We start from the raw sequence: 56,359 nt of genomic DNA on the forward strand, positions 1-56,359 counted from the left end.
AAAAGAACGAGACGGGGACCCGGAGAGCGTCGGCAATGGCCTGAAGGCGCGCTGCGCCAACGCGATTGGTCCCCTTCTCGTATTTCTGAATCTGCTGAAAGGTAATGCCGAGAATGTCGCCGAGTTTCTCTTGGCTCATCCCAATGGCAGTCCGCTGGAGGCGGATGCGAGCTCCGATAATCTTATCGACTGGGCCTGTTGATTTCGTGACCATAGACATACTCCCCCGCCCCCTCGGTACGACCAAGAGTGGAATTTGTCTACTGTCACGCTCGAACCGGGGCCGAAAAATCGTAGTTCTACAAGCCTTGGCAGCCTCGACTGCGTTGCCCCGGCGATAGCCTCAGTCCGGCGCTCAGAGGCCGCCGGGCGTCGGCCTCACGAGCCCTAGGGGACGATCCTGACAGCGCCCTTCGCAGCACTCGTGGTCAAGGCGGCATATGCCCTAAGGGCAGTCGAGACCTTCCGCTTGCGGTCCTCCGCCGGCTTCCATGCCTTGCTTCCACGTGCTTCCATGGAGGCGCGGCGGCGCGCCAGATCCTCATCCGAAACCGCGAGCCTGATCGTGCGGTTCGGGATATCGATCTCGATCCGGTCGCCCTCCTCGACCAGCCCGATCAACCCGCCCTCGGCGGCCTCAGGCGATACGTGTCCGATCGAAAGGCCGGAGGTGCCACCCGAAAACCGCCCGTCGGTGATGAGGGCGCAGGCTTTGCCAAGGCCTTTCGACTTGAGATAGCTGGTCGGATACAGCATCTCCTGCATCCCAGGCCCGCCACGGGGGCCTTCATAGCGGATGACGACCACGTCACCCGCCTTGACGGTTCCGCCGAGAATGCCTTGCACCGCCGCATCCTGGCTCTCGAAGACCCGGGCGGGACCATTGAAGACAAGAATGCTCTCGTCGACGCCGGCTGTCTTCACGATGCAGCCGTCTGCCGCAAGGTTGCCGGTGAGGACGGCGAGACCACCATCCCTGGAGAAGGGATGGGCCGCATCCCGGATCACGCCCTTCTGCCTGTCCAGATCAAGCTCCTCATAGCGTCGCTCCTGGCTGAAGGGCACCGTCGTGGGGACGCCGCCGGGGGCGGCCTGATAGAAAGTCTGGACGGCCTCGCTTCCGGTCCGCTTCACATCCCAGCGGTCGAGAGCGTCTCCAAGGCTTGCGGCATGAACGCTGCCCGCATCCCGATGGAGGAGGCCGGCCCGGTCGAGCTCGCCCAAGATGCCCATGATACCCCCGGCCCGGTGAACGTCCTCGATGTGGACATCTGCCACGGCAGGCGCGACCTTGCACAGTACCGGCACACGGCGGGACAGCCGGTCGATGTCCTCCATGGTGAAGTTGACCTCGGCCTCATGGGCTGCTGCAAGCAGATGCAGAACCGTATTGGTGGAACCGCCCATGGCGATATCCAAGGTCATGGCGTTCTCGAAAGCCTCGAACGTGGCGATGTTGCGCGGCAGGACCGATGCGTCGTCCTGCTCGTAGTACCGCCGTACCAGATCGACGATGAGGTGGCCGGCTTCGACGAAGAGGCGCTTGCGATCCGCATGCGTTGCGAGAACCGTTCCGTTCCCGGGCAAGGCGAGGCCTAGTGCTTCCGTTAGGCAATTCATGGAATTGGCGGTGAACATGCCGGAGCAGGAGCCGCAAGTCGGGCAGGCCGAGCGCTCGATGGCCTGGACCTCCTCGTCGGTCATCGTATCGTCCGCGGCAGCCACCATGGCATCGACCAGATCGAGCTTCTTCAGCTTGCCACGCAGATTGACCTTGCCGGCCTCCATCGGGCCGCCGGAGACGAACACGACGGGAATGTTGAGGCGCAGCGACGCCATCAGCATGCCGGGCGTGATCTTGTCGCAGTTGGAGATGCAGACAAGTCCGTCCACGCAATGGGCATTGGCCATGTATTCCACGGAATCTGCGATGATCTCGCGGGAGGGCAGGCTGTAGAGCATGCCGTCGTGGCCCATGGCGATGCCGTCGTCGACCGCGATCGTGTTGAATTCCTTGGCCACGCCGCCGGCCTTTTCGATCTCCCGCGCCACGAGCTGACCCAGATCCTTCAGATGCACGTGGCCTGGCACGAACTGGGTGAAGGAATTCACGACAGCGATGATGGGCTTGCCGAAATCCTCGTCCTTCATGCCCGTCGCGCGCCAAAGCCCCCGGGCGCCGGCCATGTTGCGGCCATGGGTGGAGGTTCGTGAACGGTAATGGGGCATCGATGGGAAACCTGATGGATCTGGGGATTGATACATGCCTACACCGGCAGGGCAGGGGCTTTCAAGACAAGGATTGCCGCGCCCGCAGGGAGATGGCCGGAAGGTTCGCTGGGCTTGCGCTGCAGGCGCAATTCACTCAAGCTCGGGAACCTTAAGCGAAACAGGCCCTTGAACATACGAACAACAGGGAGGCTGCAGGTTGGTCGCTGCTCGGGCAGGGCATGGTTGATTCTCAACTAGGAGACTCGAAAAGGATCGTTCCTGCTGCATCAACGGGAGTTGAGCGGGAAGTCGCTCTCGGACAGGCAGACGACACCCCCTCCAGTCTGGCAGGACGGTTCGTCCGCCAAAGCAGCGGCCGAGATGCAGTAATCGAGCCGGGCGCCAGCGTTACGCAAGAGCTCTATCTGCTCTTTCGGGACATGCTGCGCGGCTCCAAAGGGTGGCCGATGCTGCGCCTGACGATTGCGATCGTGGTCGTGCTCGTCGGCAACATGTTCGGTCAGGTCCGGCTGAATGAATGGAACGGTGCCTTTTTCGATGCCGTTGAAAACAGAAACTCCACGGCATTCATCAATCAGCTCGGGGTTTTCCTTGTCATCATCGCAGTCCTGCTGACGCTCGTGGTGGCGCAGACCTGGCTGCAGGAGCGCCTCAAGATCCGCCTGCGCGAACGCCTGACGCAGGTTCTCCTCGATGTCTGGCTGAAGCCGAACAGGGCCTATCAGCTCGGCCTGGTGGGCAGGGCAGGCGCGCAACCCGATCAGAGGATGCAGGAAGATTGTCGCCTGTTCTCGGAATTCACGACCGAGCTGGGCGTTGGAATGCTGCAATCGTTCCTTCTGCTAGTCAGCTTCATCGGAGTGCTTTGGACTCTGTCGTCCTATGCGACCTTCGAATTTCGAGGGCAGGAAGTGGTGATCCCGGGCTACATGGTCTGGGTCGCCATCGGCTATGCGGGGATCGGATCGGGCTTGACCTGACTCGTGGGGCGCCCCCTGATCCGCCTCAATACGGAGCGCTACGCCCGAGAGGCAGATCTGCGCTTCGCTCTGGTGCGGGTGAACGAAAGTTCGGAAAGCGTCGCGCTTTATTCTGGAGAGCCGGACGAGCGGCGGAACCTCGACGGTTTCGTCGAAGCGGTTCTCACCGCGACGCGCCGGCTTTCAGGAGCGCTCGCCCGTCTCACCTGGATCACATCGGGCTATGGCTGGCTTGCCATCGTCGTGCCGATCCTTGCCGCCGCTCCCGGCTATTTCAGCGGCAGACTCTCGTTCGGCGAGATGATGATGGTCGTCGGCGCCTTCAATCAGGTACAGGCGGCGCTACGATATTTCGTTGACAATTTTCCCAAGATTGCCGATTGGCGCTCCGCGGTCTTGCGGGTCGCAACCTTTCGGCAGGCGGCGCTCGATCTGGACGATGTCGCGGCCGAAAGCAGGCGCATCGAGATCTCCCCCCATCCCAGCGGATGGCTGAGCTTCGAAGGACTTTCAATCGCCCTCAGCGATGGCAGCATCATCATCGAGGATGGGACTGCGGAAGTGCGACCGGGGGAGCGAGTGCTGATCGTCGGCGAGTCCGGCTCGGGCAAGAGCACGCTTTTCCGGGCCATAGCGGGCCTTTGGCCATGGGGCTCCGGCACCATACGCATACCGACTCCGGAAAGCATGATGTTCCTGCCGCAGCGCCCCTATCTTCCGCTGGGGACCTTGCGTGCGGCAGTGTCCTATCCCGCGGCTCCCGGAACGTTCGATGAGGCCACGGTCAAGGCCGCCCTGGAGCGTTGCATGCTCGGCGATTTTGCGGAGGCCCTGGACCGCAATGATCGGTGGGACAGGACCCTCTCGCTCGGACAGCAGCAACGTGTGGCCTTCGCGCGAGTGCTGCTGCACAAGCCAGCATGGGTTTTCATGGACGAGGCGACCTCAGCCCTCGACGATGACAGCCAAGCTGCCATGCTCTCCCTGTTCGAGAGCGAGCTTGCCGGCGCATCGATCCTCTCCATCGGGCATCGCCCGGGGCTCGAGGAGTTCCACAGCCGGACCCTTCATATCCGGAAAACCAAGGAGGGGGCGGTGCTGTTGGCACGCCAACCGTCTCAACCGCAGCGGATCATCCCCTCCTGGGTTCATTGGCTACATCGCCGCCTCATTCCCTGAATGGAAAAAAGGCGGAGACTTCTCAGGTTTCCTCGGTATCGTCCGGATCCGTCACGTCGACAAGGAACATGATGAGAGGACCGTCATCGTCGTCCGCATCGTCATCCTCGTCGAGATCCGCATCCTCGAATTCCTCGACCTCCTGAGCCGAGGCGGGTCTGATGTTGAGGGTTGCAAAGCCGTCCCAAAGCGGGGCGCCGTCGCTCTCGAGGATTTTCAGATCTTCCTTGAACTCCTCGCTCATGAAGAGTTCCCGTGCTTCGTCCTCGGCGGCATTCGTCACCGCGACAGGCTTGTCGCTGATCGTCAAAGTAAACATGCATGATCCTTTCGATCGAATGATTGGAATTCCAGATAGCGCCCTGTCCCCCGTTCCGCCAGTCTCCCGTCTCCCGCTCAGGGCAAGCAAAGCTCTCCTTCAAAGTCCGACAGGTACAACTCACTCCTGTGCGGAAAGCAATTGACGTGCCCGTGCCCTGCCGTTTTAGTTGATGAAAGTAACGCTAGGGGAGCGTAGCGCGATCCCAACAAAAACAGGCTTGGGACGAGACTGCGCCTGGAGGAAGTGCATGGGGCTCCTGTCTTTGCCTTGGCGCCATGGGCTGCGCCTACGTCAAGCGCCGGTCTCAGCTGGGTGCCTCCTTTTCCGCTCTGACACGCCGCACCTTCTCCGGTTTATTTCCTCCATCGATCCAAGTGGCAGGACATCACGCCGATGAAAAAGCCGGAAGACCTTCGAAGTGCACGATGGTTCGCTCCTGACGATCTGCGCGGTTTCGGCCATCGTTCGCGCATCATGCAGATGGGATACGCCCCTGAAGATTGGGTCGGTCGCCCCATTATCGCGGTCATCAACACATGGTCGGATATCAATCCATGCCATGCCCACTTCAAGCACCGCGTGGAGGATATCAAACGAGGCGTGTTTCAGGCCGGAGGATTTCCGATAGAGCTGCCGGCCCTTTCCCTGGCAGAGAACTTCGTCAAGCCGACGACCATGCTCTATCGCAATATGCTGGCCATGGATACGGAAGAGTTGATCCGCTCCCACCCCGTGGACGGGGTCGTTCTCATGGGCGGTTGCGATAAGACTACGCCTGGTCTCCTTCTGGGAGCAACCAGTGCAGGCATTCCGGCGATCTTCGTTCCTGCCGGCCCAATGCTCCGTGGAAACTGGAAAGGCAAGGTTCTCGGGTCCGGCTCGGATGCCTGGAAATTTTGGGACGAGCGCCGGGCGGGAAACATCACGCAAGCCGACTGGGTTGGCGTGGAGGGGGGTATCGCCCGCAGCTACGGTCACTGCATGACCATGGGCACCGCGAGCACCATGACGGCGATTGCAGAGGCCATTGGCATGACCCTGCCTGGCGCGTCGTCGATCCCGGCTGCCGATGCCGGCCACATCCGCATGTGCGCCGAGGCCGGCAGGCGGATCGTCGGCATGGTGTGGGAGGACCTGAAGCCCGCCGACATCTTGACCCGCGAGGCATTCGAGAATGCCATTGCCGTCGCCATGGCGATGGGCTGTTCTACCAATGCGGTCATTCATCTCATCGCCCAGGCGCGTCGGGCCGGTCACGACATCGGCCTGGAGGACTTCGAGATCGCCAGCCGCAAGGTCCCTGTGATCGCGAACGTCCGTCCAAGTGGCGCCGAGTACCTGATGGAGGACTTCTACTATGCCGGAGGGCTCCGGGCTCTGATGGCCAGGATCCGCGACAAGCTCCATTTGGACGTCCTGACCGTCACGGGACGAACTCTCGGCGAGAATATTGCCGGCGCCGAAGTCTACAATGACGATGTCATCCGTGCGGTCGAGAATCCCATCTACGAGGAGGGGGCCCTTGCCGTCCTCAAGGGCAATCTTGCTCCAGATGGCTGCGTTATGAAACCGAGCGCCTGCGAACCGCGTCTGCGAAGGCACTCCGGGCCTGCTCTGGTCTTCGACGACTATCCCTCTCTCAAGGCTGCTGTCGACGATGAGAATCTGGACGTTACTGCGGATCACATCCTCGTCCTTCGCAACGCCGGACCGCAGGGCGGGCCGGGGATGCCTGAATGGGGGATGCTTCCGATCCCGAAGAAGCTGATAAAGCAAGGCGTGCGCGACATGCTCCGGCTCTCCGATGCCCGGATGAGCGGTACGAGTTACGGCGCCTGCATACTGCATGTCTCTCCTGAGGCTTATGTGGGCGGCCCACTCGCTCTCGTGCGTACGGGCGACATCATCTCCGTCGATATCCCGGCCCGTCGCATCACCCTCGAGGTTTCGGAGGAGGAACTCGAAATGAGGCGTGCCCTGCTGCCGACTCCGCAACCGCGTTTCGAGCGCGGTTACGGCTGGATGTTTGCGAAACACATCCGCCAAGCCCACGAGGGGTGCGATTTCGACTTCCTCGAAACAGGTTTCGGTGCACCTGCGGGAGAGCCGGCCATCTTCTGATTCCGGAGGAGAACATGACCCCACTGAGCCCCGCCACCCGCGAGAAACTCAAGACTGTCAGCGTGGCAACCCTTTGCACTGCCCTTTATAAACGCGGCTTACGCAACCAGTTCATCCAGGATGTTCATCCGCTCAACCCTCACGCCGGCACGATGGTGGGGGAGGCTTTCACGCTCCGCTACATTCCGGCCCGCGAGGACCTGAACCCGATCAGCGTTTTTCAGGATCGCTCCCACCCGCAGCGCAAAGCCGTCGAGGAATGCCCCCCTGGCGCAGTCATGGTCATTGACAGTCGCAAGGATCCTCGAGCTGCGTCGGCCGGTGGTATTCTGGTTTCCCGTCTTATGAAGCGCGGCGTTGCGGGTATCGTCACCGACGGTGGCTTTCGCGACTCGCCGGAGATCGCGAAACTCGGCATTCCTGCCTATCACAACCGCCCTTCCTCTCCGACCAATCTCACTTTGCACCAGGCCGTCGATATCAACGTTCCGATTGGTTGCGGCGATGTTCCAGTCTGGCCGGGTGACATCGTCGTCGGGGACGGGGAGGGGGTGGTCGTTATTCCCGCCCACCTTGCGGAGGAGATTGCCACGGAGGCAGTCGAGATGACGGCATTCGAAGACTTCGTTGCCGAGGAGGTTTTGAACGGACGGTCCATTCTCGGCCTCTACCCTCCGACAGATCCGCAGACGCATACGGACTTTTCAGCATGGCGAAGGGCGAATAACCGCTGACGAGTCCCTGAAGATGCGCATGGCTCTGACAGGTTGCTCAAGAGCCTTTCAACCGCTCCGGCGCATCATTCCGGCTCGGCGTGGTCCGACAGAACCTTCAGGAGTTCGAGGCACTTTTCCGCCACGACGTCCGGCACTCTCTTGTCGCCATCGTAGTGCCGCATGGCAACGGCGCTCGCCTGCTCGAAGAGGTCGCTCATATTGCCCGAAATGAAATATCGGGAGGTTGGAAAATCGACTTTCTTCCTGCTCTGCCGGCTGTTGGCTTTGGGCGAGGGTCCATGTTTGAACAGAGCCAGAACCTCACATTCCGCAGTGCCTTTCTTGAGGCTCTCGAATGCGATGATCTCAGCCATGGACCTACTCCCAAACTCGACTGTTTCTCACAATCCTTTACTCATTTCCGAGGCGAAGGTTCCAACTATTTGGTGGTAGAATCGGCCCTCCCACGGCCCTTATTCAGAGGCTTTTTACAGGCGCGCACGGCCGGACATGATAGGTGAACGCATCCCACACCGGACCAGCTAGCCGGCCGCACTCAGAGTGCAGTCAGGAATGTCAGTGCTCGTCCGAAGGCTGGTCGGCGATACGTTTGATCTCGAATATCATCAGCGTGAGGAATGCCGAAAGCACGGTAATGGTGAGGATGCTCGTGAGGAAGCCCGCGTTCACGCCGGATGCCGGTGAGACGAGGGCGAGTAGTACGAGAAATGGCAGGCCGAGCGTGATGGCGAGCACGGCGATGACCGGACGTGGCAGCATGAAGGTAACTCCTAGCAGGGAGAGCGGGACTATAGTGTCTCGGCAATAGGGGAGAAAATGCGGCCAAGAACCGCTGAGGCCAAGCAAATCCGGTATTCGAAAGATATAAGATAGCTTTGTGGCTGGATCGGCCAAGGCGATATGCCAGTGGCATGTGGCAGCCAGGCCTCTCATGTCGAGAATTCAGTCCTTTCGGAAAACCTCGGGATTGGCGGCGGAGAAGCGCTCCAGTTCTTCCATGACCCCATCCAGGTGGGATTCCATGGCGCGTCGTGCTGCACGGGGGTTCCGTGACTCGATCGCTTCGAGCAGCTTCTGGTGCTCGAAAAGCGTTACCGCGTGGCGGCGCGGGGACGAAAGCAGGCGGCGCACCCGGTCGATATTGGCGCGGGACGCCTCGATCACGTTCGCTACCCGCGGCAATTCCAATCCATCGACGAGAAGGGTGTGGAACGACAGGTCGAGCAGATGGAAGCCGGCCCGATCTCCCCGAGCGACAGCTTCCTGCTGAGCGGCGAGATTCTCATGAAGTGCCGTAAGGATGGACGGTGGCAGCCGTTGCGCCGCAATCTCCGCCACCATTGCTTCCAGGGCCCGGCGGATCAGCATGGCCTCTTTCACTTCATGTAGGCGAATTCGGGCTGCACGGGTGCCCCGCTGCGGCAGGATTTCGGCTAGCCCCTCGGTTGCCAAGCGGGACAGCGCCTCCGACACCGGAAACCGGGACACGCCGAGCCTGTCGCAGACGGCTGCCTTGTCGATGAATTCGCCGGGGGCGAAATCGAGGGTCACGATGGCCGCCCGAAGCGAGCTTTCCACCCGCTCGGACGTGTTTCCGCGTGTTCCACGATCCAAGGGAGAAAGAAAATCGTACTTTTTTCTCTTGTCCAGTATTCTCATCAGACTAACATGTTAGCTGAACCGCCAAGGCGACGCCATCAGCCTGTCGCGGTTTCCATGTGAGCGAATCCGCTCGCATCCACTCACGAACCGGCCGGAGAGCCGGAAACTCAGGGAGGAGTGCCTGCATGTCATTTTTGACCCGCCGCCTTGCGTTCGGCCTCATCGCAACCGCAGCCCTCGTGGTTCCGGCGTTGCCTGCCAGTGCCCAAACGAAGCTGAAATTCGCACATGTGTACGAGGCCAGCGAGCCGTATCACAAGTGGGCTCTTTGGGCTGGAGAGGAGTTCAGCAAAAGAACCAACGGCAAATATGCCATCGAGGTCTTTCCGGCCTCATCTCTCGGTAAGGAGAGCGATATCAACGAGGGGCTTTCCCTCGGCACGGTCGACATGATCTATACCGGTCAGCTCTTCGCCGGACGCGCCTACGGTCCTCTTGCCATTGGCGGCGCGCCCTACATGTTCCGCGACTTTGCTCATTGGGATGCCTTTCGCAAGTCAGACCTCTTCAAGGAGCTGGGCCAGGGTTACGAAAAGCGCACTGGCCATCAGGTCGTGAGCCTTACCTATTACGGCGAACGGCACGTCACCGCCAATAAGGACATCACGAAGCCGGAGGACATGAAGGGCCTGAAGATCCGAGTGCCCGACGCACCCCTTTATGCGATGTTCCCGAAGGCAGTCGGCGCCAATCCAACACCCATTGCTTTTGCCGAGGTCTACCTTGCTCTGTCACAAGGCGTGGTCGACGCTCAGGAGAACCCGCTCGTCACGATCCAGGCCAAGAAGTTTCACGAGGTTCAGAAGAACATCGTTCTGACAGGGCACATCACGGATGCGCTGCTGACCATCGTTTCAGGAGGAACGATGAAGCGACTTACGCCGGACGAGCAGAAGATCCTCTCAGAAATCCTGTCCCAAGCGGCGGATAACTGCACGAACGATATCGTCAAGATGGAGAAAGACCTCGTCGACTGGTTCAAGGGCGAGGGCAAGAACGTTGTTGCCGTCGATCGCAAGCCCTTCCGGGAAGCGGTGGTCAAGATGCATCTTGGCTCCGACGCAACGTGGGACAAGGCTGTCTATGATCGCCTTCAGGCGATTCAATCTCGCACCAACTGAGTTGTGCCCCTCCGCCCTCTCCCCTTCCGGGGAGAGGGTTATCGAGCCACTGTCCAGCGAGGGACGAGATGCCAGAGCTCAGTTCCAAGGAACAAAGAACCAGTATTTCCAGCGCGCCTGCCGCTCACCACGTGAGCGCGGCGTCGGAGCATTCGCACAACGATGTGGATGTGCTCTTCGAGCAGTGGCAAGAGAAGGAGGCGCACGTCGACCTCTCGGACCTGCGGTGGTCGGATATCGTGGTATTTGCGATCTTCTGGGCACTTTTCGCGGTCGTCTTTCTCCAGTTCTGGACCCGTTACGTCCTCAACGACTCCCTCGGATGGACCGAGGAGATCGCTCGTTATCTTCTTGTTCTGGTAACATTCGTCGGCTCCATCACGGCCATGCGCAAGGGTTCGCATATCGCGGTGGAGGCGCTCCTTATCTTTCTGCCCCGCAAAGTGAAGCATGCCACGTTGGTAATGGTGGACGGGCTCGTGGCGCTCTTCTGCGGCGCGATGGCCTGGTATGCCTACCAACTTGGAGCCTTGGCGCCAGGCTATATGGTTTCCATCGATATCCCGAAAGCATACCTGTACTGGGCCGTCTCCGCAGCCTTGGCCGGCATGACGATTCATGCGGCCCTGCGGTTTGCTCGCCGCCTGCGCGGTCGAGGGGCAGACACGCCTCATGGCTTGATTCTCGATTGAGCACGGAGAGAACGACATGCTCATCGGTATGATGATTGCCGCACTCCTCGTCATGATCGTCATCGGCGTTCCCATCGCCGTGGCACTTGCCGGCTCATCCCTTCTCTTCCTTCTCGTCGGGAGTTGGACGGGAGAGGTGACGACTCCGGTCATCACCGTCATTCACCGGATGGTGAACGGCGTGGATTCATTCCCCCTGCTGGCTGTGCCCTTCTTTATCATGGCCGGAAACCTGATGAACTCATCGGGGATCACGAAGCAGATTTATGATTTCGCCGTGGCTGCCGTTGGTTGGCTGAAAGGCGGCCTCGGCCATGTGAACGTCGCGGGATCCGTCATCTTTGCAGGCATGTCCGGCACTGCCGTCGCTGATGCAGGCGGCATCGGCACCATCGAAATCAAAGCGATGCGCGATCACGGCTATGGCACCAAACTCGCAGTCGGTCTGACAGCGGCGTCATCGACCATCGGTCCGATCATCCCCCCGTCCCTCCCTCTCGTCATCTACGGTGTCGTCGCCAATGCTTCGATCAATGCCCTGTTCGTGGCCGGGATCATCCCCGGCTTGATCATGGCGGTCGTTCTTTCGGGAACCGTGGTGATCTATGCGCACCGGTACGGTATCGGCCGAGATGCCTCGTTCAAGCTGAGCCGTCTGGGCTGGTCTTTCGTGAACGCCTTCCTGCCCTTGTTGACGCCGGCGATCATCATCGGAGGCATGAGCTTCGGTTTGTTCACTCCTACGGAGGCTGCGGTTTTCGCCTGTGCGTACGCACTTCTGCTGTCGGTCGTGATTCACCGTGTTTTTAATGTCGTGCTCATGGCGCGCGGGCAGCGGCCACGCTACTCCGTGCTCAGCATGCGCCAGTTCATCCGGGTCACGATGGACACGATCGAGACCACGGCGGTCGTGCTGTTCATCGTCGCGGGAGCGTCCATTTTCGGCTGGGTGCTTACGACGACCCGAACCACCGATGCTCTCGGCGAATGGATCATCACCTATGCGGCTAACCCGGTTACGTTCCTGATCCTCATCAATATCTTTCTGTTGATCGTCGGCTGTTTCATGGAAACGATCGCGGCGATCACGATCCTGACCCCCGTGCTGCTACCGGTCGCAGTGCAACTCGGCATCGATCCGGTCCATTTCGGTATCATCATGGTGCTGAACCTCATGATCGGACTTCTTACGCCGCCTGTCGGCATGGTGCTCTACGTGCTGAAGCGGGTTGCCAATATCTCGCTCGAAGAATGTATGAGGGCTTGCGCCCCTTGGTTGGTGCCGCTCCTCCTCGTTCTCGTGCTGATTACTTTCGTTCCCGAAACCGTCCTTTGGTTGCCACGCTTCCTTAAAGAGCTTGGTTATCTTTGAACTTGATGCAGTTGCTATGAACATGCCCCGCACGATCCGCCTCTCTGCCGACGACAATGTCGTGATTGCCATCGATCTGGTCGGGCAGGGGGACCAGGCGGCTGGACTGACAGCCCTCGAGCGCATTCTACGCGGCCATAAGATGGCCGTGGAGCCGATAAGGGAAGGCGAGCCGGTCATCAAGTTCGGCCAGATCATCGGGTTTGCCAAAGGCCATATCGCCCCAGGTGAATGGGTCCACGAGCACAATGTGGGCCTGCACGATTTCGAGCGGGATTATGCCTTCTGCGAGGATGCCCACGACGATGAGCTGCTGCCTTCCGAGATGCGGGCCACGTTCCAAGGATATCGCCGTGCCTCGGGGAAGACAGGTACCCGCAACTACATCGGTATCCTCACGTCCGTGAACTGCTCGGCTTCCGTTGCGCGCTTCGCGGCGGCCGAGGTGGAGCGCTCAGGGATCCTGCGCGATTACCCTGGCATCGACGGCATCGTCGCAATCGTGCACGGCACGGGCTGCGGGCACGCAGCCTATGGCGAAGGCTTCGACATTCTCCGTCGCACACAATGGGGCTATGCCAGTCACCCGAACTTCGCAGGCGTAGTGATGGTGGGCCTCGGCTGCGAAGTCTTCCAAATCGGACGCATGAAGCAGGATTACGGGCTCACGGAAACCGATACATTCCGGACATTGACGATCCAGGAGACCGGTGGGACCCGACGGACAGTCCAGGCCATCGTAGAGGCCGTGAAAGGTATGCTGCCCCTCGCATCAGCGGCGCAGCGCGAGACACGACCCGCTTCGGAACTGGTCCTCGCCCTCCAGTGCGGAGGATCGGACGGCTACTCGGGTCTAACCGCTAATCCAGCGCTTGGAATGGCTTCCGACCTGCTTGTGCGCCACGGTGGAACCTCGATCCTGTCGGAAACACCCGAGATCTATGGTGCCGAGCACTTGCTGACCCGGCGCGCTTCGACCCGAGAGGTGGGTGAAAAGCTCGTTTCCCGCATCCGCTGGTGGGAAGAGTACACGGCACGCAACGGCGGTGAAATGAACAACAATCCATCACCCGGCAACAAGGCAGGCGGCCTTACCACGATCCTCGAGAAGTCCCTTGGCGCTTCCGCGAAGGGCGGGCGGTCTACGCTTCGCGCCGTATACGAGTATGCGGAACCGGTGCGCGAGCACGGTTTCGTCTATATGGATACACCGGGATACGATCCGGTCGCTGCTACCGGACAGGTCGCTGGCGGTGCGAACTTGATTGCCTTCACCACCGGCCGAGGATCAGCGTTCGGCGCGAAGCCCGTGCCTTCCCTTAAGCTGGCGACAAATTCCGACATCTACCGCCGTATGATGGACGATATGGACATCAACTGCGGCGATATCCTCGACGGTGTATCCCTTGAGGACAAGGGGAAGGAGATCTTCGGGAGACTCCTGCAGGTTGCATCCGGGGAGCATACGAAATCGGAGGATCTGGGATACGGCGATCTGGAGTTCGTTCCCTGGCAGGTTGGCGCCGTGATGTAGCAGCGTATGGCCATTGCTCGGAAACAGGCCTCACGGGAGCCCGGCTTTTCCTGCTGCAGGAATATCGGCGCGTTCGGCTATCAGTGAAGGGCGTTAGAGCGGCAGGCTTCGAAGGGCGGCGACAGCTGTCATTACACCTCGTAATTCGGCGAGTCCCTTGAGCCGGCCGATGGCCGGATAGCCCGGATGCGTCGGCTTTCCCACATCATCGAGGAGCTCGTGGCCATGGTCCGGACGCATTGGAATGCGCCAATATGGCACTCCCGCTTCCAAACGACGTTTTTGCTCTTCGAGAAGAGCAATGACGACCGCAACCATATCTGTGTCTCCGCCGAGGTGGTCGGCTTCCATGAAGGAGCCGTCAGGTTCTTTCGAAACATTGCGTAGATGCGCGAACCAGATGCGGTCTGCGAAGCGTTTTGCGATGGCTGGAACGTCGTTCGAGGCGCTCGCTCCAAGGGATCCGCTGCAGAGCGTCAATCCGTTGGCAGGAGAGTTGATCACGCTAAGAATGAAACCTAGGTCATCCTCATTCGACACGATACGTGGCAAACCCATCAGCGAGCGTGGAGGGTCGTCAGGGTGGATGCACATCCGAATTCCCACCTCCTCAGCAACTGGGATGATTTCGCGCAAAAATGTTGCGAGGTTCTCCCGGAGCTGGCCCGTATCGACATCCTTGTAGCGTTCAAGCACTCGACGCAGACCGGGGATATCGTAGCGGTCGAAGGCACCAGGCAGGCCGGCCATGATGTTGGCGAGAAGCCTTTTGCGGTCGGATTCCGATGAGTTGTCGAACCACTTCTTTGCGAGAGCTAGGACGTCGGGTGAATGATCTGCTTCAGCTCTTGGACGCTGCAACATGAAGCAATCGAAGGCGGCATACTCATGTGCATTGAAGCGAAGAGCCGTCCCGCCACCGGGCAGAGGGAACGCGAGTTCCGTGCGGGCCCAATCGATGACAGGCATGAAATTATAGCAGACGGTGGTGATTCCGCATTCCGCGAGATTTCTCAGGGATTGTCGATAATTACCGAATAAAGGGGCCAGACGGCCCTCGCCAATCTTGATGCTCTCGTGCACCGGGAGGCTTTCGACAACGCTCCAGCGCAGCTGAAGGGACGAATCTGACTCGATGAGCGCCTTGCGGGCCTTGATTTCCTCGACGGGCCAGACGACCCCATAAGGGATGTGATGGAGTGCGGTTACAATCCCTGTCGCTCCTGTCTGGCGGACATGCGAAAGCTGGACAACATCCTCCGGACCGAACCAACGCCAAGTCTGCTCCATACTGATCACCTCATTGGTGCCGAACTCAGGTGCCGGCAGCGTACTTGGTTTCCTAAACGACAGCTTGGGCCATTCTTGAAGAGATGTCTGACATGAGTGTTGAGCGACGCTTATTGTGCCGCGATCGAAACACGACGGGCTTCAGGCGCTGAGCACCTCAGGAGACATAACCGCTTCGGGTTCGAAGAGGTCGGGGTGCTGTCCGGCGAGTTCCGGCAAGGACCGGAGTATTTCGCTCATATGATGGCGCATAGCGGCCTCTGCCGCAGCGGGATCCCTGGATTTGATAGCATCTACGATAACGGCATGTTGGGCGATGACCGCGTGGCGCGGTACCGCTTTCGTCATATCGAGAAACCGCACACGATCCATCTGAGGCTTGATATCCTCTACCATCCGCCATGCAGAAGGGCGCCCGGCTGTTTCGGCCAAAAGGCGATGGAATTCCTCATCGAGAGCAAGGAAATCCTCTGTAGAGAGTGATCGTTGAGCGCGGCGCTGTCTCGTGAGGCTGGCGCTCAATTCCGACATCATGACAGGAGTGGCCTTTAACGCCGCTTCTCGTACGACAGCGCATTCCACCGCTTCCCGAATGAACCGGGCATCTTCGACCCCTGCGCGCGAAATTTTCACGACCTGCGTGCCTCGCTGAGGGAGTACGCGTACCAGGCCTGCTTCACTCAGCTTGATTAAAGCCTCTCGCACAGGTGAACGGCTGACGCCGAACCGGCGGGCCAATTCCTGCTCCGACAGCATCTCCCCTGGCAAGAGTTGCATGCTCACAATGGCTTGCCGCAGAGCGCGCGTGACCTGTCGGGCTATCGGTTCTCGCTCGAGATCAATTTTTCTAAGGGTTAAGTCACTCATATTGGCACACTACCATACTAGTAGGGCATTGCAAAGGTGCCGAGACCGCTCTAAGCTGTCCATTGTCGCGCCTGAAACCAGCCGAAGAAAAGGCTGGGGCGGGTGCGTTCAGGGAGAATGCGATGCTGATCCACCCGGAGAGGCTGTTTCCTGCCGAACCTTCTGCTCGCGAGGTGGCGCGACGGCTTTATGCCGGCATTCGGGATTTGCCCATCGTGTCGCCGCATGGCCACACGGATCCTCGGTGGTTTGCTGAAAACGAGCCTTTTCCCGACCCGGCAACCCTATTCGTTATTCCCGACCACTACATATTCCGGATGCTCTACAGCCAAGGCGTAAGGCTGGAGGACCTTGGTGTTCCGACAAGAGACGGAAGTCCCGTCGAGCGCGATCCACGGAAGATCTGGCGACGCTTTGCCGAGCACTACTACCTGTTTCGCGGAACCCCGACACGGATCTGGCTCGACCACACATTCGCAACGCTCTTCGGATTCACCGAGCGCCTTTCTGCGGAAACCGCCGACGTCTACTACGACCGGATCGATGCGGCGCTGCGCACGCCGGAGTTCCTCCCTCGGGCCTTATTCGAACGCTTCGGCATCAAAGCTATCGCCACGACCGAGAGCCCACTCGACCCGCTGAAGCAGCACGAGGCCATTCGTCAATCCGGGTGGGGCGGACGCGTGATCACGGCCTATCGCCCCGACCCGGTGATCGATCCCGAATTCGAAGGATTCCGGCAGAATCTTGCTCGATTCGGCGAGATCACCGGCTGCGACACGCTGAGCTGGCATGGCTATCTTGAGGCCCACCGCAGGCGCCGCGCCTTCTTCCGCGAGTACGGCGCCACCTCGACCGATCATGGACATCCAACCGCCCGAACTGCGAATCTCCCGCTGGCTGAGGCCGAGGCCCTGTTTCGCCGTGTATCCACTGCGGCAGCAAGCTCTGATGATGCGGAACTCTTTCGGGCTCAGATGCTCACGGAGATGGCTGCGATGAGTGTCGAAGACGGCATGGTGATGCAGATCCATCCGGGATCGTTCCGCAACCATAATCGGACGATCTTCTCGCGCTTCGGTCGGGACATGGGAGCCGACATTCCATCACGGACGGACTACGTGCGTGCTCTTAAGCCCTTGCTCGACCGGTTTGGTAACGAGCGCAATTTCACGCTTATCGTCTTCACTCTTGATGAGACGAGTTACTCGCGCGAGCTCGCCCCTCTTGCCGGACACTATCCGGCCCTGAAACTGGGGCCGGCATGGTGGTTCTTCGATGCGCCCGAGGGAATGCGCAGGTTTCGGGAGCTCACGACCGAAACGGCCGGCTTCTACAACACTGTCGGGTTCAACGACGACACTCGGGCCTATCTGTCCATCCCTGCCCGCCATGACATGGCCCGCCGCGTCGATTGCGCTTTTCTCGCCAAACTCGTGACGACTCATCGCCTCGACGAGGATGAGGCGCATGAGGTGGCCTATGACCTCGCATATCGCCTCGCCAAAGAGGCCTACAAACTGTGACGCATGGCAGGGTCCAGCAAGTCATGTTGCACAGAACAGAACGGGAGGAAAAGGATGACTAGCTTGATTACCAGAAGGACCTTCGTCGGTGGTATGGCTGGTGCTGCCGGTGTCGCGGCACTCGGTGGGTCGGCCTTTGCGCAGCAAGCGCTACCCACGAGCCCCGTTACGCTGAACATCATCGACGTAGCCGGCAACTTGGCCTTGACTCAAAAGGCGATCGAAAACTACCGGAAGGCGAAACCCAATCTCGTGTCGCGCATCACCTTCACAAAGGCGCCTGCGCCGGAACTCGCAGGCAAGATCAAGGCGCAACAGGATGCCGGCCGTGTCGATATCGATCTCGTCCTCACCGGCACGGATGCTCTCTCCGCCGGCCTTGAGCAAAACCTTTGGGTTGAGTTGATCCCAACCTACGCAAAATCACTTCCCAACCTCGAGGAAATCTACATTCCGGCTGCTGCCAGAATGCAGACGCTTGCCAAAGGGCATGGCGTCGTCGTCACCTATTACCCTTCCGGCCCTCTCCTTGAGTACATGCCTGGTAAGGTACAGAACGTCCCGACAACAGCCGAGGAACTGCTTGCCTGGACCAAGGCCAATCCAAACCGGTTCATCTATGCCCGTCCGGCCAATTCCGGGCCTGGCCGCACCTTCATCATGGGGCTGCCTTATATCCTCGGTGATAGCAATCCGCAGGATCCGGCCAGGGGCTGGGACAAGACCTGGGCTTACCTGAAGGAGCTCGGTCAGAACATCGAATATTATCCGTCCGGCACCGGTGCGGTCATGAAGGAGCTGGGTGAGGGCTCTCGAGACATGACTGTCACCACGACTGGATGGGACATCAACCCCCGCGTTCTCGGTGTCGTGCCGAAGGAAGCCAAGATCGGGGCACTGAAGGGATTCCATTGGGTCGCGGATGCGCACTACATGTGCGTTCCAAAAGGGCTGTCTAACGAGAAAGTCGCCGTTCTTCTTGATTTGATGAGCTTCCTGCTGACGAAGGAGCAGCAGGCCTACACCTACGATGAAGGCTATTTCTATCCCGGTCCGGCTGTGAAGGGCGTCACACTCGATATGGCTCCTCCGGAAAGCCAGCAGGCGATCGAGGAGTTCGGACGTCCCGAATACGAGAAGATGATTGCCGAGAATCCTATCGAGCTGCCGCTCCAGCCCGAACAGATGGTGGTCGCCTTCCGGATGTGGGATGAGCAGGTCGGCGGGGCAAAACGCAAGTAAGAGCTGAGAAGAGGATCTGCAATGACGATAGCTCTTTCACAGTTCGAGGAAGTTCGGCTTGATCGCGTCAGTCGCGACTTCGGGGCGCTCAACGCCCTTCGCGACGTGAGCTTGACGATCAAAAGGCGCGAGTTCATCGCGCTTCTCGGTCCATCCGGTTGCGGCAAGTCGACGACGCTGAACTGCATTGCGGGTCTTCTTCCCGTCACGGGGGGAGCGATCTGGCTCGATAATAGCCGGGTCGATACCCTAAGGCCGGAGGAGCGCGGGTTCGGCATGGTTTTCCAGAACTACGCGCTCTTTCCGCATCTGAATGTGCGCCAAAACATTGGGTTCGGTCTCAAGATGCGCGGTGTGCCGAAGGCTGAGATCGACCGCAAAGTCGATGAGGCTCTAGGCTTGGTCCGCCTTCACGGACAGGAAAACAAGCTGCCTGGGCAACTCTCAGGCGGTCAGCAGCAGCGTGTAGCGATTGCCCGCGCCATCGTCATCGAGCCACCGCTGGTCCTGATGGATGAGCCGCTGTCCAATCTTGATGCGAAACTACGCCTTGAGATGCGAGCCGAGATCCGGCGCATCCACAATGAACTTGGCGCGACGACGATTTACGTCACCCACGATCAGGACGAGGCCCTTTCACTGGCAGACAGGATCGTGGTCCTGCGAGATGGGGTGGTGCGTCAGGTGGGAACACCGAAAGAACTTTACGAGGAACCGGCCCATCTCGACGTTGCCGACTTCATGGGCTTCCGCAACAAGCTTAGGGGCCGGGTGGTGGCAAACGAGAGTGACCGGATCATCCTCGATGTGGAGGGTGCCAAGATCAGCGGAGTCGCGCGAGAGGGGCTATCACTTGGCTCTGCAGCCTATGCTGCAATCCGCCCTGACGACCTTGAGGTCGGTGAGCCCGGTTCCAATACGCTTGCGGTCAAGGTTGACACCATGGAGTACCGTGGTCGCGAGTTCGTCGGCACAGCCCATACGGCAGGCGGGCTCGACCTCGTGTTCCGCTCCCATCATGCCGTTGAACCTGGAGCGAACATTCATCTTCGGGCTGCGGACGAACGCGTTCTCGTCTTCGCCGACGCGATCCGAGGGAGGAATTAATGGATGCACTCGCGCCAGCGCCTGCCGCCACACTTCACGGACCGAGTCTGCGTCAGAGGTTCGCGGCCCGGGGCTTCGATGCGGTCACTCTCCTCGTGGTACCGGCGGCCATCTTCAGTCTTTTGTTGTTCGTCTACCCTTTTGCCTTCGGCTTCATTCTGTCTTTCACGCCTAAGGCCGGCGGCGACTGGCTCGCCAACTACCGACGTTTCTTCTCCGATGCGTTTCTCTATGACACCATCGCGAAGACACTCTGGCTAGCTGTGCCCGTGACGCTCCTGAATCTGCTGCTGGCAGTGCCGATCGCCTTTCGCGTCCGCCTGATGCGGCATCAGCGGCTCCTGACGACAATTCTCGTCCTGCCGATCACGCTGGGTACGGTGCTAGTGGCTGAGGGATTGCTGAACTATCTGGGCCCGCAGGGTTGGTTCAACCGCACACTGATGACGATCGGGCTAATATCGGAGCCGCTCAAGCTTGTCCATAACTACTGGGGCGTCTTTGCGTCCTTGGTGATCACCGGGTTTCCATTCACATTTCTTCTTACCCTTTCATACGTGACCGGGATCGATCCTGCATTGGAGCAGGCGGGAGCGACGCTCGGAGCGAGCTCCTGGCAGCGCTTTCGATATATCTACCTTCCGCTGTTGATGCCGGGCTTTGCCATCACTTTCTGCCTATCGTTCGTGCAAGCTTTCTCGGTGTTTCCCTCGGCCGTACTCCTCGGGGCTCCCGCTGGCCCCACCCGCGTCATCTCGATTGCCGCCTACCAAGCGGCTTTCGAGGAGTATGACTACTCGATGGCTTCGGCGGTCGCCATGATCATGGGCTTCGTGCAGCTTGGTATCGTAGTAGCCGTACTTGCCTCCCGTGGCCTCTTCTACCGCGGTCCAGCAAGCGGCGCGAAAGGATGAGTTCATGATCCGCGATACTACTCTCGCCGCAAAGCTCTGGGCTGTCGCCATCTGGGCTATCGTCATCTTTTTCGTGCTTAATCTCTTCGCGATGATTGGAACCGTGGTGACAAGTTCCTTCGCGACTCGCTGGCTTGGCACATGGCTGCCGGCGGGCTGGACGACCCGCTGGTACGATTCCGCCTGGAGTGAGTTCCAACTGGGAGACGTCCTTCTCGTCACCTTCCAGATTGTAGGCGCTGTTGTTCTAATCTCCGGCATTCTTGGCGTTACTGCTGCCTATGCACTGGCTCGACGCGACTTCATGGGCAAGCGGCTGCTTGTGCTCCTTTTCCTGCTGCCGCTGCTGATTCCGCCGATCACCTTCGGTATCCCTCTTGCAACCGTTCTCTACCAAACCGGGCTCGCCGGCACGTTCTGGGGGGTGGTCGCCGCTAACCTCGTGCCGACCGTTCCGTTCGTGATCCTGGTGATGATTCCTTTCATCGAGCAAATCGACCCGAAGATCGAAGCCGCCGCCCGGGTGTTCGGAGCAAACACCTTCAAGCTGTTCATCCACGTGCTCCTGCCGCTCCTCCTGCCAGGGATCCTCGCGGCGCTCCTGCTGGTGCTCGTGCGAACCATCGCCATGTTCGAGCTTACCTTCCTGGTGGCTGGACCGACGAGCCAGACTCTCGTTGTGGCACTCTATTATGCGGTGTTCGCGGCCGGTGTGCGCGCAGTGCAATCCATCGACGCCATGGCAGTTATCTATATGGTGACGACTCTGGTATGGCTTATCATTGCCCTGCGATTTGTGAATCCGACTCAGATCGTCACCCGCGCGAAGCAGCAACCGGCGCATTGAGGGCAGAATGTCTAAGAGGCGTTTGAATGCGGCCGGATTGAGAGAGGTTCCTGTCGAAATCCTGCGCCCGGCCTACTCGCGCACGAGTGTTTCCCCAGGTATCGTGCACTTGGGTGTGGGTGCCTTCCACCGGGCTCATCAGGCCGTCTACACGGACGATGTGCTAGCTCGTGATCAAAGTTGGGGCATTATCGCCGCAAGCTTGCGCAGCCCCGATACCTACGACGCTCTTTCTCCCCAGGACGGCCTCTACACACTTTCCGTTCGCTCACAGCAGGGCGAGGCATTACGCATCATTGGCTCGATCCTGCGGGTGATCGTTGCGCGCGATAATGTCGATGACCTGCTCGACGCCATGACGACCCCGGCAACCCGTATCGTGACCCTGACGGTCACGGAGAAGGGCTACTGCCACGATCCGGCGACGGGCAACCTCAACGAGGAACATCCCGATGTCCTTCAAGACTTGGCGACACCGAACAGGCCCCACACTGCACCTGGAATGATCGTAGAAGCCTTGCGCCGTCGCCATGCCAAAGGGGTACCGCCCTTTACTGTTCTCACTTGCGACAATCTTCCGGCGAACGGCCGTACTGTGAAGCGGGTTATCACGCGCTTTGCCGAGTTGCTTGACGCTCAGCTGGGGCGCTTCGTAGCAGAGGAGGTTTCTTGTCCGTCAACGATGGTGGACAGGATTGTGCCTGCTACCAGCGATGAGGACAGGCAGCGGATCAGTCAGCGTCTCGGCATGGCTGATGCATGGCCCGTTGTAACAGAGCCTTTCACCCAATGGGTGATCGAGGACTGCTTCCCGCAAGGACGACCCGCCTGGGAAGACGCCGGGGCTGAGTTCGTGGCAGATGTGGAGCCTTATGAGCACATGAAGCTCAGGCTTCTTAATGGAAGCCATTCGACGTTGGCCTATCTCGGCTATCTTGCGGGGTACCAGACGGTCGCAGAAACCATGGACGATCCGTCCTTCGTCCGGCTTGTGGAAGGGCTAATGGATGAGGAGGTAACGCCGACTCTGCATATGCCGCCAGGCGCGGACCTCTCGTCCTACAAGCGCGCCTTAATCGAGCGGTTCAAGAATCCGGCCCTACGACATCGTACCTGGCAGATTGCAATGGATGGCTCACAGAAGCTGCCGCAAAGGCTCCTAGGCACAATCCGTGATCGGCTCCGTGCGGATGCACCCATCAAGCGCCTGGCTCTCGGAGTTGCCGGCTGGATGCGATATGTCACCGGGTTCGACGAGACCGGTGCACCGATCGATGTACGCGATCCGATGGCGGCGCGTCTCCGGTCATTGGCTAACGAGGCTGAAGGATCCATTGAACTCCTCTCGCAGAAGCTCTTCGCCGTAACTGAGATCTTCGGGCGTGACCTTCCTCATAATGCCCGCTTTACGGATGAGGTCACTAAGTGTCTGCGCAGGCTCTACGAAAATGGGGCGAGGCGCACCGTAGCCGAACTACCTTGAGACGCTAACTGCCGATCAAAAAGCCTGAAGCGTAAGAAAGTGGGCGTCAAGAGATTGTCCTTTGGCTTCATGCATGAGGTTCAAAAAGAGCGGTTCTGCTCTCAATTCCTGTTCCAACGGTACATGCGACGCTCACCGGCCAAGCAGTCTACAGGGGCTTCTGCTTGTACTCTCTCGATTTGCGCCTGAGGGGGAAGTCCCGCGATTTCGCGGATGATCTTCGTTCTGATCGCCTCTGCAAACTGATGACGCTCGCGCACAGGAATGAGGAACGCGCCCTGTCCGCCAATGACACAATCGCGGTAGTAATGGTCGAGATTCTCCATATCGCCGAAGCCCGAGGGACGTTTCAGCATAATTGGGAGGCCATTGATCGTTATGCCTCGTGCAACAGCCTCATCCCGTGCTTTTACGACTCCCCTTCCGCTGCTGTTGGGCCCGTCTCCGGAGATGTCGATAACCCTTCTCATCGGCTCCACGTCCATTTCCCCAAGTAGCTGCACGCTGAAGTCGATGGCGCCGGAAATAGATGTACGTCGTATGCGCCCGATGGGGGTTTGGCTGAGCCCATCAGCGAACTTTATCGCACCTTCGGAATCGCCAATGACCGTCCAAGGGACGATTACGGTTTGGTCGTCCACACCGGACCATTCGACATAGGTAACGGCGATCCGCCCAAGCATGCCGTTGTGGATGGCGTCGTGCACGAGAGAGGAACGGAAGGCTTCGATGAAGCCCTGACGCTGAAGTTCCTGTTCATCCGGATCCATGGAGCGCGAGACGTCAACCGCCAAAACAAGGGCGAGATCGACTTCGGTTTCTGCCTTGGCGGTTACCGAGAGGGATGTCCATAAATACGCCGCTGACAGGATTGTAACTATACTACGGAGCCTCGGTGCCATCGCGGCCTCCAGTGTCTGAAAGAACAAAAAGTGGATCGAAATCACCTTCCGGCAAGCCTTTTCACCGAAGAAGGGACGAGTGGGCTTGCATCTATAGGGTGGCTAATGCCCCTGCCTGCCAGAGCATAGGAAAGAAAAGCCGTGGTGCGGCGGTGCAAGGCAGAGTATGGCCTAACGGTGATTGGCTGATCGAACTGGATGACAGCAGCCGAACCGTCCTTCAATGGGGGTGCGCTCAGGCTTAAGTTCTATGGCTAGATTGAACCGTTACGCGATTGCGAAGGTTACCAAGTCGAGCCGAGCTGAGGAGCCTCCCATGCACACACCGGATGAGTGGCAGATTCCGCCCGATTTTCAGCCCGATCCGAAGGCGTTCTCTTACGACCTCAAGCATGCCTTGAACGCGGTCGTATCCCTGAGAACCACAGTTCCTTCCGATGCCTTCACGGCACATACCCTTGGAACGGAGCGAGCAGGGTACGGAGTCGCCATTCGCACCGATGGGCTCGTTCTGACCATAGGGTACCTGATCGCCGAGGCAGATGAGGTCTGGCTTCGAACAGGCGACGGGCGAGCCGTCCAGGCCCACATAATCGCCTATGACTATGAGAGCGGATTCGGTCTTGTTCAGGCGCTGGGGGCGCTCGATGTTCCGGTCCTAGGATTGGGGGATGCACGGCGTCTAGGTGCAGGGACTTCCGTCGTTATGGGAGGCGCGGGTGGGCCCTCCCGTTCCCTTGCCGCGCAGGTCGTAGCCCGACAGGAGTTCGCCGGTTACTGGGAATACCTCATTGATGATGCGGTCTTTACCGCGCCTGCTCACCCTAATTGGGGTGGCGCGGCCCTGATCGGACCCAAGGGTGATCTCGTCGGTATAGGCTCACTTCAACTGCAGCACCAGGCATCGGGTGGACGCGCCGTTCCGCTCAACATGAGTGTGCCTATCGATCTCCTAAAGCCGATTCTTGACGACCTCCTGACTTTGGGACGGACGAACCGCCCACCTCGGCCCTGGCTTGGACTTTATGCGACTGAAGCGGAAGACAGCCTCGTCATCATCGTCGGGCTGGCAGGAGATGCGCCTGCACAGCGGGCGGGCCTCCGCGCTGGAGACATCGTACATGCGATAGCAGGTGCGCCGGTTTCATCGCTGCCGGATTTCTATCGTGCGATGTGGGCGCTCGGGAGGGCAGGGGTGGATGTGCCGCTTACTCTGGAACGCGAAGGTGACAGGTTTGATGTCACGGTCACGTCTGCCGATCGGAATCGCTTCATGAAGCCGCCGCGCCTTCAATGAGGATCGTCTCCGGCCTATGACGCAGCCGGATGAGTCCTGATCGCTCGTCTACCTCTCGTGCGGGACCCGCAGAGGTAGGTGTTACCCGATGCGTCGCGCGAGAGCAGTGGCGATACGTGCCGCCAGGGCGGCATTATTCTTGATTAGAGCAATGTTTGTTTCCAGGCTGCGGCCGCCGGTCTTCTCAAGGATGTGAGACAACAGAAAAGGCGTCACTGCCTTTCCTGTAACATGGTGGTTCCTCGCTTCTTCAAGGGCACCCTCTATGAAACCGGTCATCTCGTGCATTGGGATCTCATCCTCCTCCGGCACGGGGTTGGCGACCAGAATTCCTCCATTGAGACCGAGTTCCTGCTTTGCAGTGACGAGGTCGGCAACAGCCTCAGGCGTTTCGATGCGAATAGGGACCGGCAGTTCACTCTCCCGACTCCAAAACGCTGGAAATCGGTTCGTTTGATATCCAACGACAGGAACACCTCGGGTTTCTAGATATTCTAGGGTTCGCGGGAGGTCGAGAATAGCCTTGGCTCCGGCACATATAACAGTGACGGGTGTATGAGCCAGTTCGTCCAGATCCGCGGAGATATCCATTGTCTTCTCGACGCCGCGGTGAACGCCGCCTATGCCACCGGTTGCGAATACCTTGAGCCCGGCACGGTGAGCGCAGATCATGGTAGCCGCCACAGTGGTCGATCCATGCCGGTTGGCCGAGACGGCATAGGGTAGATCGGAGCGGCTCAGTTTCAGTACATCTTCTGCCGTGCCGAGCCATTCCAGTTCATCCCGAGACAAGCCTACCTTGATCCGGCCGGCGATGACGGCGATGGTAGCAGGAACAGCCCCGTTACTGCGTACGACAGACTCGACGTCCAGCGCTGTCGTAACGTTCTGCGGGTGGGGCATCCCATGAGTGATGATCGTGGATTCAAGGGCGACAACCGCTCCACCATGCTCCAGAGCAGCTTTCACCTCCGGTGCAACATCGAAATGGTGCTGGCCCATATAGGATGTCATGGGAATCCTTGTTCAAGAACGAGATTCTGAATACTTGGCATAGATGCTTTCAGCAAGGCGAGCGAAAGATCGGGGCGAACGCTTGCAGAATGCTCAATCGTCAGGCGGGCTGCAACCATTCCCAGTCTGGCAGAGATCGCGAGAGGGTTCCCCTTCATCAACCCGAGCAGAGTTGCTGCAATCAGAGAATCCCCGGCTCCAGTGACGTCTATGACCTGTGTGCCTTCCGCCCTGATGAACTCTACCTCCAATTCATCGGCTGCGATGAGCCCAGCTGCACCGCAGGTTAGGATAACGCGCGCCGCGCCGCGCTGGCGAAGGCTCACTGCGGCCTCGATTGCGGAGAATGCATCGTCTGAATCCTGGCCCAGCAGTGAGCGAGCCTCGTCGCTATTCAGGAACAGAGCGTCAATGCCGCGCAGATCGGGCGGCAGATGCAATGCCTTGGATTTCGAAACGGCATCAACGGCAAGCATGGGAGAGTGATGGCGTTTCAATGAAAGAAGATCGGCTATCGTCTCTGCCGGAAGGTTGCAATCAGCAAAGATCCAGGAGGAGGAGGCGAGTTCAGGCCAAGCCCTCTGCAACAGCTCAGGCGAGAAAGTGTCGAAAATCGACATGTCGGCCAAGCCGAGGGCGATATTTCCATCGGGCTGCAGGACCACTGTATACTCTGCTGTGCTGTGTTCTTCAGAAATGAGGATCAGGCTTGTGTCGACACGGACCTGATTAAGATGATGTAGGATGAAGCGACCATTCTCGTCATTGCCGAGAAGGGACATAAGAGAACATTGCGCTCCAAGGTGCGCAAGGTTTTCTGCGACATTGCGAGCGACTCCCCCAAAGGAGCGCTCGGAGCGCACCGGGTTCGATGTCCCGAATACAACGGAAGCCTCCGAACGAAGCTTGCGGTCGACAGCGGCCCCTCCAACGCAGGTTATTTTGCTTCCTGTAGGTCTCACCTTTATGCCTTTCCTCAAGGGCAAATTGTTCTTCGGCTTGCCGTCGAGAGGTGGTTCTGACCGGAGACTGAATCATTCGGCTCACGCTTTCACTTGGAATGCAGCCGAGGACAAACCTGCAGTAATCGGGCTGAATGGTTCCTAAGAGCTTTAGTCCCCTCCCAAGGCAAGCTCGGTTTGGCGGCTTCCGCCCTGCCGATCACGCTTCTGCTCACGAGGGCTTGGGTGCGGATTCTTTCGCTTGGCTTGGCGCGGTGTATGCGTCCTATCGGTCAAGCGTGCCTTGGCTCGGTCCCTTGCAACAGCCTCAGGCGCGGAAGGATCATCTTGCAGCCACTTCCCGCGCTTGATGACCTCATTCACTCGGCCTTGGTTGACCCCAAGCTTGAAGGCTATTTCCTGTTGAGTCATATCCGTCGTCGCATGAAGATCCAGAATTTGCTTGGCAAGTTCTGGAGTCATTTTGCGACCGGCAATCCGTCGGGCTGGCGCAATGGATCGCTTGGCGCGATCCCGCTCACGCAGCTTCTGCAGGACGGCGAGTGCCATGTTCATTCCTTGCTCACGCAAGGCTTCCTCGAATTCCTTGAGCGTGGTCATTGGAGAACTCCTGGGAAGCTGGCTCTAGGCGAAAAGCGTATTCGAAGACTCTTCCACTCGTTCGGCTAACGGCAATGCTAAAATATTGTTTCAGGGATGACTAGCAATAGTCGATCAGGGGGCACCGATCAGACTCAAAATTGTGCTGGTATCTTAAAGTTCGAGAGAGTTTACGTGTGCACGTTATATTGTGTTATTATGCGTCTGCCAGACGCTCACGTGAGCCGCGCTGTGATGTGCAGATAATAATCCTTAGGCTGTTTACCCAACGTTAAGCCTGTTGATGCAGGATCCGCGACAAATAGTCCTAATCAGGTTGGCGTCGATGAGTGTTCGATTCGCGAAGGTGCTCGAGCAGGTGGCAATGGCCGGCCGTAAGGGGCTTGGCTCTGGCGCAGGTGAGCGAGCGAGCCTGCGTCCTGAGGAAATCATCCGCGCCAGAGAGGCGGCGGGAGATCGGGTTACAATATTCCTCGGCTTGGGGCTTACAGTATCTGCAATCGCATTCCCGGTCTACGCCATACACGCCAGTGCCGGTCAACCGGATGTGCCGCGTATTCTGCCTCCCATCGTCGGCACCATTCCCGTTAATAAAAGCCTTGCTGCCGCGGCTCAGGGACGGTTCACGAACTATGATCCAGCCACGACTGGGGCCGTGTCCAAAGAGGACGGGTCGGTGGATCAGACGCAAGGCTCGAAAACGGCTTCTGCCTCCGTATCGGAAGTAAAGATGCCTTCCAAGCGGTACGTGGTTTGGAGCGTGAGCCAGGGTGTCGCTTTGGTGGAAGGGCCGGACGGGCTTCGAGCCGTGGTTCCCGGTGCCGTATTACCTGGTGCAGGTCAAATCCTGTCCATTGAGCAGGCGAAAACTGGATGGGTGGTTGTGACGTCTGAAACAATCATTGAACAATCGTCGACAAAGCGACTTTGAACGCATCCCCGCAGCCTCCTCTTCACACCGGGATGGGCAGATCGATGAACTGCTCGCTACGATGCGGAGGAATGCGCACGCGGTGCCTCGGCCCTGTTTAAGAGCAGAGTTTCGGTTTCTCGGGATCCGTCCACAAGAGGTCCAGTCTCCAAGGCGATCTCCGTTCCTCGCAGGAACTTGGAACTGCTGGAGATGTTATTGATCTCGCTGCCGGACCCATCCTCTGAGAAACTACCATCATAGAGAATTTCGGCCAGAAGGACCTCTGTTTCCGAGAGGAGAAAACGCGCGGCTCTATCTTCCCACCAGTCGGCTAGCACCGTAAAGGACCAAAGGAGCGCAAGTCCGGTCGAGCCGATCAAGATCCAGGTGGGCAGAGAAAATCGAATATTCACCAGGAAGTGGAGCCATATTGCTGCGACACTTGACAGGAGGCTCATGGCACCGATGAGCGAGAAGCGTTCGACGCGCTTGAGCAGCTTCACGAGCAGAGGCGACCTCAGTTTGATAGGCGCAGTTCCCTGCGGCATTGCGAGAAAGCTGCTCCTCGAATGATTCACAATGCCGACAAGAGCCCCCTTATCTGCTTCGATTCTGCGGACGTAGACCAAGGAAACATCGTCATCCTTCTCAATGAGGATGTCACGTGTCAGGACAAGTGTGCGGTGTTTCTTATCTGCCGCATGGACGCGGATTTCCTGAGATAGACCGCTCGAGCCTATGCGGGCTGTGGAAGAAAATTTGGCGCGTACGAGGCCGCGCCAGCTCCAGTAGACGAGGTTCTCATTCTTGATATTCTTGACAATGTCCATCTGAGCCTCGCGGCATAAAATTTGGACCGCTTACCAAGAGATATCTTGTTGTCTGGATTAGTATATCGGATATTTATAATTTGGTTAAAGCCTACTGCTGAAGTGATGAAGTTCCAATATTACTAATCGGCGGCTGCTTAGCCTCTAGGTGAGACGCTCTGGCGTAGAAGGTGATTTTCTTGTCCCCTTCTGGTCTGAATAAATTCTCCGGGCGGCCCAATGCTTATAGCAAGCCCGTAGTATCTCGGCGAATTCGTCAATCGCCCATATGATTGCCACAGCTGCGAAGAGAAAGCCGCAGAAGGCGACGAAACTCGATATCGGCGGCAGTTCTTCTGGCTGCATGAAATAGCTGGTAATCACCGCCCAACCGGCAAGGGCACTGACTGTTACGCCGCTAGCTCCTTTAGACATGGCGGCTCCCATCATTCTAACCATCGGTAAAATTTTGTAACGGCAAAACCTTGATGATTCATGGATCCGCGACCGGGGCGGAGTAGAGAGCTTAGACACAATATTAGTGACACAGCAAATTTGAATAGGAGTTGCGAAAGTTACGCAGAGTGCGTCCTGCGCAAAAGTATTACTGCTTTGAGTCAGGTTGCCGAAAATGTTGGACGGGGTTCATAATCCTATCAATCACTCCATTGAGGTAGTGCTATGAACGCCCTTTCGATAGTGGTCTTGTTCGCTGGCGTCTTCCTTGCTTCCTTTGTCATCTTTCTAGGAGTTGTAGACTTCTTCCATCCTATTGCGGATGGGAGCGCCAACAGGTTTTCGGTCAGGCGCAACTTCAGGAGACGTGAGTAACTGCACTGCTCATGGTGACCCACGGATTGAGTGCCGACCGATAGGAGTTTAACTCTCCGCCGTTTCCAGGGCAGTTCTCTAAACCCATTGTGTCGCGCTCCGAGCGTGCAATGCCGAGGCAAGAAGTAGGTTTGAAGGTCTGCCATACGCACGCTGGCAAGGGTAAAATGATACCAGCGGGAACCTGGACTACGGGCGGGATGAAGTTCTCATCTCGCTCCCTCGGCTGCAGCTTGTAGCAGTCGGAACCGTTTAGGGTGTGCTTGCCTTTTCTCGCCCGCGCTAATTCCTGCCGAGGATGCCTGCTAGCCAACGCATAATGGACACGCTTATAGCGTTTGTCGAGGTTGTTGCTCAGCCCCCCGGAGCGCCACACGGCGGCCGACAATTCTGACGACAGCTGAGTCTGAAGCTCGAATCCCGGGCATAAAACACCTGCAGCACATCGTCCGCGTACAGGGTTGGCCTGTTGCTGGGGTCGAGGATTGAGCTCAGAACAGCCAGTGTCAGTTATGATGGACAAATACGGGCGACCAATCGGCTAAGCCCGCAGGCGAAGCAATGCCGCAGCGCCTCCGCCCGGTGCTTCTGACCTCTGTCACGACCGTGCTTGGATTGATGCCGATGGTGCTGGCCGTTAACTTCGACCTCGTCAACAGAGGTGTGGCTATCGGCGCCCCATCAACACAGTGGTGGACGGAGCTGTCGAGCGCTATCGCGGGTGGTCTGACTTTCGCTACGCTGCTAACGCTCCTTTTGACCCCCTCGATGTTGGTCCTTGGCGCGCATCCGAATGGCTGAGAATGCGCCTGGCAAGAGGATCAAAAGCATCGGTGGATATGGAAGTCACTGCCGATAGCGATCGGATCACCTCTTCATGACCTATCGAGATGCGGCAGTAGTATTTGTTATGTTGTCCTTAACGAGCGTCCTCGAACCAGACTTGCTGATCGCCGTTCTGACTTGAAGAGGCAGATTTGAAGGAGCGCAGCTATGCCCGGAAAGAAAAAGGAGATCGATGGAGCTGAGGACAAGGACGGGTTAGGCAACGTGAGCCTGAGCAGCAGCCGACGTGCGGCAGGTGGAAGCGGGGGAAAGGCGGGTAGAGACAAAGGCGGCCGTAGTTCCGATTCGATTCCTGCTCCTGCAATCAAAGTGGAAGATGAGCAAATGCCGAAATCTTGATGGATTTCGGCATGCCCCGCGCCAGAAATTCAGTTCCGTGGCTACCCTCGTGCATAGAGCAGGCGTGCCCGGATAGTGCCCTCCAAGGCGCGAATTTCATCAAGCGTTTCACGACTTTGTTCTGGGAGTCCCTCCGCTTCGATGACAACGTAGCCGATGTCGCCTTCGGTCTGCAGATACTGAGCCGTAATATTGAGGCCACGCCGCGAGAAGGCATCGTTCAGGCGTCCCAACATACCAGGCACATTTCTGTGGACGTGGATGTACCGAGTTCCCGTTAGCCGCGGAGGCAGCTGAACTTGCGGGAAGTTCACAGCTCCGGTGGTTGCGCCGACATCCGAGTAATCGATCAGCTTCTTTGCAACCTCTACACCAATGCGTTCCTGCGCCTCCTCGGTGGAGCCGCCGATGTGAGGTGTCAGGATGACGTTCTCGATACCCTGCAGCGGAGTCTGAAAGCGGTCCTTGTTGGATGGGGGCTCAACAGGGAAAACATCCACGGCAGCTCCTCTGAGGTGTCCATTCCTCAAAGCAGCCGCAAGCGCATCGAGATCGACGACTGTTCCGCGACTGTTATTGATGAGGTAGGAACCCTTCTTCATCGCTGCCAGCTCAGCGGGACCGATCATGCCATGGGTAGCTGGCGTTTCCGGAACGTGCAGGCTTACGACGTCGCTTTGGCCTAGCAGTGCATGCAGGCTGTCCGCAGGTTCAGTGTTGCCGTGGCGCAGCTTGTCGGTCTGGTCATAGAAGATCACGCGCATCCCCATGGCTTCTGCCAAGTTGGAGAGCTGCGAGCCGATATTGCCATAGCCGACGATGCCAAGCGTCTTACCTCGAAGTTCATGGCTGTCGGTAGCCGATTTGTCCCATATACCGGCGTGTGCAGCCGATGATCTAGGAAAGATACGACGCAAAAGCATCACGATCTCTCCGATCACCAGCTCCGCGACGCTGCGGGTGTTGGAAAAGGGGGCGTTGAAAACCGGTATTGCGGCCGCTCGCGCCGCGTCGAGATCGACCTGATTGGTGCCAACACTGAAGCAGCCCACAGCAACGAGTCTGTTCGCTGATGCGATCACCTCTCTCGTGAGCTGGGTTCGGGAGCGTATCCCGAGGATATGAACGCCGTCGAGAGCCTGAGTGAGGGCATCACTGTCGAGAGCCGTCTTGAGTGTCGTCAGATTTGTGTAACCAGCTGACCGGATAAGATCGACGGCACTCTCGTTCACACCCTCGAGCAGAAGTATGCGTATCTTATCTTTTCGAAGAGAGAACAATTCCTTCATGGTGGCTCCATCATACTTTGGCGCGTTACCCCTGGACGTCATAGCGGAACGTCCTTCGGTAGCTGGATACCACGCGTTAACGCTTTCGGCACCTCTGCCACGATCTCGCGCAGAGGGTGGCGAGGCAATCCTGAGCTTCGCCTACATTCCCTGACAGAACGGTGCGTGAGGTCGGAATTGTTCCGCCTTTCATTTATTCCTTCCAAAAGCCAAATCGGCTGCCAGCTCTCGAAGCGGCCCAGATGGAAACCAGATTCAAAACCGGCAGTTGACGGGCAGAAGACGCGCTCAACAGGAAGTGATCGGATATGAAAATGAAAGCCGCCTGGTATGACCAAAGAGGAGCGGCGCGTGAGGTGCTCAAGGTTGGTGAGATGGAAGCTCCGATTGCGATGCCGGGCGAGGTGCTGGTCCGGGTTCACGCCACAGGCATAAATCCGTCCGACACGAAGTCTCGCATGGGCGCCGGTGCAAGGCCTAATCCCTGGCCTTTGATCATTCCGCACCAGGACGGCGCAGGAGTGATCGAAGAGGTAGGAGAAGGGCTGGACCCGGCGCGAGTCGGAGAGCGTGTGTGGATTTACGAAGCTCAGCTTGGGCGCCCCTTCGGGTGCGCAGCGGAGTATGTGGCTGTTCCCGCTAAGAATGCGGTACCTCTCCCCCAGGAGGTATCGTTCGAGGAAGGAGCCTGTCTCGGTGTTCCGGCGCTGACAGCTCAACGATGTGTCTTCGCAGATGGTTCCGTCGAAGGGAGAACCGTCCTGGTTACAGGAGGCGCTGGCGCGGTCGGCAACTATGCAATTCAGTTTGCCAAGCTTGGAGGGGCGCAAGTGATTGCTACCGTCAGCCGCGAGGAGCAGGCTAAGGTCGCTCGGAATGCCGGTGCCGACCATATTATCAATCGTCGAGAGGAGAACGTCGCCGGCCGCATTTCCGAGATCACAGGGAGCAAGGATGGGCGTGGCGTTGACCGCATTGTCGACGTGGCGTTCGGAGCTAACCTGGAGACCTCACTGAAGGTGCTGAAAACACGTGGAGTCATTGCCTCCTATGCTTCGGACGAGGTCCCAGTGCCCCCACTTCCGTTTTGGCCGCTTGCCGGTCTTGATGCAACCGTGCGGTTCGTCCTGGTTTACGTCATGGGCGAGTCCGCGCATAGGGAGGCGATCCAGGCAACGGATGATGCCCTTAGAGCCGGCAAGTTGAAACACAATATCGGCGCGCGATTCACGCTTGACCGGATTGTCGAGGCACATGAAGCGTTGGAGACGGGGCGTACCGTCGGAAAAATTGTCGTTACGGTGAGCTGATATCGAACCTGATATCCGGCTGCAGGTATTCACCTCAGTACAGTGGAAGCCATGACGTTCCGAACGGTTGAAACGGTCAAGAATCTGAACAGATATCGAGCATTAGGTCTGGGCCGGCAGTCGCAGTAAGTGCCTTACCTGACAGGTTATTGAAGGATTCCCGCCTGTGTTCGACTGGATTGTACGCCTCATTGAAGCGAGCGGCTATCTCGGCGTCGCTCTCCTTATGTTCCTGGAGAATGTCTTCCCGCCGATCCCGTCCGAACTCATCATGCCACTGGCGGGCTTTTCGGCAGCCAAGGGAACTCTGCACATCGGAGGCGTTATCTTGGCCGGAACCGCAGGATCCCTTGCAGGCGGTCTCGTCTGGTTCTGGATCGGATACGCTATTGGCCCGGACCGCCTCAAGAAATTCGCCAAGCGGCACGGACGGTGGCTTACCCTGCACCCTGACGAGGTCGATCAAGCCCGTGCCTTTTTCAAGAGGCATAAGGCAATGGCACTGTTCGCAGGACGCCTGCTGCCGACAATCAGGACATTGATTTCCGTTCCTGCCGGTATCGAGCGTCTTCCGCTCTCCACATTTCTGCTGTGGTCCTCCCTTGGGACGGCTCTCTGGACTACACTTCTCGCAGGAGCAGGGTATCTGCTTCAGAGCCAGTACCAGCTCGTTTCCGAATGGGTGAACCCTGTATCGAACGTGATCGTCGCTGCTCTGGTCGTCTGGTACATCTATCGGGTCGTGCGATTTCACCCATGAGCCCTACAGCCAGTCTGAGCTGCAGGCGCGAGCAGAGGCACAGTCATCGGGGCGATCGGCGACTTCACGCCTTTGTTCATCCAGCCGTGCGAACCTAAGGTGCGTATACGGGTTGTCGTTCCGACTGATCTGCTCCAAAGACCGGAGGAGGCTGTGATGCGCCCGCTCAGTTCCTTGATCTTGGCTGCTCTCATTGTGCCTGCAGCGGCCCTCGCTCAAGAGAAGGTTGTGGACACGCCCTCTGGGCGGATCAAGGTGGAAACGGTTGCCGGAAACCTTGACCATCCATGGGCTCTCGAGTTCCTGCCCGACGGTCGTATGCTTGTCACAGAGCGTCCTGGACGTCTGAGAATCGTCTCTCAGGATGGCCGTCTGTCGGAGCCTTTGGATGGCCTGCCGCAAATCTATTCTGAGGGCCAAGGCGGCTTGCTCGATATAACGCTGGACCCCGATTTCCAGGAGAACCAACAGCTGTATTTCTCCTTTTCCGAGGAGGGAGAAGGAGGAGCCGGCACGGCCGTCGCACGAGGACGCCTCGTCGACAACAGGCTTGAGGATGTACAGGTCATCTTCCGGCAGCAGCCAAAGGTGAGCGGCTCCAAGCATTTCGGTTCGCGCCTTGCCTTTGCGCCTGACGGCAAACTCTTCGTTACCCTCGCCGAACGGTTCAAGTTCGATCCTGCCCAAGATCTCACCAATCATCTTGGCGCTGTCGTTCGCATCAATCCCGATGGATCAGTGCCGCAGGACAATCCCTTTGTGGGACGCCAGAATGCCCGACCGGAGATCTGGTCCTATGGACACCGCAATATTCAGGCTGCTGCCCTGCAGCCCGACTCCAACACCCTTTGGATCGCGGAGATGGGGCCTCGAAACGGTGATGAGCTAAACATTCCTGAGGCTGGCAAGAACTATGGCTGGCCCGTGGTGAGCTGGGGGCGGCATTATGACGGAACGGATATTCCGGATCCGCCCACCCGACCGGAGTTCGCGCAAGCGATCCATCACTGGACGCCGGTGATTTCGCCTTCGGGGATGACGTTCTATACCGGGGATCTCTTCTCCGACTGGCGCGGTTCGCTTTTGATCGGCGGGTTGTCGGCACAGGGTGTCGTGCGGCTTACGCTCGATGGCCGTCAAGTTACCGATGAGGAGAGGATTTCCCTCAATCAGCGGATCAGGGAAGTACAGCAGGGGCCTGATGGAGCCATATACGTGGTAACCGACGAGAGCAGTGGAGAGATACTGCGTCTTACACCTGCGGGCAGCCGTTGAGATCTGAACGAGACATTGTGCGGCCGGTTCAACCGAGGCGGCAGCGAGGAGGGATGGCCGGCCAGTGCCTCGTATACTGACCTACAATGTGCATCGCTGTCTGGGCACGGATGGCCAACTGTCTCCATCCCGAATTGCCGATGTCATTGCTGCCTATGAGCCCGATATCGTTGCGCTTCAGGAACTCGACGTGAGGCGAGCTCGGACCGGCGGAGTCGATCAGGCTCATGTCATCGCGCGGGCTCTCGGTATGCAGATGCACTTCCATGCCGCGATAAAGGTGATGGACGAGGAGTACGGCAACGCAATCCTGACGCACCGGCCGTCGTACTTGGTCCGAGCGGGGAGGCTTCCCGGTTTGGCAGGTCGTCCCGCGATTGAACCGCGAGGGGCGCTCTGGGCGTCAGTCAACATCGGAGGGGCGGATCTACAGATCGTCAACACGCATCTGGGGCTGCGCAGGGCGGAGCGGCTTGCACAGGTCGATGCCCTTCTCGGCCCCCAATGGCTTGGTCATCCGGCGTGCCGGGAACCGGTGATTCTCGCTGGCGACCTCAATGCAATCCCTCGATCTCGTGCCTACCAGCGATTGGCAGGGCACTTGTCGGATGCGCAAGCCGCTCCTCATGTACGCCGACCGCAACCGACATTCCCTGGTAGAATGCCGATGCTGCGCATCGATCATGTCTTCGTCAGTCGAGCAATCGAGGTTCTCAGAGCCGAAGCCGTCCGTTCACCGCTCGCGCGGGTCGCGTCTGATCACCTGCCGCTTCTCATCGAATTCCGTGTCGTACAACGGATGCATGTGGTGCGCGAGGTAGGAAATTTGCCGAAAGGAGGGATCGAGACAGTCTGCTGAATGGACATCTAGCCAGGCTTCGGCGTTGTGCTCTTGGAAGGTGACATAAGCGTAGGGCTGATCAGTGCAGACGGAGCGAACGTGCGCAACCTTGAGAGAGGAGGGCGAACGAGGCCACAGCGTCTCGGGAGGAGGGATGCACAGCCTGTCCCGACGCTGGGTGCCACTCGTCACAGCTGCGGCCATGGCACTCGCAGGTTTCCTGCTCTACCGGACGCTCAGTCGATATAGTTTCGACCAGATCGTCGCTTCTGTTGGAGCTGTTCCATTATTCAGGCTTGCGCTGGCCGGAGCCTGTGCGGCAGCAAGTTACCTTTGCTTGACGGGTTTCGACTATCTAGCTCTCAGGTATGTTGGCCGGCCGCTCTCGTATCCCAAAGCGGCACTCGCTTCATTCACCAGTCTTTCTCTAGGTCACAATATAGGTTTGGCGTTTCTCAGCAGTGGAGCCGTGCGGTACCGGTTTTATTCGCGCTGGGGACTGACCGTCACCCAAGTTGCCAAGCTCATCCTGTTCTGCGGTGTCACCGTTGGGCTCGGAATGACCGCGCTTGGAGGTTCGGCTCTGCTGCTCCGCCCTGAACTCGCGCAGAAAATCACCGGGCTCAACCTGCTCGTCGTGCTTGCGCTTGGTTGGGCATGTTTTGCTGCTGTAGCAAGCTATTTGGTCGTTGCAGCTTTCGTTCGACGGCCGTTGAAAATCCGAAACTTATCTTTCGAGACGCCTCCTCTGCACTTGGCGATTGCTCAGGTCCTGGTTGGTTCGGCCAATTTCGCCTTCGTCGCAGCCTGTCTCTACCAAGCCATAGCTGCCGTGGCGGACGTTGCCTATATCGGGGTAGCCTCAGTCTATGTCATCGCGAATACCACGGCGCTGATCAGTCATGTTCCTGGCGGCTTAGGGGTTATCGAAAGCGTCGTCATGTATCTGTTGCCGCAAGCTGACCTGATCGGCTCTCTTATTGTCTTTCGTGTGGTATATTTCTTGATCCCTCTTGCGCTCGGCAGTCTTTCTTTTGCACTGAGCGAGATTGCTCTTCGCGGCAGAAAGTTGTCGATGCCACATAAAGGAGGGATCTCTAGCTGATCAGTTTTGCCGGTGCTTTTCAGCGTTTGCTGCGAAGGAACCAAAGAGGCTCGAAAGGCTTTTCCGGGTCCAGCAGATGCGTGCCAAGGGCTGGACGAGACGGTCCCTTTGTGAACAGGGCTTCGAATGGACGCAAGCAACGGGGTTTGTGGTTTAGAGCTTCGATGGCTCGGATGAGAGACTTCTCCGCCTCCATCGTGCTTGCCAGCAGTTCCGGATGCACATCCAGATGCTCCGCCAGAAGTTGCTCACGGAGCTTGGCAATACCCTGTCGTGTCGATGAGTCGCCGGCCTCTATGGCAAGGTCGCACTCAGTATCGAGGCCGATTGATCGGTTGTTCAAGTTCGACGACCCGATCCGCAGGAAACAATCATCTATAATGATAAGTTTAGAGTGGACCAGAACCTGCCTGTGTTCCCCGCTAGGGGTAGATACGCAGGGATAATAGATCCGCAGCCGATCATGCCGATCGGCATTCTTCAGGCGGCGAATGAGCCGGTCGCGGTTGCTGCCCATGACGAGCCGCTCGGCAAGTCCATGCGATTCATAAGTCATGACAATCACGACTTCTGGGCCGTCGAATCTCGACAGGTGGCTGACAAGAATTTTCCCTACATAGGGAGCAGTCATATACTGCGCCTCGATGTAGATCGTTTCTCTCGCTGCGGAGAGAGCATCGGCCGTGAGGTTTGCCACCTCCTCAACTGCCGCTTCGCCGTCCCAAGCAGGTATTGTACGGGCGATTGCAACCGGTACATCGGCAAAATCGGGTGCTAAATCGGCCGGCCAAAGCTCCTCCCTTGAGGGTACAGGAGCGAGTATTTCGCCGGTAGCGGCTGCCCAGCGCCAGCGTGCCAGTTCTGCAACACTCTTTGCCGCCTCGCCGTCAACAACCATTTGGATGTCATGCACAGGACAGTAGGGTTGAGAGTCGGATCTTACCCTGTGTGGGTCATCTATTGCATGTCCCGTCGTATCCCAGCGTTCGATCGTGAGGTCCATACCGCCTACAAACGCAACAGCATCGTCGATGCAGACGATCTTCTGATGGTGTGCAGCATAGATCGGGTGGTGCGCGTCCAGGCGGAGATGAAGCCGCGGATGGTCCTGCCAGTCAGTACCCAGAAGAAGAGGCGCTGGTGCACTCGGGGCGTGGAGCGTTGCGAGACTCCACACTAGAATTCGGATTTCAAGCTCCGGTTCATCCTCGAGAAGCGAACGGAGAAGAGGACCAAGCGGCGGTGAATCTTCAGGGCACGCATCCGGCCGCAACCTGATACTCCCGTCGAAATCCCAGCCAAGGATGAGAATCGACCTGTGCGCTTCGCGGAGCATGGCCTCCAATCGGCTGAAGTAGGAGGCGCCGTCAATCAGCGCTGCAGCTCTCCGACACGCCGGAACGCGCCAGCAGTTCTGTCCTGGCTTGAGGATCTTCCACTCGAATCCTGAATCTCCGCCAACTCGCTGGTGGATATCCAAGTAATCCTGAGTGTGGTTCGACAACTGCACGCGACCTTTCCTCATCAATGACGTAAGTCAGTTCTACGCAGCCGCTATCTCACAACGATTGAAGCTGGCTGAGGTGCGACAAAGATCATTCACTTCTCCGTCCAATGACCTGTGGAGAGGGACCATATCCGCTAAAGCTTGCCGCCAGTGATCTGGAACGGAGCCGAACGCACTTTCCAGTCACCCTCCATGTCTGCGATCGTCAATACAAATCGATCATAATCGCTGGCCCATTCAGGAATCTTCACGCTCGCTTGAAACGTTCCTTCCGCAGTGGTGCGGGCGTTGTCGAGGACCTCATAAGCCGAACGAGGAGCGCCGCCGCCGATGGCGACCGGCCTGTCGGGAGGCAACCCTGTAGCTGAGACTGTAACAGTTGAGCCGGCGGACCCGCTTTCAGGGGTTAGCGAAACCTGAGCCTTGTCGGCGTCTACTCTAGGAATGTTGAAGCGATCACCTAGTCGCCTCAGACGCTGCTGCAGGTCCGGGTTCTTGTTCAGAAGGTCGTCTACCGAAGCCCCAAGCTCCTGAGCCATGTCGGTCAAGGCGTTGCCGGTCTCGCGGGCGAGGGACCTCAAACGTTCCGTTGTCTCCTGAGACGATGAAGTGCTTGAGCGCAGATTGATTTTGCTCCCAACTTGGAGGTCGTTCGACCCTTCAATTCCGGGATTCGAACGCAGAATTGCTGCTTCCGTCGTGTCGCAGCGGTCCGCGATGCTACTGAGGGTGTCGGAGCGCTTCACAACAGCCGTGTCGCCACAGATTGGCCGGGCCTCCTGCGCTAATCCCGGCGATGTGCCCAGAAAAGCGACCAGGGCGGAAGAAAGGGCAAACTGACGGACATTCATGGTCACATCCTCGAAACGAAGCAGTTGCTGCAAACCGTCTGGACGAGCCGTATGAGCGCAGCAGGAGCCAAAATCCTTGCAGATATAACCAGTTAAGCTCGGATTCGTTGCGGGTGGGGTTCAGTCGCACGGCGTTCATTCGGTCGGGCGGCTCACCTCTGCGCCCCCTGCACAGTTTTGTGAACGGGAGTAAATTCAAGGAACCTCACCTCACAAGAAGCGTATCAGGAATGGCTGAACCAATTCTCCGTCTAAAGAGGTTCCTTATTCATGCGCTTCTTATGTCTATTTGCTCTGCTCGCCATGGGGATATTCGCCGCTGGAACAAGTCCTGTCAGAGCGGATGTCCTCATTAAAGTGGACAAATCTGCTCAGCGCATGTCCGTCTTGATCGATGGCAAAAGGCGCTATTCCTGGCCTGTCTCCACCGGGCGGAAGGGCTACGCCACACCCACCGGCTCTTTTACTCCCTCGCGGCTCGTAAAAGACCATGCGTCCAAAGAATGGGACGGAGCGCCCATGCCGCACTCGATCTTCTTTACCCATCGGGGGCACGCCATTCATGGGAGCCACGCGATCCGAAGGCTTGGCTCTCCAGCCTCGCATGGCTGCATTCGCCTGTCGCCCTCCAACGCGGCCAAGCTTTTTGCTCTTGTCCGGAAGGAGGGAATGAGGAACACGAAGATCGTCGTCCGAGGTAAAGAGCCCAGTAGAATGGCTCGGAGAAAGTCACATGCACGAACCGTCAAGTCCGTGACGCCCCCGAGGGCTGCGCGTTCCACCCGCACTCCTGCTACGCGTTACTCCAGCAACCACGGTCGTGTCCAGGAAAGAGCCTATATGCCTAATGCGGGCTACAGGCAGCCCCTGAATACAGGGTCCATTTTCAGTTGGCGCTGAAGGACCTCAGTCCGCAGTCACGACCTGGAGCAGACGGCGCATGAAGTCCTCTCCTTTGGCGACCTCGCTCAACTCGATGAATTCATTCGGCTTGTGCGCTTGGGCAATGTTGCCTGGTCCGCAGACAACGGATGGGATGCCGCCGGACTTCTGAAACAAGCTCGCCTCGGTGGCGAAGGCAACTTTGGACTGGCCATTCTGCCCAGCAAGTGCCTTCGCAAGCGTAACGACCTCGTCCTCTGGCGCCACATCGAGAGCTGGTGTCGCAGACAGTTCTCGCCAGGAAAAGCCTGCCTCCGGTGCGACCGCCCTCATCTGTGGTTCCAGAACCTCGTGAGCGAAACGCTGCACTTCACCCAACAGGGTGTTCGGATCCTGCAGCGGGAGGTGGCGGAACTCAAAATCGAATTCGCATTCCGACGGCACGATGTTCAGCGCCGTGCCGCCGTGGATCACGCCCGTATGTACGGTGGTGTGAGGAACGTCGAATCCTTCATCGAACGGTCCCGCTTCCGCGATGCGCCGGGCCATGCTGCGCAAGTAAGTAATCAATTCCGCCGCGTATTCGACCGCGTTCACGCCCTGTGGTGCGAGAGAGGAATGGCAGGATTTTCCTTGCACCCGGCAGCGCATCGCCAGCTTCCCCTTATGGGCGCAGATGATCTGCATCTCGGTAGGTTCACCGATGATTGCCATGCGCGGGCGCACGGGTAGCGTGTTCAAATGAGCGATCAAGGGGCGGACCCCGACGCAGCCGACTTCCTCATCGTAGGAAAAGGCATAGTGGATCGGCGTCTTCAGATCGGCTTTGGCGAATGCTGGGGCGAACGCGAGGGCGATCGACAGAAAACTCTTCATGTCGGCCGTGCCCCGGCCGAAGAGGCGATCACCGCGGCGGGTGAGGGTGAAAGGGTCGCTCTGCCAATCCTGACCGTCTACCGGAACCGTATCGGTATGACCGGACAGGAGGATGCCGCCTCGATCCTGCGGCCCGATCGTGGCGTAAAGGCTTGCCTTTCGTCCTGTTCCATCCAAGACCAGCGTGCTTTCGATTCCGAGATCAGCCAGATAGTCGCGGATATAGTCGATCAGCTCCAAGTTGGAATTACGGCTTGTCGTGTCGAAGCTGATCAGCTTGCGAATCAGGTCGAGGCTGACGAGGTCGTCAGTGGACATCGTTTCTCCAAGATTCAAATGCGGCTCACTGAATGTCATTTAGATGGCAGGCCGACAGGCGGCCAGATGCGACTTTGCGCAGCGCCGGACGCTCCACCTTGCAACGCGGCATTACATTCGGACACCGCGGATGGAAGGCGCAGCCTGTGGGCGGATGAAGGGGCGATGGGATTTCGCCTTTGATTGGTGCGAAGGTCCGCTTGCGCGTATCGACCCGAGGCGCCTCCTCAAGAAGGGCCCGGCTATAGGGATGGTTCGGCCGAGCAAACAGCTCCTCGGTCGGGGCAATTTCGATGACGCGGCCGAGATACATGATGACCGTTCGGTCGGCGATGTGCTCCACCACGCCGAGATCGTGGCTGATGAAAAGGTATGTCAGCCCAAGGTCTCGACGCAACTCCATGAACAGGTTGATGATCTGCGCTTGAATCGAGACGTCAAGTGCGGCCACGGACTCGTCGCAGACGAGAAATTCCGGCTGTACCGCTAAGGCGCGAGCGATGCCGATGCGCTGGCGCTGGCCGCCCGAGAACTGGTGTGGAAAGCGGGCAGCAAAGGTCGGGTCCAATCCGACTTTGCGCATGATCGCCGCGACATAATCCACCTGTTCACTGCGGGAGACGAGGCCGTGCACACGTGGCGCCTCGCCAATGATCTCACTGACCCGCAGGCGTGGATTGAGCGAGGCCATCGGATCCTGAAATACCATTTGGATCTTGAGCTTCGCCTGCTTTGCCTCATCCGGCGGCAGTGTCGCTATGGGTCTGCCCCTGTAGAGCAATTCACCGGAGCTCGGCGACGTGATACCCGCGACCATGCGGCCGAGGGTGGTCTTGCCGCAGCCGGATTCTCCAACCAACCCGACGACCTCGCCGGGAGCGATGGCCAGGCTGACGTCGTCGACCGCATGAACATCGTACTCTTGCACCTTCGCACCGAGCCGCTTTGCCAGACGCTCGGCGAAATCAAGCTTGGTTGAGAACCGCTTGGTGAGGTGAGAAAGTTCAAGCATGGGCTCACTACCAAGCATCGGAGAGGGCGCGACCATGAGCGGAGAGGTGGTCACAGTCATGCGGCGGCCTCCTGCGGGTGAAAGCAGCGCCAGCCGTGATCCCCGCCTGACAGAGGCGGCAAGGCCAGGCAGGCTGCGGTGGCGCGTGGGCAGCGCGGTTGAAAGGCACAGCCCTCGGGCAGTCTGAGCAGAGATGGGGTCATGCCGGGGATCTGCGCCAGCGGCTCACCACGCTTGTTGCGGCTTGGAACCGAGCCGAGCAGGCCATGGGTATAGGGGTGGCGGGCGTGGTCAATAACTTCGACGGTCGTGCCGGTCTCAACGATGCGACCGGCATACATCACGGCGACTCGGTCGGCTAGACCGGACACGACCGCCAGATCGTGTGTGATCCACACCAGGGCGGTGCCAGTCTCCCGGCAGAGCTTCTGTACCTCGAACAGGATCTGCGCCTGGATCGTTACATCCAGCGCCGTGGTCGGCTCGTCGGCGATGATGACATCGGGCTGGTGGAGCAGTGCGATGGCGATGGCAACGCGTTGGCGCATGCCGCCCGAAAACTGGTGGGGATAAGCCGCGAGCCGCTCGTCGGGTGAAGGGATTCCCACTCGGGCCAGTGCCTCGCGCGCCCGCTCCCGCGCCTGCTCGCGCGAGACCCTATCGTGGGCGAGCACGGTCTCGACCATCTGGGTCTCGACGCTGAGCACCGGGTTCAGCGTCATCATCGGATCCTGGAAAATCATCGCGATGCGGTTGCCGCGCAACTGGCGCAGGCGTTTTTCGCCCGCGGCCACCAAATTCTCCCCCCGATAGAGCACAGCGCCGCTGACGATGCGGCCGGGTGGATCGATGAGGCCTAGGATCGACATACCGGTCACCGATTTCCCGGAGCCGGATTCTCCTACCAGTCCCAGAATTTCTCCACGGTGGAGCGAGAAGCTCACGCCGTCGACGGCCCTGGCAACACCACCGCGGGTGAAGAAATGCGTGTGTAGATCCTCAACCTCGAGCACTGGGTCCTGTCGCATCAATGTGATCTCCTCAATGCTGCAGTCGTGGGTTGAGGACGTCGCGCATCTGGTCGCCGACCAGATTGATGCTGACAACGGTGATCAGCAGAGCGAGACCCGGGAACACGCTGACCCAGAACTCGCCGCTCAGCATGTAATCGAAGCCCGATGCGATGAGCATTCCGAGCGAAGGCTGAGTCACCGGTACGCCGACGCCCAGGAAGGAGAGCGTTGCCTCCAGTGTGATCGCATGGGCGACCTGCACCGTTGCCACAACGATGAGCGGCGGCAGGCAATTCGGCAGCAGATGGTGCAAGACGACACGCTGCTTCGGCAATGCTAAGCATTGGGCTGCCTCGACATATTCCTTGCGGCGCTCGACTAGAGCGGCACTGCGCACGGTGCGTGCGTAATAAGCCCATTGCACGGCAGTCAGCGCAATGATCACCTTGTCGACACCCTTGCCGAGTACGGCAAGAAGGATCAGCGCGATCAGGATGGCCGGAAAGGATAGCTGAATGTCGACCAGCCTCATGATCGTCGCATCGGTACTGCCGCCGACGTAGGCCGCAATCATGCCTACGATCAATCCGATGGCGAGCGCCATAGCGGTGGAGGAAAAGCCGACCAGAAGGCTGGTGCGTAAGCCATAAATGATTGCACTCAGCAGGTCGCGGCCCTGCTCGTCGGAGCCCAGCCAGAACACGTTGCCGTCCATGTCGGCGCTGCCGGGAGGTAGCATACCGCTCATGATATCGAGCTTGCTTAGGTCATAGGGATCCTGCGGGGCAATCCAAGGCGCGAGCAGGGCCGAAGAGACGACCAGCACCAGCAGCCCTAAACCCAACACGGCTACTCGGCTGTCAAAGAATTCGACAACGAAGCGCTTCAGAGGAGTCTGTACTTTAGGAGCGGAAGCGGGGGCTGCGGCGGTCATGCCTTGGCACCTCCCAGGCGAATACGAGGGTCGAGCAGAGAATAGAGCACGTCCACCACAAGATTGATGACAATGAAGAGGAGTACAGTCACCAGAAGATAGGCGACCACGACTGGCCTATCGAGCAGAAGAATGCTGTCGATCAGGAGCTTACCCATTCCAGGCCAGGCGAACACCGACTCGGTGACAACGGAGAAGGCGATCACGGAGCCAAATTCGAGCCCGAGCACGGTGACGACCGGGATCATGATGTTCTTCAGAATGTGGACCCCGACGATCCGAGCGGGCGATAGGCCCTTGGCTCGCGCGAAGCGGACGTAATCCTGCAGGGCCACCTCGCGAGTGCCGGCACGCGCCAGACGGATCACGAGAGATACCTTGAACAATGCCAGGTTCAACGCTGGCAGAAGCATGTGCTTGAGACCGTCGGCCGTCAGAAAGCTAAAGGGTATACCGAACACATCCACGGTTTCTCCGCGCCCACTGGCCGGCAGCCAGCCAAGCGAGACGGCGAATGCCATGATCAAGAGCATGCCGACCCAGAAGGTTGGAAGGCTGAAGCCGAGGATCGATCCCGCCATGATGATGCGCCCTGCAGGCGAGTCAGGGCGAAGTCCGGCCCAGATTCCGAGCGGGATCCCAATCAGCACGGCGATGATCATCGCGAGCAGTGCCAGCTCAAGCGTGGCAGGAAAACGCTCAAGAACGAGTTCGACCGCAGGGACGCCGTGAACGAAAGATATGCCGAGATCCCCGGAGAGCGCATTGCCAGCGAAGGCGAAGAACTGCTCGTGCAGGGGGCGGTCAAGGCCCAGACGAGCGATGGCAGCCGCCCGCTCGAGCTCGTCGGCTTCCGGGCTGATCAGCACATCAATGGGGTTGCCGATCGCGAAAATGCCGGTGAAGACCAGGACGGACATGATTGCGACCACGATCGCACTCTGGGCGATGCGCCGGATCAGGAAAACCAGCATCTCGAATTCCACATGGAAGGCGTTGGGTGGCCGAGGGCGGCATGTGCCGCCCCCGGCTCATTGATGTTACTTCGCCGAGCGGACGGAGGCCGCCAGCGTGTACTGGTCGGCGCGCGGCGCGTAGCTCAAGCCCTTGCGCATGGCCCACGAAGTGACTTCGTAGTGCAGCGGCAAGATCGCTACGTCATCGCTTACGACCTTCATGGCCTCGGCCAGGAGCTTTTCACGAGCGGCGTCGTCGACGGTGGCGAGTGCCTGGGTCAGCAGGTCGTCGAGTTTCGGATTGGAATATCCGGTGTAGTTCGTCGGTCCAAAACCCTTCTCCTTGATCCTTGTGGCGACGAGCGACTTCAGCGGTGACGAAGCTTCGCCGGTCGCAGCGCTCCATCCAGCGAGGAAGACGCTGAACTCACCCTTGTTGCGGCGAGAGAAGAAGACATTGACGGTGGCAGCGTCCACTTGAGTCTTGATACCGATGCGGCTGTACATCTGAGCGACTGCCTGGGCAATCTTCTCGTCGTTGATGTAGCGGTCGTTCGGAGTGCCGATGGTCAGTTCGAAACCGTTGGGATAGCCGGCTTCGGCGAGCAACTGCTTTGCCTTGTTCGGGTCATAAGCGACCTTCAGGTCCGGGTTCGTCCCGAAAAGTCCGGGGGCCAAAAGCTGCGCCGCCGGCTCTGCGGTGTTGTTCATGATCCGCTTCACGATGGCGCCGCGATCGATGGCGAGCGAGAGAGCCTGACGAACGCGGATGTCGCGCAATGGGTTCTTGCCATCGGTGCCACTGATCGTCGGGGTTTTCTCGGCCTGATCGAGAGCAAGATAAACGACGCGGTTGGACATGGTCTCGACGACGGAAACTTTGGGGTCTTTGCGCAGTCGCTCGAGATCCTGCAGTGGCGGTTCGTCCACCATATCAACGTCGCCGGCCAGCAGCGCTGCAACTCGCGGCCCGTCGCTGGTAATCGGCCTGAAAGTCACTTTGTCCCACTCGGGTTTCTCGCCCCAGTAGTCGGGGTTGCGCTCGAGTACGACACGCTCGCCCTTGCGGTACTCGGCGAGCTTGAAGGGACCGGTGCCGATAGCGAGCGTTCCGTCGTTGAAAGCCTGAGTCGAGGGCCAGGAATCCGCCTTGCAGCCGGCCTTGTCGAACGTGACACCCTCGCCGCCGGCGGCCTTGGCCGAGATGATGCCGAAAGTCGTCATCTCCACAGGCAGGAGCGGATAAGGGGCGGCCGTCTTGACGATGATGGTGTGAGGATCGGTGACCTCAATGGAGTCGATACCCTTGGTATACAGCGTGAACGACGATGGACTGTTTGCTACGTTCGGGATGCGGCAGAGAGTGTAAACGAAGTCCTGCGCCGTGAACTCGCTCCCGTCGTGGAATTTCACGCCCTTACGGAGCTTGAACTCCCAGGTCTTGTCATCGAGCGTGCGCCAGGACTCGGCCAGGGCCGGGATCAGGCGCTGCTTTGCATCCTGATCGACCAAGGATTCAAAGATGTGCCGGCGCAGCGTGTTGTTGGGTGTGAGGTTGTGATAGTGCGGATCGAGTGAGCTTGGCTCGGCTGCTGTGCCGATCCGGAGCTCGGCGGCCGAGGCATGGCTCGCGAGGAGCATGGTGGCTAGGGCGCCGGCAAGGACGGTCGTCTGGTGTTTCATGACCTCTCTGGGACCTCTTCTTGAGACTTGTCTCTTAAGTACAAGACTTGCGTTTATGTTATTAAAGTACAAACACCAGTTATCGCATAGCGATAGAGGTGTAGCGCAACGCGATCATCTCAAATATAACGGTCGAGCTTGTCAAGGGATTGCTGGCGGAAGTGTAAGCCCGCAGATGAGCTTTGAGAGGGACGTTGGTCATGACATCGCAGAGGTCCATAATCACTTCGGACCTACCAGACACTCTGCCGTCGAAGCATCCTGGAGATGGAACTGCGCGGGAGGATCCTCTCTTCATCAACTCACTGGCCAAGGGCCTGAGTGTGCTGAAGGCGTTCGACGGTGATTGGGATGCTCTAGGCTTGCGGGAGATCGCGGCGCGATCCGGTATCAGCATGGGAGCAGCACAGCGCATCACGCACACTCTGGTCCGCCTCGGCTATCTGCAAAAAGATGAGAGAACACGCCGATACCGACTCAAGGCGCGCATCCTGGACTTTGCATATCACTACCTCCATGCAAGTCCGCTTTATGAAGTTGCCATACCGTTTGTAGCCGCGGCACGAGACGAGTGCCGAGAGACTGTCAATGTCGCCGAACTCGATGGTCCGGAGGTGGTTGCCGTCATACGGATGCCGAGCCAGCGGCGCATGAATCCGACGTCGACCATCGGACGCCGGCTGCCAGCCTTTTGCACGGCTGGCGGTCGCGCGCAGCTTGCTTGGCTTCCGGCCGATGAGCTTGCCGGCATTCTCGATCGTACCGAGTTCCAAGCGCGGACGCCTCGAACCGTCACCGAGCGTGTCGAGGTCGAGCGTCGCTTGGCGCTTGCGCTGCAGGAGGGCTTTGCCCTCGTCGATGAAGAGGTCAATCTTGGGGAGATTGCGGTCGCCGCGCCGATCCTGGACGGCAATGGCCGTCCCTTGGCGGCCGTCGGTGTTTCGACATCTACGGCGCATTGGACCACCGATGGAGCGCGCGAACGCCTTGCCCCCGTCGTTATGGAAACGGCGCGACGGATCTCGCGCTCCCTGAGGGGCTGGAAGCCTTTCTAATCCTCTACTGGGGCAGCCGCCATTGGAGGCTGGGCATACTTCTCAGAGAGCCTGTTGGGATGGCGTTCCGGCTGACCGACCATGTCTCATAGGTTTGCACTGACGCGTCCAGTTCGAGGCCGGTCGGTCGACAGCAAACATCCGGAATTGGGCGAAGAGCGACCTTTTCCCTGGCCGCGCTTAAAAACCGTCTTTGGCGCTTACCCGATCACCCACATCGAGTTGATCATCCGCTGAAGAGCTCCGGATGTTCGGCCTCGACACGAGGCAGAGCCCGTAAGATTTCCGTGAGATGCCGGCGCATGGCTTCGGCGGCGGCGTCCTCATCGCATGCGTCGATCGCAGCCATAATAGCCTGATACTGGTCGATCAGGGGCAGCATCGCTTCCGGGCCAGGGAGGGTGAGTTGGCAAACGCGGTCCATATGAGCCTTAATGTCCTGGATTGCCTCCCAAGCCAACGGGCAGCCGGCTCCCTCGGCAAGCGCAATATGGAAGAGCTCGTCGTAACGTTGGAACGCTGCATGGTCGTCGCGCCGTGCTGCCTGCCCCTGCATCTCGAGAAGATCGCCGATCCTTTGTCGGCTCTGCCGGTCGAAGGATACGCACGCCCTCCGCACGACGGCGGTCTCAATCGCCTCACGAACGAAACGGGCCTCCATCATCTTCCGGACTGAGATCTTTACGACCACCGTTCCGCGCTGTGGCTGGATTTCCACCAAGCGGGTTCGAGCTAAGCCGATAAGCGCCTCCCTGACCGGCTGGCGCGAGACCCCATGGCGCTCTATCCGGCGGATCCATTTCCTGGATTGCGGATGCTGGGATACTTCTTTGTGTCCGCGACATGGATATGGTGTCCATGGAAATACTGCGAGAGTGCCGCGATGACGATCCCCTTCGATTTGACAGGCAAGACTGCTATCGTGACCGGAGCCAATACAGGGCTCGGTCAGGCCATTTCCGTGGCGCTGGCGGAGGCCGGTGCCACGATTGTAGCCGTTGGCCGCTCGGCCATGGACGAAACGGAGCGCCGGTGCCGCGACGTGGGCGCACGATTCCACAGTGTTCAGGCCGACCTGTCGAGTCTCGAACCCATTGAACGCATTGTGGCCGAGGGTGCCGAGGTGGGCGGGCGCATCGATATTCTAATCAACAATGCCGGCATTATCAGGCGCGCCGATGCCATCGATTTCAGCGAAAAAGACTGGGATGATGTGATGAATATCAATCTCAAGTCCACCTTCTTCCTATCTCAGGCCGTAGCGCGGCGGATGCTCGCCGATGGTGCTGGCGGCAAGATCATCAACATCGCTTCACTTCTGTCCTTCCAGGGCGGAATCCGTATTCCGTCGTACACCGCGAGTAAAAGCGGACTTGCGGGTCTCACACGCCTGCTCGCCTGCGAATGGGCCGCGAAGGGCATCAATGTGAATGCCATCGCGCCGGGTTATTTTATCACCAACAACACCGAAGCCCTTCGCAACGATCCAAAACGGAGCAGTGACATTCTCGCGCGAATTCCTGCCGGACGCTGGGGCGATCCGGCCGACCTTGGCGGTGCAGCCGTGTTTCTGGCGTCCTCGGCGGCAGATTACATCCATGGCGTCATTCTGCCCGTGGACGGCGGCTGGCTCGCACGCTGAACCAGGTCTGGAGGAGCGATGAACCGCAAAGACCAGACCTTCGCATTCGACAGCAATCTCGACTGGGAACCAGCTGGGGAGGGTATCCGACGCAAGGTGCTGACATACGATGCTGGCGTGATGATGGTCCGTGTGGCCTTTGAGGCCGGGGCCTTAGGTGCGCTTCACTCCCATTCTCACATCCAGTGCAGCTTGGTCGAAGAGGGAGTTTTCGACATCACCATTGCCGGTCGCACTGAGCGACTGAGGCGCGGTGACAGCTTCCTGGTCCCATCCAACGCTGTTCACGGTGCCGTAGCAGTTGAAGCAGGCATTCTCGTCGATGTGTTCACGCCGATGCGGGAAGACTTTGTTGGCGGACCTCCAGCATGAATCGCCGTCTGCCTCGCCGAAGCTCTCCTAGGGGCTCGAAGGTGTCGTTTGCCGCCAACTCTAACTGGTAAGTCTATGGTTTCGGGAGCGTTGCCCTAGCAGCCCGGCGGGCAACAGAGGTTTGGCTTGCAGGTGCACTCAGAGCGCACCTCGTTAGGATAAACGTGGTGGGGCTCCGCCTGCCGATTGGACGGAGCGGGCGCCCGCTTCAATTCCGGCCGCCAAGCTTCTGTTGAGATCTGAGGTTCTGAGCCAAGAATGCAGGAAGCCAGCATTGAATGCATCACCTGCTCCTGTGGTATCGACCACGTTGACCGGGAGCGCTTCGGCCGAGATACAGCTCGATCCGTAAGAGGCGATTGCGCCGTATTCACCACGCTTTAGTACAACCAGTGGAAATGTCTCCTGTAGGCTGCGCAGGATAGCCTCCGCTGAGCTTTCTCCGGTCAGCGCTTTGCCTTCCTCGACATTCGGGAGAAAGATGTCGACCCCTCTGCAAAGCTCGAAGAAGTCTGCATCTCGACGGATCAACTGATCATCCCAACTCGGGTCGAGCGAAACCGTTAGACCGAGGTTCCGGGCTATGGTGATCACATCCGGGCTGTCCTTGAGGGTGGCAAATTCTGCGATGTGCAGATGGGCGATATCACGCGCCGAGAGAGCTTGCTCCAAGGTAGAAGGTCGGGAGCCACCAGCGCGCCGGGACACGAAGGCTCTTTCCCCGCCCTTGACCAGGGCGACTGTAGGCTGCGGACCAGCATCGCCCGAGCGCTCCACAAAGGACAGGTCGATCCCGCTGGCCTCGAGCTCAGGGTCGAGGCTTCTCGATAAAGGGTCGGTTCCCAGGCGGGTGAGGAGTGCTGCCGGGCGGCCGAGAGAGGCAAGATGGGCCGCCGTAATATAGGCTCCGCCTCCAGCCGCGATCGTCACATCCTGTGCAAAGCGCTCTCGACCGAGCACGGGCATCTCAGACAGGCCCGTGAAAATGATGTCGCAATAGGTCCGACCAAGGCACGCGACCTTGCTGGGTATCAAGGGCATTCCGCTCATCGGACCGCCAATGATTTTTCTGTCGCCTTATCGAAGTAGTAGAGCCTTTCCGACGAGGCATGGAGAGTCATATGCTCGCCAATACGCGGGATCTGCCGACCCGGTGCTGAGCCGATGACGGTCTGGCCCGCGCTCTCGATATGGACGAGCGTTTCAGACCCCAAGGTCTCTACGACCACGACCGTGCCCGATACGGTCAGGCCCTGTGGATCCGCTACAGTCGGAACGAGATCCTGCGGGCGGGCGCCGACCAGAATGTCGGATGTCGTTGCCGACGAATACGGTACCCGAACCGAGCCGCCGACTGAAAGGTCTGCGCCGCCGTCCCGCAGGGAGGCAGGCAGCAGGTTCATGGTCGGGCTGCCGATGAAGCGCGCCGTGAACACATCGACTGGTTTCTCGTAAAGCTCCAGGGGTGTGCCGACCTGAAGAATTCGGCCCTCGCGCATCACCACGATCCTGTCAGCCATGGTCATGGCCTCGACTTGGTCATGGGTGACGAAAACAGAAGTAGTGCCGAGCCGGTGATGAAGCCGCTTGATCTCTATACGCATCTGAGTGCGTAACTGAGCGTCGAGGTTCGAGAGGGGCTCGTCGAATAGGAATGCGGCAGGATTGCGGACCATCGCACGACCGATGGCCACGCGCTGGCGCTGACCGCCCGAAAGGGCGGAAGGACGGCGCTCCAGAAGTTGAGACAAGCCTAGCGTTTCGGCGACTTGCTCGACGCGCTGACGTTTCTCGCTCTTCGAGAGTTTGGAGCGATAGAGGCCGAAGGCGATGTTGTCGGCCACCGTCATATGTGGGTAGATTGCGTAGTTCTGGAACACCATGGCGATGTTCCGGTCCTTGGGCTGAAGGTCGTTGACAACGCGCCCGTCGATCCGGATCTCGCCTTCGCTGATTTCCTCAAGCCCTGCAATCATTCGCAGGGTGGTCGACTTGCCACATCCTGAGGGGCCGACCAGAACGACGAATTCGCCATCCTGTATCGACAGGTTAATCCCATGGACAACGGTCGACTGTCCATAGCGCTTGATCAGGCGATCGAGTTCAATGGTCGCCATTAACGGTCTCCGAGAAGTGCGGTGAAACGGGTTTGGAGATCCTGCGCCGACGCTTGGGCACGTTGAGCCGCCTCCTGGATGCGGCTCCGCATGCCAGAGATTTCCTGATTGTATCCGGCAATCGCATGGGACAACGCTCCTGGGGCCGGTCCGCCGAACCTGTCGCGAACAGCGACGAAGTTCTCCGGCGAGACGATCTCGGCGAACTGGGCAACGTCGATTGTCGTCTGTCGCTTCGCGCAGCGTTCGAAAGCCTCCCGGAAGGTCTCATAGCCGTCGACCGCGATTTCTCCCCCGATGGCAACGACGGAGCGGGAGACTTCCGCTGCGATCTCGTGCGCTTCACGGAACGAAAGTCCCTCACGGCGCACCAAGCTGTCGGCGAGTTCTGTCACAGTGATACAGCTGCGGCGGATGTTTTGGCGAACCCTGTCGGGATTGATGCGCAGAGCCGGGATGAGGGCCGTGATCAGGTCGAGGACACGCCCACCGCTCTCGAAGGCGCCATAACCGAAGCTCTGGCTCTCACCCTCACTGTCGTTCATGTCCGTAAAGGGCGTGTTATGCATGATCGTGAGCATGGCCTGCGCCCGCCCGATGGTCTGCGATGCGAGGTGCCGCATGTGCTCGATGGGAACGGGATTGCGCTTTTGCGGCATGATCGAGCTGATCTGCACGAAGGCATTGGGAACGTAGACTTGGCCCACTTCGAAACTTGCCCAGAACTGCAGATCCTGGATGAGCCGGCCAAGATGCAGGAAGATCAGTTCGATCGAGGAATAAGTCGAGGTGATGTAGTCTATGGATGCAATGCACCCATAAGAGTTCTGCAGCGGACGACTGAAGCCGAGGAGGTGGGCCATGAGGTCCCTGTCGATGGGAAAGCCGCTCGTGGTGATGGCGGCTGCTCCCATGGGGCTGCGGTCGACGATGTCACGGGCGGCCTCCAGTCGGGCGATATCGCGCAGCAGGGTTTCCAGAACGGCGGAGAGGTAATGGCCGAAGACCGTCGGCTGTGCCGGCTGCCCATGGGTGTAGGCGACGATCAACGTGCTGCTTTCCCGCTCCGCCACCGATGCAAGGGTCTCGGCCAATCGTACCAAGCGTTCCAGCAAGGGATCGATCCGCTGCTTGAGACCTATCTTGAACAGGGTATGATCGATATCGTTGCGGGAGCGGGCCGTGTGGAGACGTCCCGCGAGATCAGGGCCCAAGCGGGCGCGGAGCTCCTTCTCGATCAGAAAAAAGAAGTCCTCCACTTCACCGGTATAGGTCAAAGTGCTCACATCGACCTCGCGGTCGATGGCATCGAGAGCCTGGGCTATGGGCCGAGCCTGCTCGATTGTCAGGATTCCGGTGTCATGGAGCATGACAAGGTGAGCCCGATCGATGCGGCGAAATCCCTCCACATGATGATCCTTCGCCCCGTCGAAGAGTGGGCGAAGGACGGTTTCCTTGTAGACCGGATCCGGAAATACGGAGGTGTCACTGAAAGTGCCGGTAGCCATTGGCATTAGCCTTTAAGTCCCGCCAGCATCACCCCTCGGACGATGTAGCGTTGAAGGATCAGGAAGATGATGAGGGTCGGGAGGGTCGCGATGCTCGCGCCTGTCATGATCTTCTCCCACTGGATGGACTGCTCTACCGCGAAGCTGGAGAGGCCTACAGGGAGAGTGTAGAGATCGGCGCTCGTCGTCACGATAAGCGGCCAAAAGAAAGCCGTCCAATTGCCCAGGAAAGTAAAGATCGCGAGCGCTGACAGGGCAGGGGTCACCAGCGGCATGGCGATTTTCCACCAGATAGTGAACTCGTTGAGCCCGTCTATTCTCGCTGCCTCCAGGAAGTCGTCCGGCACGCCTTCGAAGAACTGTTTCATCAGGAAAGTGCCGAAGGCTGTCATCATGCCTGGGAACATGATGCCCCAGTAGCTGTCCAGCCATCCGAACTGGCTGGCCATGAGATACCAAGGCAGTACCAGCATCTCGGTCGGAATCATGAGAGTGGATAGAATCGCGACGAAGACGAGATACCGGCCACGGAACCGAAACTTCGCCAACGTGTAGCCGACCAGACTGTCGAAAAAAACGTTCGAGACGGTGACGATAACCGCCACGATCATCGAGTTGACGAACCAGCGCGTGAAGCGGCCGTCGCCCAGAATTTCAATGTAGTTGTCGAACGTCGGTGATTGCGGGATCACTCGCAGATCGTAGACCTGCGAGGCATCCTTGAGAGACGTCGACAGCATGAAGAGGAGCGGCGTCACCATGATCATGCCGCCGATCAACAGGAGCGTCCAAGCGATAATTCTGCCGGGCCTGATCCGGGGCATGGGCAGACCTTGGGAGGAGGATGCGGAAGCTCTCATCACCGGTCTCTCATGATGCGCAGTTGAACAAGGGAGATCACAAGCAGGATCAGGAATAGAACCACCGTCTGAGCGGCCGCATATCCCATTTCGTAGGAGCTGAAAGCCGTCTGATAGATCATCAGGACGAGGGGCTTGGTCGAATTGAGGGGGCCGCCGGGATCGTTCGTATTGATATTGTAGACTTGGTCGAAGATGCGCAGGAAACCGATAGACGAGAACACGACCAGGAAAACCAAAGTTGGCTTGAGCAGCGGAAGGGTGATCTTTCGCAGGATTGCACCCTCTGAGAGGCCGTCGATGCGCGCGGCCTCATAATAGGTAACGGGAATCGCCCGCAGGCCGGCGAGAAAGATGATGATCTGGAAACCCAGACCTGCCCAAACTGCGGGCGCGAGCACGGCCGGCAGCGCCTGCGAGGTCGAGCGAAGGAAGGGCTGCTGGGGGATGCC

At 58.8% G+C, this 56,359-nt stretch carries 53 protein-coding genes and 2 pseudogenes (2 of these 55 running past the window's edge); 26 read left to right on the plus strand and 29 right to left on the minus strand.

The window, feature by feature from the left end; genetic code table 11:
* Positions 1–220: the 5' portion of a helix-turn-helix domain-containing protein gene (locus tag LGR44_RS08050; protein ID WP_226739125.1), read on the minus strand. The gene continues 182 nt to the left of window position 1, outside the view; only the first 220 of its 402 coding nucleotides appear in the window; its start codon is at positions 218–220; its stop codon lies off the left edge, out of view.
* Positions 221–387: 167 nt separating this feature from the next.
* Positions 388–2,229 carry a dihydroxy-acid dehydratase gene (gene ilvD / locus LGR44_RS08055; protein ID WP_226739128.1) on the minus strand — a complete coding sequence of 614 codons (1,842 nt, stop codon included), beginning with the start codon at positions 2,227–2,229 and terminating at the stop codon, positions 388–390.
* Positions 2,230–2,678: 449 nt separating this feature from the next.
* On the opposite strand from ilvD, the pseudogene LGR44_RS08060 reads away from it, so the two are divergent.
* Positions 2,679–3,455, plus strand: a pseudogene (locus LGR44_RS08060) (SbmA/BacA-like family transporter); the annotation flags it as partial.
* 63 nt (positions 3,456–3,518) lie between these two features.
* Complete coding sequence (locus LGR44_RS08065) at positions 3,519–4,391, plus strand: ABC transporter ATP-binding protein/permease (protein ID WP_226739270.1); 873 nt, start codon at positions 3,519–3,521, stop codon at positions 4,389–4,391.
* Between the two features lie 22 nt (positions 4,392–4,413).
* Here LGR44_RS08065 and LGR44_RS08070 read toward each other — a convergent pair whose 3' ends face one another.
* On the minus strand, positions 4,414–4,710 hold the full coding sequence (locus LGR44_RS08070; protein ID WP_226739129.1) for a hypothetical protein: 297 nt from the start codon (positions 4,708–4,710) through the stop codon (positions 4,414–4,416).
* 396 nt (positions 4,711–5,106) lie between these two features.
* Between LGR44_RS08070 and araD the strand changes: the two genes are divergently transcribed.
* The gene (gene araD, locus LGR44_RS08075; protein ID WP_264196380.1) at positions 5,107–6,834 is read left to right on the plus strand and encodes an L-arabinonate dehydratase; all 1,728 of its coding nucleotides are present in this window, start codon (positions 5,107–5,109) and stop codon (positions 6,832–6,834) included.
* Positions 6,835–6,848: 14 nt separating this feature from the next.
* Positions 6,849–7,568 carry a ribonuclease activity regulator RraA gene (locus tag LGR44_RS08080; RefSeq protein WP_226739131.1) on the plus strand — a complete coding sequence of 240 codons (720 nt, stop codon included), beginning with the start codon at positions 6,849–6,851 and terminating at the stop codon, positions 7,566–7,568.
* 65 nt (positions 7,569–7,633) lie between these two features.
* On the opposite strand, the gene LGR44_RS08085 is transcribed toward LGR44_RS08080, so the two are convergent.
* From LGR44_RS08085 to LGR44_RS08095, 3 genes are all read right to left on the minus strand, one after another.
* Entirely contained in the window at positions 7,634–7,924 is a 291-nt protein-coding gene (locus LGR44_RS08085; protein WP_226739133.1) for a hypothetical protein, read from the minus strand.
* A gap of 202 nt (positions 7,925–8,126) precedes the next feature.
* Positions 8,127–8,330: a hypothetical protein gene (locus tag LGR44_RS08090; protein ID WP_226739135.1), complete on the minus strand. Its 204-nt coding sequence runs from the start codon at positions 8,328–8,330 to the stop codon at positions 8,127–8,129.
* Between the two features lie 183 nt (positions 8,331–8,513).
* A complete protein-coding gene (locus LGR44_RS08095; RefSeq protein WP_226739138.1) occupies positions 8,514–9,185 on the minus strand; it encodes a GntR family transcriptional regulator in 672 nt (223 codons plus the stop codon).
* A gap of 173 nt (positions 9,186–9,358) precedes the next feature.
* Between LGR44_RS08095 and LGR44_RS08100 the strand changes: the two genes are divergently transcribed.
* The 4 genes from LGR44_RS08100 to LGR44_RS08115 all read left to right on the plus strand — a co-directional run bounded on the left by LGR44_RS08100 (position 9,359) and on the right by LGR44_RS08115 (position 13,952).
* Entirely contained in the window at positions 9,359–10,354 is a 996-nt protein-coding gene (locus tag LGR44_RS08100) for a sialic acid TRAP transporter substrate-binding protein SiaP (RefSeq protein ID WP_226739274.1), read from the plus strand.
* Between the two features lie 68 nt (positions 10,355–10,422).
* A complete protein-coding gene (locus LGR44_RS08105; protein WP_226739140.1) occupies positions 10,423–11,046 on the plus strand; it encodes a TRAP transporter small permease in 624 nt (207 codons plus the stop codon).
* A gap of 22 nt (positions 11,047–11,068) precedes the next feature.
* Positions 11,069–12,418 carry a TRAP transporter large permease gene (locus LGR44_RS08110; RefSeq protein ID WP_226739276.1) on the plus strand — a complete coding sequence of 450 codons (1,350 nt, stop codon included), beginning with the start codon at positions 11,069–11,071 and terminating at the stop codon, positions 12,416–12,418.
* A 16-nt stretch (positions 12,419–12,434) separates the two neighbouring features.
* Positions 12,435–13,952 carry a UxaA family hydrolase gene (locus LGR44_RS08115; protein WP_226739278.1) on the plus strand — a complete coding sequence of 506 codons (1,518 nt, stop codon included), beginning with the start codon at positions 12,435–12,437 and terminating at the stop codon, positions 13,950–13,952.
* A gap of 93 nt (positions 13,953–14,045) precedes the next feature.
* Here the strand turns inward: LGR44_RS08115 and uxuA are convergent, their stop codons facing one another.
* Together uxuA and LGR44_RS08125 are read right to left on the minus strand one after the other, a co-directional pair.
* Positions 14,046–15,242, minus strand: coding sequence for a mannonate dehydratase (gene uxuA / locus LGR44_RS08120; RefSeq protein WP_226739142.1), 1,197 nt, complete (start codon positions 15,240–15,242; stop codon positions 14,046–14,048).
* A gap of 141 nt (positions 15,243–15,383) precedes the next feature.
* Positions 15,384–16,109 (minus strand): GntR family transcriptional regulator, encoded by a 726-nt coding sequence (locus tag LGR44_RS08125; RefSeq protein ID WP_226739144.1) that lies wholly within the window; start codon positions 16,107–16,109, stop codon positions 15,384–15,386.
* A 122-nt stretch (positions 16,110–16,231) separates the two neighbouring features.
* Between LGR44_RS08125 and uxaC the strand changes: the two genes are divergently transcribed.
* From uxaC to LGR44_RS08155, 6 genes are read left to right on the plus strand one after another with little or no spacing between them, the layout of a single operon-like run.
* Positions 16,232–17,635 carry a glucuronate isomerase gene (gene uxaC, locus LGR44_RS08130; RefSeq protein ID WP_226739146.1) on the plus strand — a complete coding sequence of 468 codons (1,404 nt, stop codon included), beginning with the start codon at positions 16,232–16,234 and terminating at the stop codon, positions 17,633–17,635.
* 54 nt (positions 17,636–17,689) lie between these two features.
* Complete coding sequence (locus tag LGR44_RS08135) at positions 17,690–18,877, plus strand: ABC transporter substrate-binding protein (RefSeq protein ID WP_226739148.1); 1,188 nt, start codon at positions 17,690–17,692, stop codon at positions 18,875–18,877.
* Positions 18,878–18,898: 21 nt separating this feature from the next.
* A complete protein-coding gene (locus LGR44_RS08140; RefSeq protein WP_226739150.1) occupies positions 18,899–19,984 on the plus strand; it encodes an ABC transporter ATP-binding protein in 1,086 nt (361 codons plus the stop codon).
* On the plus strand, positions 19,984–20,898 hold the full coding sequence (locus LGR44_RS08145) for an ABC transporter permease (RefSeq protein ID WP_226739152.1): 915 nt from the start codon (positions 19,984–19,986) through the stop codon (positions 20,896–20,898). Before LGR44_RS08140 ends, LGR44_RS08145 begins: the two co-directional genes overlap by 1 nt.
* A gap of 4 nt (positions 20,899–20,902) precedes the next feature.
* Positions 20,903–21,745: an ABC transporter permease gene (locus tag LGR44_RS08150; protein WP_226739154.1), complete on the plus strand. Its 843-nt coding sequence runs from the start codon at positions 20,903–20,905 to the stop codon at positions 21,743–21,745.
* A gap of 7 nt (positions 21,746–21,752) precedes the next feature.
* Complete coding sequence (locus LGR44_RS08155; protein ID WP_226739156.1) at positions 21,753–23,228, plus strand: mannitol dehydrogenase family protein; 1,476 nt, start codon at positions 21,753–21,755, stop codon at positions 23,226–23,228.
* Between the two features lie 101 nt (positions 23,229–23,329).
* Here LGR44_RS08155 and LGR44_RS08160 read toward each other — a convergent pair whose 3' ends face one another.
* Positions 23,330–24,130, minus strand: a complete 801-nt coding sequence (locus LGR44_RS08160; RefSeq protein ID WP_226739158.1) for a DUF1194 domain-containing protein — start codon at positions 24,128–24,130, stop codon at positions 23,330–23,332.
* 316 nt (positions 24,131–24,446) lie between these two features.
* Between LGR44_RS08160 and LGR44_RS08165 the strand changes: the two genes are divergently transcribed.
* The gene (locus LGR44_RS08165; protein WP_226739160.1) at positions 24,447–25,427 is read left to right on the plus strand and encodes a S1C family serine protease; all 981 of its coding nucleotides are present in this window, start codon (positions 24,447–24,449) and stop codon (positions 25,425–25,427) included.
* An 81-nt stretch (positions 25,428–25,508) separates the two neighbouring features.
* Here LGR44_RS08165 and LGR44_RS08170 read toward each other — a convergent pair whose 3' ends face one another.
* The 3 genes from LGR44_RS08170 to LGR44_RS08180 form a co-directional block, all read right to left on the minus strand.
* Positions 25,509–26,441: a pseudouridine-5'-phosphate glycosidase gene (locus LGR44_RS08170; protein WP_226739163.1), complete on the minus strand. Its 933-nt coding sequence runs from the start codon at positions 26,439–26,441 to the stop codon at positions 25,509–25,511.
* Positions 26,438–27,403 carry a carbohydrate kinase family protein gene (locus LGR44_RS08175; RefSeq protein WP_226739165.1) on the minus strand — a complete coding sequence of 322 codons (966 nt, stop codon included), beginning with the start codon at positions 27,401–27,403 and terminating at the stop codon, positions 26,438–26,440. The genes LGR44_RS08170 and LGR44_RS08175 overlap by 4 nt, the downstream gene beginning before the upstream one ends.
* A 150-nt stretch (positions 27,404–27,553) precedes the next feature.
* Positions 27,554–28,003: an RNA polymerase subunit sigma-70 gene (locus LGR44_RS08180; RefSeq protein WP_226739166.1), complete on the minus strand. Its 450-nt coding sequence runs from the start codon at positions 28,001–28,003 to the stop codon at positions 27,554–27,556.
* Between the two features lie 325 nt (positions 28,004–28,328).
* Here LGR44_RS08180 and LGR44_RS08185 point away from each other — a divergent pair, with 325 nt between their 5' ends.
* On the plus strand, positions 28,329–28,934 hold the full coding sequence (locus LGR44_RS08185) for a hypothetical protein (protein WP_226739168.1): 606 nt from the start codon (positions 28,329–28,331) through the stop codon (positions 28,932–28,934).
* A gap of 56 nt (positions 28,935–28,990) precedes the next feature.
* Here the strand turns inward: LGR44_RS08185 and LGR44_RS08190 are convergent, their stop codons facing one another.
* Both LGR44_RS08190 and LGR44_RS08195 read right to left on the minus strand, forming a co-directional pair.
* Complete coding sequence (locus tag LGR44_RS08190; protein WP_226739170.1) at positions 28,991–29,746, minus strand: hypothetical protein; 756 nt, start codon at positions 29,744–29,746, stop codon at positions 28,991–28,993.
* 144 nt (positions 29,747–29,890) lie between these two features.
* On the minus strand, positions 29,891–30,175 hold the full coding sequence (locus LGR44_RS08195) for a hypothetical protein (RefSeq protein ID WP_226739172.1): 285 nt from the start codon (positions 30,173–30,175) through the stop codon (positions 29,891–29,893).
* A 942-nt stretch (positions 30,176–31,117) separates the two neighbouring features.
* On the opposite strand from LGR44_RS08195, the gene LGR44_RS08200 reads away from it, so the two are divergent.
* Positions 31,118–31,357 carry an efflux RND transporter permease subunit gene (locus tag LGR44_RS08200; RefSeq protein WP_264196383.1) on the plus strand — a complete coding sequence of 80 codons (240 nt, stop codon included), beginning with the start codon at positions 31,118–31,120 and terminating at the stop codon, positions 31,355–31,357.
* A gap of 425 nt (positions 31,358–31,782) precedes the next feature.
* On the opposite strand, the gene serA is transcribed toward LGR44_RS08200, so the two are convergent.
* Positions 31,783–33,030 carry a phosphoglycerate dehydrogenase gene (gene serA, locus LGR44_RS08205; protein WP_226739174.1) on the minus strand — a complete coding sequence of 416 codons (1,248 nt, stop codon included), beginning with the start codon at positions 33,028–33,030 and terminating at the stop codon, positions 31,783–31,785.
* Between the two features lie 308 nt (positions 33,031–33,338).
* Here serA and LGR44_RS08210 point away from each other — a divergent pair, with 308 nt between their 5' ends.
* From LGR44_RS08210 to LGR44_RS08230, 5 genes are all read left to right on the plus strand, one after another.
* Entirely contained in the window at positions 33,339–34,340 is a 1,002-nt protein-coding gene (locus LGR44_RS08210; protein ID WP_319004827.1) for an NADPH:quinone reductase, read from the plus strand.
* Positions 34,341–34,506: 166 nt separating this feature from the next.
* Positions 34,507–35,100 carry a DedA family protein gene (locus LGR44_RS08215; protein WP_226739176.1) on the plus strand — a complete coding sequence of 198 codons (594 nt, stop codon included), beginning with the start codon at positions 34,507–34,509 and terminating at the stop codon, positions 35,098–35,100.
* 153 nt (positions 35,101–35,253) lie between these two features.
* On the plus strand, positions 35,254–36,375 hold the full coding sequence (locus LGR44_RS08220; RefSeq protein WP_404809907.1) for a PQQ-dependent sugar dehydrogenase: 1,122 nt from the start codon (positions 35,254–35,256) through the stop codon (positions 36,373–36,375).
* Between the two features lie 64 nt (positions 36,376–36,439).
* Positions 36,440–37,234, plus strand: coding sequence for an endonuclease/exonuclease/phosphatase family protein (locus LGR44_RS08225; protein ID WP_226739180.1), 795 nt, complete (start codon positions 36,440–36,442; stop codon positions 37,232–37,234).
* 136 nt (positions 37,235–37,370) lie between these two features.
* Positions 37,371–38,321, plus strand: a complete 951-nt coding sequence (locus tag LGR44_RS08230) for a putative bifunctional lysylphosphatidylglycerol flippase/synthetase (RefSeq protein WP_226739183.1) — start codon at positions 37,371–37,373, stop codon at positions 38,319–38,321.
* A 19-nt stretch (positions 38,322–38,340) separates the two neighbouring features.
* Here the strand turns inward: LGR44_RS08230 and LGR44_RS08235 are convergent, their stop codons facing one another.
* Together LGR44_RS08235 and LGR44_RS08240 are read right to left on the minus strand one after the other, a co-directional pair.
* A complete protein-coding gene (locus tag LGR44_RS08235; protein ID WP_226739185.1) occupies positions 38,341–39,831 on the minus strand; it encodes a phospholipase D-like domain-containing protein in 1,491 nt (496 codons plus the stop codon).
* A 131-nt stretch (positions 39,832–39,962) separates the two neighbouring features.
* On the minus strand, positions 39,963–40,679 hold the full coding sequence (locus tag LGR44_RS08240; protein WP_226739187.1) for a LysM peptidoglycan-binding domain-containing protein: 717 nt from the start codon (positions 40,677–40,679) through the stop codon (positions 39,963–39,965).
* Between the two features lie 303 nt (positions 40,680–40,982).
* Between LGR44_RS08240 and LGR44_RS08245 the strand changes: the two genes are divergently transcribed.
* On the plus strand, positions 40,983–41,579 hold the full coding sequence (locus tag LGR44_RS08245) for a L,D-transpeptidase (protein ID WP_226739282.1): 597 nt from the start codon (positions 40,983–40,985) through the stop codon (positions 41,577–41,579).
* 6 nt (positions 41,580–41,585) lie between these two features.
* On the opposite strand, the gene argE is transcribed toward LGR44_RS08245, so the two are convergent.
* The 6 genes from argE to LGR44_RS08275 all read right to left on the minus strand — a co-directional run bounded on the left by argE (position 41,586) and on the right by LGR44_RS08275 (position 48,353).
* Entirely contained in the window at positions 41,586–42,755 is a 1,170-nt protein-coding gene (gene argE, locus LGR44_RS08250) for an acetylornithine deacetylase (RefSeq protein WP_226739190.1), read from the minus strand.
* Between the two features lie 25 nt (positions 42,756–42,780).
* Positions 42,781–43,827, minus strand: coding sequence for an ABC transporter ATP-binding protein (locus tag LGR44_RS08255; protein WP_226739192.1), 1,047 nt, complete (start codon positions 43,825–43,827; stop codon positions 42,781–42,783).
* On the minus strand, positions 43,824–44,795 hold the full coding sequence (locus tag LGR44_RS08260) for an ABC transporter ATP-binding protein (protein ID WP_226739194.1): 972 nt from the start codon (positions 44,793–44,795) through the stop codon (positions 43,824–43,826). The genes LGR44_RS08255 and LGR44_RS08260 overlap by 4 nt, the downstream gene beginning before the upstream one ends.
* Positions 44,796–44,808: 13 nt before the next feature.
* Complete coding sequence (locus LGR44_RS08265) at positions 44,809–45,714, minus strand: ABC transporter permease (protein ID WP_226739196.1); 906 nt, start codon at positions 45,712–45,714, stop codon at positions 44,809–44,811.
* Positions 45,711–46,688: an ABC transporter permease gene (locus LGR44_RS08270; RefSeq protein ID WP_226739198.1), complete on the minus strand. Its 978-nt coding sequence runs from the start codon at positions 46,686–46,688 to the stop codon at positions 45,711–45,713. Before LGR44_RS08270 ends, LGR44_RS08265 begins: the two co-directional genes overlap by 4 nt.
* Positions 46,689–46,754: 66 nt before the next feature.
* Positions 46,755–48,353 (minus strand): ABC transporter substrate-binding protein, encoded by a 1,599-nt coding sequence (locus tag LGR44_RS08275; RefSeq protein WP_226739200.1) that lies wholly within the window; start codon positions 48,351–48,353, stop codon positions 46,755–46,757.
* A 200-nt stretch (positions 48,354–48,553) separates the two neighbouring features.
* On the opposite strand from LGR44_RS08275, the gene LGR44_RS08280 reads away from it, so the two are divergent.
* Positions 48,554–49,408, plus strand: a complete 855-nt coding sequence (locus LGR44_RS08280) for an IclR family transcriptional regulator (RefSeq protein ID WP_226739202.1) — start codon at positions 48,554–48,556, stop codon at positions 49,406–49,408.
* Between the two features lie 226 nt (positions 49,409–49,634).
* Here LGR44_RS08280 and LGR44_RS08285 read toward each other — a convergent pair.
* Positions 49,635–50,189, minus strand: a pseudogene (locus LGR44_RS08285) (GntR family transcriptional regulator); the annotation flags it as partial.
* A gap of 102 nt (positions 50,190–50,291) precedes the next feature.
* Between LGR44_RS08285 and kduD the strand changes: the two are divergent.
* Entirely contained in the window at positions 50,292–51,050 is a 759-nt protein-coding gene (kduD, locus tag LGR44_RS08290) for a 2-dehydro-3-deoxy-D-gluconate 5-dehydrogenase KduD (protein WP_226739204.1), read from the plus strand.
* Positions 51,051–51,068: 18 nt separating this feature from the next.
* Positions 51,069–51,422, plus strand: a complete 354-nt coding sequence (locus LGR44_RS08295; RefSeq protein WP_226739206.1) for a cupin domain-containing protein — start codon at positions 51,069–51,071, stop codon at positions 51,420–51,422.
* 153 nt (positions 51,423–51,575) lie between these two features.
* Here LGR44_RS08295 and LGR44_RS08300 read toward each other — a convergent pair whose 3' ends face one another.
* The 5 genes in view from LGR44_RS08300 to LGR44_RS08320 are tightly spaced (at most 5 nt apart) and all read right to left on the minus strand, a layout consistent with a single transcriptional unit that may run on beyond the window.
* Positions 51,576–52,463, minus strand: coding sequence for a carbohydrate kinase family protein (locus tag LGR44_RS08300; RefSeq protein WP_226739208.1), 888 nt, complete (start codon positions 52,461–52,463; stop codon positions 51,576–51,578).
* Positions 52,464–52,468: 5 nt separating this feature from the next.
* Positions 52,469–53,539: an ABC transporter ATP-binding protein gene (locus LGR44_RS08305; RefSeq protein WP_226739210.1), complete on the minus strand. Its 1,071-nt coding sequence runs from the start codon at positions 53,537–53,539 to the stop codon at positions 52,469–52,471.
* On the minus strand, positions 53,539–55,053 hold the full coding sequence (gene argH, locus LGR44_RS08310) for an argininosuccinate lyase (protein ID WP_404809908.1): 1,515 nt from the start codon (positions 55,051–55,053) through the stop codon (positions 53,539–53,541). The genes LGR44_RS08305 and argH overlap by 1 nt, the downstream gene beginning before the upstream one ends.
* Complete coding sequence (locus LGR44_RS08315) at positions 55,053–55,907, minus strand: carbohydrate ABC transporter permease (protein WP_226739215.1); 855 nt, start codon at positions 55,905–55,907, stop codon at positions 55,053–55,055. Before LGR44_RS08315 ends, argH begins: the two co-directional genes overlap by 1 nt.
* Positions 55,907–56,359, minus strand: partial view of a carbohydrate ABC transporter permease gene (locus LGR44_RS08320; protein WP_226739217.1) — the 3' portion only. Its footprint extends 474 nt past the window's final position; only the last 453 of its 927 coding nucleotides appear in the window; its start codon lies off the right edge, out of view; the stop codon is at positions 55,907–55,909. Before LGR44_RS08320 ends, LGR44_RS08315 begins: the two co-directional genes overlap by 1 nt.

Source organism: Microvirga lenta (genome assembly GCF_020532555.1).
In the GTDB taxonomy this organism is placed as follows: domain Bacteria; phylum Pseudomonadota; class Alphaproteobacteria; order Rhizobiales; family Beijerinckiaceae; genus Microvirga; species Microvirga lenta.

What these genes read in the sequence shown, in the direction of transcription:
- LGR44_RS08260 (WP_226739194.1), bottom strand. Translation starts at nt 44,795, where the DNA reads ATGCGACAGGACCCAGTGCTCGAGGTTGAGGATCTACACACGCATTTC.
- LGR44_RS08135 (WP_226739148.1), top strand. Translation starts at nt 17,690, where the DNA reads ATGACTAGCTTGATTACCAGAAGGACCTTCGTCGGTGGTATGGCTGGT.
- LGR44_RS08245 (WP_226739282.1), top strand. Translation starts at nt 40,983, where the DNA reads ATGGGGATATTCGCCGCTGGAACAAGTCCTGTCAGAGCGGATGTCCTC.
- uxaC (WP_226739146.1), top strand. Translation starts at nt 16,232, where the DNA reads ATGCTGATCCACCCGGAGAGGCTGTTTCCTGCCGAACCTTCTGCTCGC.
- LGR44_RS08255 (WP_226739192.1), bottom strand. Translation starts at nt 43,827, where the DNA reads ATGACTGTGACCACCTCTCCGCTCATGGTCGCGCCCTCTCCGATGCTT.
- LGR44_RS08090 (WP_226739135.1), bottom strand. Translation starts at nt 8,330, where the DNA reads ATGCTGCCACGTCCGGTCATCGCCGTGCTCGCCATCACGCTCGGCCTG.
- LGR44_RS08145 (WP_226739152.1), top strand. Translation starts at nt 19,984, where the DNA reads ATGGATGCACTCGCGCCAGCGCCTGCCGCCACACTTCACGGACCGAGT.
- kduD (WP_226739204.1), top strand. Translation starts at nt 50,292, where the DNA reads ATGACGATCCCCTTCGATTTGACAGGCAAGACTGCTATCGTGACCGGA.
- LGR44_RS08085 (WP_226739133.1), bottom strand. Translation starts at nt 7,924, where the DNA reads ATGGCTGAGATCATCGCATTCGAGAGCCTCAAGAAAGGCACTGCGGAA.
- LGR44_RS08240 (WP_226739187.1), bottom strand. Translation starts at nt 40,679, where the DNA reads ATGAATGTCCGTCAGTTTGCCCTTTCTTCCGCCCTGGTCGCTTTTCTG.
- LGR44_RS08150 (WP_226739154.1), top strand. Translation starts at nt 20,903, where the DNA reads ATGATCCGCGATACTACTCTCGCCGCAAAGCTCTGGGCTGTCGCCATC.
- LGR44_RS08190 (WP_226739170.1), bottom strand. Translation starts at nt 29,746, where the DNA reads ATGGACATTGTCAAGAATATCAAGAATGAGAACCTCGTCTACTGGAGC.
- argH (WP_404809908.1), bottom strand. Translation starts at nt 55,053, where the DNA reads ATGCCAATGGCTACCGGCACTTTCAGTGACACCTCCGTATTTCCGGAT.
- uxuA (WP_226739142.1), bottom strand. Translation starts at nt 15,242, where the DNA reads ATGGAGCAGACTTGGCGTTGGTTCGGTCCGGAGGATGTTGTCCAGCTT.
- LGR44_RS08185 (WP_226739168.1), top strand. Translation starts at nt 28,329, where the DNA reads ATGAGTGTTCGATTCGCGAAGGTGCTCGAGCAGGTGGCAATGGCCGGC.
- LGR44_RS08155 (WP_226739156.1), top strand. Translation starts at nt 21,753, where the DNA reads ATGTCTAAGAGGCGTTTGAATGCGGCCGGATTGAGAGAGGTTCCTGTC.
- LGR44_RS08275 (WP_226739200.1), bottom strand. Translation starts at nt 48,353, where the DNA reads ATGAAACACCAGACGACCGTCCTTGCCGGCGCCCTAGCCACCATGCTC.
- LGR44_RS08300 (WP_226739208.1), bottom strand. Translation starts at nt 52,463, where the DNA reads ATGCCCTTGATACCCAGCAAGGTCGCGTGCCTTGGTCGGACCTATTGC.
- LGR44_RS08125 (WP_226739144.1), bottom strand. Translation starts at nt 16,109, where the DNA reads ATGAGTGACTTAACCCTTAGAAAAATTGATCTCGAGCGAGAACCGATA.
- LGR44_RS08170 (WP_226739163.1), bottom strand. Translation starts at nt 26,441, where the DNA reads ATGACATCCTATATGGGCCAGCACCATTTCGATGTTGCACCGGAGGTG.
- LGR44_RS08140 (WP_226739150.1), top strand. Translation starts at nt 18,899, where the DNA reads ATGACGATAGCTCTTTCACAGTTCGAGGAAGTTCGGCTTGATCGCGTC.
- LGR44_RS08065 (WP_226739270.1), top strand. Translation starts at nt 3,519, where the DNA reads ATGGTCGTCGGCGCCTTCAATCAGGTACAGGCGGCGCTACGATATTTC.
- LGR44_RS08305 (WP_226739210.1), bottom strand. Translation starts at nt 53,539, where the DNA reads ATGGCGACCATTGAACTCGATCGCCTGATCAAGCGCTATGGACAGTCG.
- serA (WP_226739174.1), bottom strand. Translation starts at nt 33,030, where the DNA reads ATGAAGGAATTGTTCTCTCTTCGAAAAGATAAGATACGCATACTTCTG.
- LGR44_RS08200 (WP_264196383.1), top strand. Translation starts at nt 31,118, where the DNA reads ATGCCGCAGCGCCTCCGCCCGGTGCTTCTGACCTCTGTCACGACCGTG.
- LGR44_RS08165 (WP_226739160.1), top strand. Translation starts at nt 24,447, where the DNA reads ATGCACACACCGGATGAGTGGCAGATTCCGCCCGATTTTCAGCCCGAT.
- ilvD (WP_226739128.1), bottom strand. Translation starts at nt 2,229, where the DNA reads ATGCCCCATTACCGTTCACGAACCTCCACCCATGGCCGCAACATGGCC.
- LGR44_RS08115 (WP_226739278.1), top strand. Translation starts at nt 12,435, where the DNA reads ATGAACATGCCCCGCACGATCCGCCTCTCTGCCGACGACAATGTCGTG.
- LGR44_RS08265 (WP_226739196.1), bottom strand. Translation starts at nt 45,714, where the DNA reads ATGACCGCCGCAGCCCCCGCTTCCGCTCCTAAAGTACAGACTCCTCTG.
- LGR44_RS08180 (WP_226739166.1), bottom strand. Translation starts at nt 28,003, where the DNA reads ATGACCACGCTCAAGGAATTCGAGGAAGCCTTGCGTGAGCAAGGAATG.
- LGR44_RS08160 (WP_226739158.1), bottom strand. Translation starts at nt 24,130, where the DNA reads ATGGCACCGAGGCTCCGTAGTATAGTTACAATCCTGTCAGCGGCGTAT.
- LGR44_RS08105 (WP_226739140.1), top strand. Translation starts at nt 10,423, where the DNA reads ATGCCAGAGCTCAGTTCCAAGGAACAAAGAACCAGTATTTCCAGCGCG.
- LGR44_RS08230 (WP_226739183.1), top strand. Translation starts at nt 37,371, where the DNA reads ATGCACAGCCTGTCCCGACGCTGGGTGCCACTCGTCACAGCTGCGGCC.
- araD (WP_264196380.1), top strand. Translation starts at nt 5,107, where the DNA reads ATGAAAAAGCCGGAAGACCTTCGAAGTGCACGATGGTTCGCTCCTGAC.
- LGR44_RS08100 (WP_226739274.1), top strand. Translation starts at nt 9,359, where the DNA reads ATGTCATTTTTGACCCGCCGCCTTGCGTTCGGCCTCATCGCAACCGCA.
- LGR44_RS08210 (WP_319004827.1), top strand. Translation starts at nt 33,339, where the DNA reads ATGAAAATGAAAGCCGCCTGGTATGACCAAAGAGGAGCGGCGCGTGAG.
- LGR44_RS08195 (WP_226739172.1), bottom strand. Translation starts at nt 30,175, where the DNA reads ATGATGGGAGCCGCCATGTCTAAAGGAGCTAGCGGCGTAACAGTCAGT.
- LGR44_RS08295 (WP_226739206.1), top strand. Translation starts at nt 51,069, where the DNA reads ATGAACCGCAAAGACCAGACCTTCGCATTCGACAGCAATCTCGACTGG.
- LGR44_RS08270 (WP_226739198.1), bottom strand. Translation starts at nt 46,688, where the DNA reads ATGCTGGTTTTCCTGATCCGGCGCATCGCCCAGAGTGCGATCGTGGTC.
- LGR44_RS08280 (WP_226739202.1), top strand. Translation starts at nt 48,554, where the DNA reads ATGACATCGCAGAGGTCCATAATCACTTCGGACCTACCAGACACTCTG.
- LGR44_RS08070 (WP_226739129.1), bottom strand. Translation starts at nt 4,710, where the DNA reads ATGTTTACTTTGACGATCAGCGACAAGCCTGTCGCGGTGACGAATGCC.
- LGR44_RS08315 (WP_226739215.1), bottom strand. Translation starts at nt 55,907, where the DNA reads ATGAGAGCTTCCGCATCCTCCTCCCAAGGTCTGCCCATGCCCCGGATC.
- LGR44_RS08080 (WP_226739131.1), top strand. Translation starts at nt 6,849, where the DNA reads ATGACCCCACTGAGCCCCGCCACCCGCGAGAAACTCAAGACTGTCAGC.
- argE (WP_226739190.1), bottom strand. Translation starts at nt 42,755, where the DNA reads ATGTCCACTGACGACCTCGTCAGCCTCGACCTGATTCGCAAGCTGATC.